The sequence below is a fragment of the Pseudomonas sp. GZD-209 genome, from assembly GCF_049310485.1.
Lineage (GTDB): Bacteria > Pseudomonadota > Gammaproteobacteria > Pseudomonadales > Pseudomonadaceae > Aquipseudomonas > Aquipseudomonas sichuanensis.
The window spans coordinates 1-46,487 of record NZ_JBMOWQ010000038.1 but is presented as its reverse complement, the minus strand read 5'-3'; the positions used below and the strand labels follow the sequence as shown (position 1 = coordinate 46,487).

General features: G+C 64.7%; 34 protein-coding genes. 14 read left to right on the top strand and 20 right to left on the bottom strand.

The window, feature by feature from the left end:
• Positions 1-72: 72 nt before the first annotated feature.
• From ACO6VM_RS06630 to xseA, 8 genes are all read right to left on the bottom strand, one after another.
• Entirely contained in the window at positions 73-1,437 is a 1,365-nt protein-coding gene (locus ACO6VM_RS06630) for a hypothetical protein (RefSeq protein ID WP_422402949.1), read from the bottom strand.
• A gap of 4 nt (positions 1,438-1,441) precedes the next feature.
• Positions 1,442-2,674 carry a DUF6384 family protein gene (locus ACO6VM_RS06625; protein ID WP_422402948.1) on the bottom strand — a complete coding sequence of 411 codons (1,233 nt, stop codon included), beginning with the start codon at positions 2,672-2,674 and terminating at the stop codon, positions 1,442-1,444.
• Positions 2,675-2,684: 10 nt separating this feature from the next.
• A complete protein-coding gene (locus ACO6VM_RS06620) occupies positions 2,685-3,716 on the bottom strand; it encodes a DUF6384 family protein (protein WP_422402947.1) in 1,032 nt (343 codons plus the stop codon).
• On the bottom strand, positions 3,713-4,855 hold the full coding sequence (locus ACO6VM_RS06615; protein WP_401056771.1) for a merozoite surface protein 3b: 1,143 nt from the start codon (positions 4,853-4,855) through the stop codon (positions 3,713-3,715). Before ACO6VM_RS06615 ends, ACO6VM_RS06620 begins: the two co-directional genes overlap by 4 nt.
• On the bottom strand, positions 4,852-6,156 hold the full coding sequence (locus ACO6VM_RS06610; protein WP_401056770.1) for a hypothetical protein: 1,305 nt from the start codon (positions 6,154-6,156) through the stop codon (positions 4,852-4,854). Before ACO6VM_RS06610 ends, ACO6VM_RS06615 begins: the two co-directional genes overlap by 4 nt.
• Before the next feature lie 209 nt (positions 6,157-6,365).
• On the bottom strand, positions 6,366-8,039 hold the full coding sequence (leuA, locus tag ACO6VM_RS06605) for a 2-isopropylmalate synthase (RefSeq protein ID WP_422402946.1): 1,674 nt from the start codon (positions 8,037-8,039) through the stop codon (positions 6,366-6,368).
• A gap of 411 nt (positions 8,040-8,450) precedes the next feature.
• On the bottom strand, positions 8,451-9,278 hold the full coding sequence (locus ACO6VM_RS06600; protein WP_422402945.1) for a peptidoglycan DD-metalloendopeptidase family protein: 828 nt from the start codon (positions 9,276-9,278) through the stop codon (positions 8,451-8,453).
• A gap of 3 nt (positions 9,279-9,281) precedes the next feature.
• The gene (xseA, locus tag ACO6VM_RS06595; protein ID WP_401056767.1) at positions 9,282-10,661 is read right to left on the bottom strand and encodes an exodeoxyribonuclease VII large subunit; all 1,380 of its coding nucleotides are present in this window, start codon (positions 10,659-10,661) and stop codon (positions 9,282-9,284) included.
• A 138-nt stretch (positions 10,662-10,799) separates the two neighbouring features.
• On the opposite strand from xseA, the gene ACO6VM_RS06590 reads away from it, so the two are divergent.
• Positions 10,800-11,564, top strand: a complete 765-nt coding sequence (locus tag ACO6VM_RS06590) for an N-acetylmuramoyl-L-alanine amidase (RefSeq protein ID WP_422402944.1) — start codon at positions 10,800-10,802, stop codon at positions 11,562-11,564.
• On the opposite strand, the gene ACO6VM_RS06585 is transcribed toward ACO6VM_RS06590, so the two are convergent.
• The gene (locus ACO6VM_RS06585; RefSeq protein ID WP_422402943.1) at positions 11,552-12,451 is read right to left on the bottom strand and encodes a LysR family transcriptional regulator; all 900 of its coding nucleotides are present in this window, start codon (positions 12,449-12,451) and stop codon (positions 11,552-11,554) included. The genes ACO6VM_RS06590 and ACO6VM_RS06585 overlap by 13 nt on opposite strands.
• Positions 12,452-12,548: 97 nt before the next feature.
• On the opposite strand from ACO6VM_RS06585, the gene ACO6VM_RS06580 reads away from it, so the two are divergent.
• The 4 genes from ACO6VM_RS06580 to guaA all read left to right on the top strand — a co-directional run bounded on the left by ACO6VM_RS06580 (position 12,549) and on the right by guaA (position 17,119).
• Complete coding sequence (locus ACO6VM_RS06580; protein WP_422402942.1) at positions 12,549-13,304, top strand: sulfite exporter TauE/SafE family protein; 756 nt, start codon at positions 12,549-12,551, stop codon at positions 13,302-13,304.
• A 46-nt stretch (positions 13,305-13,350) separates the two neighbouring features.
• The gene (locus ACO6VM_RS06575; RefSeq protein WP_125465274.1) at positions 13,351-13,908 is read left to right on the top strand and encodes a sugar ABC transporter ATPase; all 558 of its coding nucleotides are present in this window, start codon (positions 13,351-13,353) and stop codon (positions 13,906-13,908) included.
• Positions 13,909-13,994: 86 nt separating this feature from the next.
• The gene (gene guaB, locus ACO6VM_RS06570) at positions 13,995-15,464 is read left to right on the top strand and encodes an IMP dehydrogenase (protein ID WP_125465273.1); all 1,470 of its coding nucleotides are present in this window, start codon (positions 13,995-13,997) and stop codon (positions 15,462-15,464) included.
• Positions 15,465-15,541: 77 nt separating this feature from the next.
• Positions 15,542-17,119, top strand: coding sequence for a glutamine-hydrolyzing GMP synthase (gene guaA / locus ACO6VM_RS06565; protein ID WP_401056763.1), 1,578 nt, complete (start codon positions 15,542-15,544; stop codon positions 17,117-17,119).
• A gap of 48 nt (positions 17,120-17,167) precedes the next feature.
• Here guaA and ACO6VM_RS06560 read toward each other — a convergent pair whose 3' ends face one another.
• Entirely contained in the window at positions 17,168-19,048 is a 1,881-nt protein-coding gene (locus ACO6VM_RS06560) for a sulfatase-like hydrolase/transferase (protein ID WP_422402941.1), read from the bottom strand.
• Positions 19,049-19,257: 209 nt separating this feature from the next.
• Between ACO6VM_RS06560 and ACO6VM_RS06555 the strand changes: the two genes are divergently transcribed.
• Together ACO6VM_RS06555 and tadA are read left to right on the top strand one after the other, a co-directional pair.
• Positions 19,258-20,640, top strand: a complete 1,383-nt coding sequence (locus tag ACO6VM_RS06555; protein WP_422402940.1) for a multicopper oxidase family protein — start codon at positions 19,258-19,260, stop codon at positions 20,638-20,640.
• Positions 20,640-21,119 carry a tRNA adenosine(34) deaminase TadA gene (gene tadA, locus ACO6VM_RS06550; protein ID WP_401056761.1) on the top strand — a complete coding sequence of 160 codons (480 nt, stop codon included), beginning with the start codon at positions 20,640-20,642 and terminating at the stop codon, positions 21,117-21,119. The genes ACO6VM_RS06555 and tadA overlap by 1 nt, the downstream gene beginning before the upstream one ends.
• Before the next feature lie 77 nt (positions 21,120-21,196).
• Here tadA and mltF read toward each other — a convergent pair whose 3' ends face one another.
• On the bottom strand, positions 21,197-22,654 hold the full coding sequence (gene mltF, locus ACO6VM_RS06545; protein WP_422402939.1) for a membrane-bound lytic murein transglycosylase MltF: 1,458 nt from the start codon (positions 22,652-22,654) through the stop codon (positions 21,197-21,199).
• 324 nt (positions 22,655-22,978) lie between these two features.
• Between mltF and purL the strand changes: the two genes are divergently transcribed.
• Together purL and ACO6VM_RS06535 are read left to right on the top strand one after the other, a co-directional pair.
• A complete protein-coding gene (gene purL / locus ACO6VM_RS06540) occupies positions 22,979-26,878 on the top strand; it encodes a phosphoribosylformylglycinamidine synthase (RefSeq protein ID WP_422402938.1) in 3,900 nt (1,299 codons plus the stop codon).
• A 2-nt stretch (positions 26,879-26,880) separates the two neighbouring features.
• On the top strand, positions 26,881-27,192 hold the full coding sequence (locus ACO6VM_RS06535) for an NGG1p interacting factor NIF3 (protein ID WP_401056758.1): 312 nt from the start codon (positions 26,881-26,883) through the stop codon (positions 27,190-27,192).
• 72 nt (positions 27,193-27,264) lie between these two features.
• Here the strand turns inward: ACO6VM_RS06535 and ACO6VM_RS06530 are convergent, their stop codons facing one another.
• The 6 genes from ACO6VM_RS06530 to ACO6VM_RS06505 form a co-directional block, all read right to left on the bottom strand.
• A complete protein-coding gene (locus tag ACO6VM_RS06530; RefSeq protein WP_422402937.1) occupies positions 27,265-29,322 on the bottom strand; it encodes an HET-C-related protein in 2,058 nt (685 codons plus the stop codon).
• Positions 29,323-29,523: 201 nt separating this feature from the next.
• Positions 29,524-31,557: a PhoX family protein gene (locus tag ACO6VM_RS06525; RefSeq protein ID WP_422402936.1), complete on the bottom strand. Its 2,034-nt coding sequence runs from the start codon at positions 31,555-31,557 to the stop codon at positions 29,524-29,526.
• Between the two features lie 142 nt (positions 31,558-31,699).
• On the bottom strand, positions 31,700-36,220 hold the full coding sequence (locus ACO6VM_RS06520; protein WP_422402935.1) for a hemagglutinin repeat-containing protein: 4,521 nt from the start codon (positions 36,218-36,220) through the stop codon (positions 31,700-31,702).
• 27 nt (positions 36,221-36,247) lie between these two features.
• Positions 36,248-37,927, bottom strand: coding sequence for a ShlB/FhaC/HecB family hemolysin secretion/activation protein (locus ACO6VM_RS06515; protein WP_422402934.1), 1,680 nt, complete (start codon positions 37,925-37,927; stop codon positions 36,248-36,250).
• A gap of 161 nt (positions 37,928-38,088) precedes the next feature.
• Positions 38,089-38,646, bottom strand: a complete 558-nt coding sequence (locus ACO6VM_RS06510; protein WP_347148728.1) for a L,D-transpeptidase family protein — start codon at positions 38,644-38,646, stop codon at positions 38,089-38,091.
• Positions 38,647-38,666: 20 nt separating this feature from the next.
• Positions 38,667-39,221 (bottom strand): NUDIX hydrolase, encoded by a 555-nt coding sequence (locus tag ACO6VM_RS06505; RefSeq protein WP_401056752.1) that lies wholly within the window; start codon positions 39,219-39,221, stop codon positions 38,667-38,669.
• A 135-nt stretch (positions 39,222-39,356) separates the two neighbouring features.
• On the opposite strand from ACO6VM_RS06505, the gene ACO6VM_RS06500 reads away from it, so the two are divergent.
• From ACO6VM_RS06500 to purT, 5 genes are all read left to right on the top strand, one after another.
• On the top strand, positions 39,357-39,956 hold the full coding sequence (locus ACO6VM_RS06500) for a CoA pyrophosphatase (protein ID WP_125465258.1): 600 nt from the start codon (positions 39,357-39,359) through the stop codon (positions 39,954-39,956).
• 45 nt (positions 39,957-40,001) lie between these two features.
• Positions 40,002-40,526, top strand: a complete 525-nt coding sequence (locus tag ACO6VM_RS06495; protein WP_401056751.1) for a gamma carbonic anhydrase family protein — start codon at positions 40,002-40,004, stop codon at positions 40,524-40,526.
• A complete protein-coding gene (locus tag ACO6VM_RS06490; protein ID WP_390968270.1) occupies positions 40,516-40,713 on the top strand; it encodes a DUF1289 domain-containing protein in 198 nt (65 codons plus the stop codon). The genes ACO6VM_RS06495 and ACO6VM_RS06490 overlap by 11 nt, the downstream gene beginning before the upstream one ends.
• A 202-nt stretch (positions 40,714-40,915) precedes the next feature.
• The gene (locus ACO6VM_RS06485; protein ID WP_401056750.1) at positions 40,916-41,383 is read left to right on the top strand and encodes a preQ0 transporter; all 468 of its coding nucleotides are present in this window, start codon (positions 40,916-40,918) and stop codon (positions 41,381-41,383) included.
• 74 nt (positions 41,384-41,457) lie between these two features.
• Positions 41,458-42,639 carry a formate-dependent phosphoribosylglycinamide formyltransferase gene (purT, locus tag ACO6VM_RS06480; RefSeq protein ID WP_422402933.1) on the top strand — a complete coding sequence of 394 codons (1,182 nt, stop codon included), beginning with the start codon at positions 41,458-41,460 and terminating at the stop codon, positions 42,637-42,639.
• 142 nt (positions 42,640-42,781) lie between these two features.
• On the opposite strand, the gene ACO6VM_RS06475 is transcribed toward purT, so the two are convergent.
• The 3 genes from ACO6VM_RS06475 to ACO6VM_RS06465 form a co-directional block, all read right to left on the bottom strand.
• Complete coding sequence (locus ACO6VM_RS06475) at positions 42,782-44,086, bottom strand: MFS transporter (RefSeq protein WP_422402932.1); 1,305 nt, start codon at positions 44,084-44,086, stop codon at positions 42,782-42,784.
• Between the two features lie 242 nt (positions 44,087-44,328).
• On the bottom strand, positions 44,329-45,513 hold the full coding sequence (locus ACO6VM_RS06470; protein WP_125859958.1) for a transporter associated domain-containing protein: 1,185 nt from the start codon (positions 45,511-45,513) through the stop codon (positions 44,329-44,331).
• Positions 45,514-45,522: 9 nt separating this feature from the next.
• On the bottom strand, positions 45,523-46,332 hold the full coding sequence (locus tag ACO6VM_RS06465; RefSeq protein WP_401056748.1) for a cytochrome C assembly family protein: 810 nt from the start codon (positions 46,330-46,332) through the stop codon (positions 45,523-45,525).
• Between the last annotated feature and the right edge of the window lie 155 nt (positions 46,333-46,487).

Here is a 46,487-nt window from a genome sequence, read left to right as displayed (position 1 = left end):
GGAAACAACCCCGCCCCATTTGGTGTGGGGGGGGGGGAGTGGCACCTGCCCCCCCCCGCGATGTTTTGCCTGTCAGAAACTGCCAGTGGTGCGGAACCCGCCGCCGCCGGAGCTGCGACTGGACGAGAAGCCACCGCCGCCGGAGCTGCCGCTGGTACGAAAGCCATCGCTGCTTGAACCGCCGGACGGTCTGCCCGTGCTGTGCGCGTTGTTGCCGCGATGCCTTGGGGCAACATACTCCCGGCCCTCATCGAGGCGTTTTTCCACCGCTTGCTGGTCGAGCAGGCCGCTCATGTAGTCGGCAAGCACTTGCTCGATCGGCGGGCTCAACTGGTACTCGTGGCGCGGATCGCTGAAATGATCGTTGCGCAGTGCGTATTCCAGAGCCTTGGCGCGGTCGTAAAGGCGACGCTTGCCCAGTGCTTGGTCCTGCAGGCCGTGCAGACGTTGCTGGATGTCCCGCAGGCGGGCATGCAGCAGTTGCAGGTCATTCACCAGGACATCGTCATGGGGGCTGGGGGTCTTCGCCGCTTCGACGATCAGTTCGGCCAATGGCCGAGCCTGGAGCTGGTCGGCGATGCCCTGGAGAATCTGTTGCAGATACGGATCGCGCTTCTGGGCGAAGTCGGCCAGTTGGGCCTGCAGTGAGCGGGCCTGGGCCTTGCCCTCGCTCACCAGCGTGCTCAGGCCTTGCTCCTCGACCCGCAACGCTGGCATGCCGAAGGTCTCGCGGGCCTTGTCCAGTTGCTGCTGGTGCTGTGCCTGCAGTTGCTCGCGGGCTTCGCCGAGGGCCTGGCGCAGGGTCTCGTTGCGCGCCTGCATGGTCAGCAGGATCTGCTCGTTGGCGTAATTGACGCGAAAGCCGACCTTGCGTGCCAGGTAGTTGTCGAACGCGTGCTGGAACAGGCGGGGGCGGTACTGCTCGGTGCCGTAGTGGTTGGCCTTCAGGAAACGGTACAGCGGGTTGCTGTTGTAGCCTTGCAGCTTGCTGGCGCACTCGTCGCGGATTTCATCGTAGCTGGCATGGGCTTGCTGTTCGGCCTGGAGGGCAGCGTCCAATTGTTCGCTCAGCTGGCGTACGGCCGGATCCTGTTCGAGCAGGTCCTGCGACTGGGTGTCCAGGCGATCAAGGTTGTTACGCACTGCCTGCAGATTTTCCAGTCTGCGGGCGATGAGCCCTTCGACGTTTTCGAGCTCCTGGGTGAGCGCGGCATGGGTTCGCTCGCGTTGTTCGAACAACTGCCGGGTCTGCAGGTCCCGCATAGGGTCGATCCTGAGCTGCAGGCTGGCAATATCGGCCAGTTTCGAGCTGATCAGGTGTTCGAGCCGGGTTTGCTGTTCGGACTCGGCATACAGCGCCCGTTCGGCTTCGCGCAGCTGTTGCTCGGCCTGGCGCGTATTGCTTTCGAGCGCATTGCTGAGGGCGGTCGGGGTCATGGCGTCACCATTCCAGGATCATGTCGGGAGCGGGGCTGGTGCGCTGGTTGAAACGCAGGGTCAGGCTATTGGCCGGTTTTTCACCGATCAAGCGCTGGCTGATATGGCCATCGTCGAGTTTGTCCTGGCGGACCCTGAGGTATTCCTTGTAGCTGACGCGCACACCGAAGCGGCTGGCCCATCGAGTCGTGCCGTCCTCCACGCTGGTCACCGGGGCGAAGGCCGGCTTGCCGGTGCTGTCCAGCGGCTCGACGATCAAGTACCAGCTCTTGCCGCGCAGGCTGTTCTCACTGCACCCGGACTCTTCATAGCAGCGCTCCACGCCGGACTTGATACCGGGGCGGTCGATCAGCTCGATGGTCAGGGGCTCGGCGGCGAAGTCCAGGTAATCCTTCAGCGCTGCAAGCGTAGCGTCCGCCTTTTTCAACTGCAGCCTGGCAATGTCCTTGCCGGCCGACTCGGCCCAGGTCGTCATCTCCAGGCGCTCGGCGGCGGGCAATGGCATTGCCTTCAGACGATCCAGCAAATGGCGTTGGAGATCGAGGCTGGCGTAGACATGATCCACGCGATTGAGTCTTTTTCTGGCGCTTTCCAGTTGCTTGCGCGGTGTCGACAGCTTCTGCTGTTCCATCTGGATGCGGGTCTGGAGCTGGGCGCGGTTTTCGCGAGTGATCGGGTCTGGGCGATCGAGGGTGAAAGACAGGTTGGTACTGGGCAGCAGGGGGTCGATTTTCGCAACCAGCGCGGCCACCACGGGTTGCGGTTGTTGTTTCAGGCGCGCCTTCACCTGTTCCAGCCGTTGTCGTTGCACGGCAATGTCGTCGTTCAGCTGCTCGCTGATCCTGGCCAAGCGGTCGGCGCTTTGACCCGCCCTCGTGTTCAGGGCCGTGTCGACCAGGTGGGTGATGCCCAGGCCAAGGGCGCAGGCCATAGCGCCGCATGCTGCCCAGATCATCAGCTTGCGGTGGGCCATGGCCAGGCGCGTCAGCAGGCGTTGCGCGAAGTTCAAGGTTGGGGCCTCGAACATCAGCCGGCGCGAGAAGAACGCGCGCACGCCTTCCTCGACCTGGGCGTCCTCGTAGTGGATGCCGTTGTTCTGGTAGTAGGCGCGGATCCGCTCTGCCACCTCGGCGCGGCGCCGAGGCAGGTCAAGGTGGTCCTGCAGTTCCATGTCCCGGTGACGCAGTTCGTCGACCAGGGCCATGGCCCCCATCTGTTCGGAAAGTGAGACGGTCATTGGCGGTCCATCAGAAGCTGGCGGAGATGATGTGCTGGCTGGTGTCGGCCGGGTTGTCGTAGGCGCCACCAACTAAGGCGCGATTGTCGAAACTCCGGGTCAGGCTGTAGGCATCCTTGCTGCCGATGACCGGTCTATCGACGCGCCCCTTGGCCTGCTTGGCTTGCTGTGCTTGCAAGTACTGCGCGTGGCTGACCTGTATGCCGAGGGTGTCGGCAAGTGCGATCGCGCCGGTGCGGCCGTTGACGAGTGGCATCGTCAGCACCTTGCCTTGCGGGTCGCGTGCCTGGAATGCCAGGAACCATGCCTTGCCGTCTTCGCTGCCTGGTTTGCACGCCGTGGTCTTGCGGCAGCGTTCGTAACCAGACATCTGGCCGGCGCCGTCGGGGATGCGCAGTTGCAGTTTTGCCTCTGTGAAGTCGGCATAGACCTGCAGCTCGCGCAGGGCCTGGATGGCCCTGTCCGGCCCATGGTCGGCCACCAGCGCGCCAGTGGAGTGGCCGAACGGCAGCAGTTTGGCCCGTACGTCACCCGGCAATGGCATGGCCTCCAGGCGGGCCATCAGCGCCGTGTATTGGTCCAGGCGAGCCTGGTGCGCGGCGCGGTCCGCCTCCGGCATCCCGGTTGGCGCCGCCATCCCCAGGCCGTTGCCGGCAGCCTTGGTGACCGTGGCTGGTTGGCTGGGCGCGGCGGGTTGGTGCAGGTTCGTCACCAGCAGGGCGCCGCCCAGCAGCGCGATCCACACCAGCACCCAGGCCAGCAGGCTGCGGCGCAGGAACACGCCGGCCAGCAGCCGGCGGGGCCAGGCCAGCGTGGGTGCCTCGAACACCAGGCGGCGGACGAAGAATTCGCGCACGCCCTGCTCGATCAGTTTGTCGTCGCAGGCGATGCCCTGGCGCTGGTAATAGCCACGAATGCGTTCGGCGACTTCCGCGCGGCGCCGCGGCAGGTCCAGGTGCTCTTGCACCTGGCGCTGCTGTTGGCGCAGCTCGTCGACGAGGGCCATGGCCCCCATCTGTTCGCTGAGCGAGCCTTGGCTCATTGCGCGGCCTTGGTCAGCAAGGCGGCGAAGGCGCGCTTGGCGTCTTCGACGGCGGTGGAGATTTCCAGTGCCGCCTTGCTCGATTCGGCGCGGTAGGTTTCGGTCAGGCCCTGCATGTCGTTCTGGAAGTCCAGGGTGGCCTGGGCCAGAGCGCGTACCGAGTCGACGCGAATGGTCGAGCCATAGCTGGCCTTGACCGCGGCGCCGAGCTGCTGGTTGCCGATCTCGCCCAGCGCTTCGAGGCCCTTGCTGATGCCGTCGGTGGTGGCGTTGAGCGTGTGGGTGGCCTCGGCCATGCCCTGATTGGCGGTGAACGACACGGCCAGGCTGGTGAGCACCACTTCGTTGGTGGAGAAGAACGAGACCATGCGCTGGTATTGGCGCTCCTTGACCACATGCACCTGGCTGATGCGGGCAAAGACCAGCTCGGCGGTGTTGTAGCCGACGCGCAGGTCGTCGGCGATGTCCTTGACGATCTGGTAGCGCTTGTCTTCGTTCTGCAGGGCGCGTACCGCTTCGTCGCGTTGCAGCTCCAGCGCCGCGCGTTGGACCGGCTCCTGGTTGGCGGCCGCAGCCACCGTGGCGTTGGCGGTGTCCAGGGCGCTGGTGCATTCCTGCAGCGACTGGCCGGCGATGGCCAGCACCTGCTGGGCGTCCACTTCGGCGGTCTTCATGGCCAGGCGGAAGTCCATGTACGACTCGAGGATCAGGCCCTCGCGGGTGATCTGGTCGCTGGCGGCCTTGCACACATCCAGGTAGTGCTTGCGAATGTCCTCGAAACGGCTCGGGATCGAGCCACGGCGCAGGTTCATCCAGGCCATGCTGAGGCGTTCGAGGGTGTCCAGCCGGCCATCATCCATCCACGAGGCCATGGCGGCGGCATCCTCGCGAATCGAAGTGAAGCTGTCGGTGATGTCCATGTAGCGGTGCGAGATGTCCATGCCGGCAATCTGCTCGCGCACGGTCTGGTTGAACACCGTGGCCTGTTGCAGCACGGCAGCGATACCGGTGACCCGCTGGTTGTCGTAATGGGCGATCTTGTCCAGCAGGACCATCACCGGCGCTTGCTGTGCCGGTTGGCCGAAAGTGATGCCGAGTTTGCGCAGGCCGTCGAGGGCGCGTTCCAGATATTGGCTCATGGTTGTCCTTGCATGAGGGGGCGGTCGGAAAAGGTGGCGTACGGGCTGCCGGGGAGCAGGCGCAGGGCAGTGATGGTGCCGAGCACGGTATTGAGCGTCTGGGCTCTGTTCATGTACTCGACGATCAGTTGCCGGTAGTTGGTGTCGTCGCGGTACTGGTCGGCCAAGGGGTAGCGCAGCTGGCAGGGGCAGGCGTCCAGGCTGGGCAGGGTGTGGCAGCTGCAGTTGCAGTCGCTGGCGCAGCCGGCGTCGCCACGCAGGCGCTTGCCCAGGGCGGATTCGAAGGTGCATGCCTGTTCGTACAGGTCCCTGGCCTGGCCGACGCGCTGGCTGGCGCTGTCCAGGCGCCGGCGTAGCTCGTCGAGCTCCTGCTGGAAGCGGGTGGCCTGCTGAGCGCCAATGGCGGCCCATTGGGCGAGTGCCTGGTTGAGGCTGTCGGTCTTGAGTTCGAACCTGAGCCAACGCAGGGCATCCTGGCTGTCGCTGTCGGCGCACTGTTCGAGCAGGTCGATGTCCTGGCGGACCCGCTTGAGCTGCTGCCGGGCGACGATCACCTGGCGTGCCAGGGCTTCGGTCTCTTGGCTGAGCGGGTCCTGGTCAGCGGCAGGCAGGCTGCTGCGCTGCAGTGCGATCAGTTGCCGTTCGAGCTCGGCAATCTGCTGATCGCAGGCGGCCAGGCGGGTGGCGTCCTGTTCCAGCATGGCGCGCAACAGCTGTTCGTTCTGCTGGTTGCCGACGAAGTTGCACTGCCGGGCGAGCCAGTCGTCCATGCGCCGTGACAGCACATTGCGTCGGTAGTGTTCCGTGCCGTATTGGCACAAGCGCAGGTAGGAGTAGATCCGGTGCTGGTTGTAGGCCGCCAGTTTGCCGGTGCATTCATCCACCAGTGGCTGGTGGTCGGCGGCGATCTGCTCGCGCTGCTGGCGGGCCTGTTGCAGTTGCTGCTGGCTCTGGCGCAGCGCAGGGTGCTGGCGCTGTTCGGCGAGTTCGCGACTGCGGCTGGCGGCGAGCCGCTCCTGGGCTTGACGGAACAGGGCCAGTTGGCTGTCCAGGCTGGCGTTGGCCTGCTCGAGGCGGGTGAAAGCATCGTCTTCGCGGGCTTGGCGCTGTTCGAGGATCTGGCGAATCTGCGCAGCCTCGAAGGCCGTGTCTGCGATGTCATAGAGCCCACAGAGGATGCGGGCCTGCAGGTGCAGGTGCTGGTGGTGCAATTGCGCGCAGTTGCGCTGTTCGCGAGTCAGCCGGCGCAGGTAGTCGAGGCTGTTGTCTTCGGCGAGCGCTGCGAGGGTGCCAGGGGTCATGGGGCGAAGCATCCGTGTCCGAGTGTCTATGTCGATACGTAAACGGATGAGTCCACTGGCCGTCATCCGTGATCAAAGCGGTGGAAGTTCGGCAGTATAACCATGATTGCAGGCGAAATGATGGCGTCGTCTGACACACCTTGCTGGATATTCCGGGTATAAAAAAACCCGCATCCGAGGATGCGGGTTTGCAGGCGAGCAGGGCGGATTTACGCCGCCTTGGCTTCCTGTTGGCTCAGGGAGCGGTTCAGCGCGCTGAACAGCGCCTTGAAGCTGGCGGTGGTGATGTTCTCGTCGATGCCCACGCCGTGCACCGGGCGACCGCCTGCAACGCGCAGCTCGATGTAGGCCGCGGCTTTGGCGTTGGTGCCGGCGCCGATGGCGTGCTCGTTGTAGTCCATGATTTCCACGGCTACCGGCAGGCCGGCCACCAAGGCTTCCAGGGCGCCATTGCCCTTGCCGCGCCAGTGCAGGGTGGTTTCGCCTTCACCGGCAACTTCCACTTCCACGGCGCTGTTGCCGTTCTCTTCCTGCAGGCGGTGGCTGACCAACGCGTACGGCGCATTGGCTTGCAGGTATTCCTTTTGCAGCAGGGTGTAAATCTGCTTGGCGGTCATTTCCAGGCCCAGGCGGTCGGTCTCGCCCTGCACCACCTGGCTGAACTCGATCTGCATGCGGCGCGGCAGGCTGATGCCGTATTCCTGCTCGAGCAGGTAGGTGATGCCGCCCTTGCCCGACTGGCTGTTGACGCGGATCACCGCCTCGTAGCTGCGGCCGATGTCGGCCGGGTCGATCGGCAGGTACGGCACTTCCCACAATTCGCCTTCCTGCTGCTTGGTGAAACCTTTGCGGATGGCATCCTGGTGCGAGCCGGAGAAGGCGGTGTGGACCAGGTCGCCGACGTACGGGTGACGCGGGTGCACCGGCAACTGGTTGCACTCCTCGACGACCTTGCGCACGCCGTCGATGTCGGAGAAGTCCAGCTGCGGGTCGATGCCCTGGGTGTAGAGGTTCAATGCCAGGGTCACCAGGTCGACGTTGCCGGTACGCTCGCCGTTGCCGAACAGGCAGCCTTCGGCACGGTCGGCGCCGGCCATCAGGCCCAACTCGGTGGCGGCGATGCCGGTGCCACGGTCGTTGTGGCAGTGCAGGCTGATGATCACGCTGTCGCGGCGGCTGACATTGCGGCAGAACCATTCGATCTGGTCGGCGTAGATGTTCGGCGTGGCGACCTCGACGGTGGCCGGCAGGTTGAGGATGACCTTGTGCTCAGGGGTTGGGTTCCACACCTCGATCACCGCGTCGCACACCTCTTTGGCAAATTCCAGCTCGGTGGCGCTGAAGGTCTCTGGCGAGTACTGGAAGGTCCAGTGGGTTTCCGGCTGCTGGGCGGCGTACTTGACGAACAGCTTGGCGGCGTTGACCGCGATGTCCTTGACGCCCTGCTTGTCCTGGTTGAAGACGATGCGGCGGAACGACGGGCAAGTGGCGTTGTACAGGTGGACGATGGCCTTCTTGGCGCCGCGCAGGGATTCGAAGGTGCGGGCGATCAGGTCTTCACGGGCTTGAGTGAGCACCTGGATGGTGGTGTCGTCCGGGATGTGGCCGTCTTCGATCAGGCTGCGCACGAAGTCGAAGTCGGTTTGCGACGCGGACGGGAACGAGGCTTCGATTTCCTTCACGCCGACCTGCACCAGGGTCTTCCAGAAACGCAGCTTCTTCTCCGAATCCATCGGCTCGATCAGCGACTGGTTGCCATCACGCAGGTCGGAGCTGCACCAGATCGGCGCCTGGGTGATGGTTTTCGACGGCCAGGTGCGGTCGGGCAGGTCGATGGTCGGGAAGGCGCGGTATTTCTTCGAAGGGTCTTTGAGCATGGTCATGGAAGCAATCCTTTTATGTGCGGCCGAAATCGGGCCTGCCAAACGATAACGAGATGAAAAGGCGAGGCGACGCGATTCACCCTGGTAGTCGTGCACTGACCAGGCAGAGGCTGCGATGTTGTCGGAGAAGGATGAGGGTGCTGAAGGTTTTCATGTGCTCAACCCTAACCAGTGGGGTGGGGGATGGCAAGGCTTCAGAAAAAATTGAGAGGAATGCTTAAAAAAACAGGATTGGCGAGATTTTATGGCTGTTTATTGTTTGTTTTCTTTGTGTAGTTGCGCAGTATTTTTGGATGGCGCAAGACATGGGCATTTCGGGTGGCAGTGCTGTCTTCTTCGCGGGCAAACCCCCCCCCCTAGTTGTCATTGTATTGGGGGGAGCGGGTTTACCCGCGAATGGGGGGGGCGATTTCAGGGCTGGAACGCACCAATGAAAATCGCCGGATCCACCCGCGCATCATTGAGGCTGACGTTCCAGTGCATGTGCGGCCCGGTGGCGCGCCCGGTCGAGCCCACCCGGCCGACCACTTCGCCACGGCGCAGCACCTGGCCTGGCTTAACGTCGATCTTCGACATGTGGCAGAACATGCTGATGAAACCCTGGCCATGGTCGACGAACACCGTGCGGCCATTGAAGAAGTAATCGCCCACCAGGATCACCTTGCCATTGGCCGGGGTCTTGATCGGCGTGCCGGCGGGCACGGCGAAGTCCAGCCCGGCGTGGGGGTTGCGCTCTTCGCCATTGAAGAAGCGACGCACGCCGAACTTGCTCGACAGCGGGCCATTGACCGGTTTGTCGAGGATCAGGTTGCTCGGCAGCGTGGGGCTGAAGCTGCGGTAGGCCTTCACTTGCTCGGCCAGTTCGCGCTCGATGCGCTTGAGGTCGTCGGGCTCGGGGTTGACCTGGCGCTTGTTCTTCAGGGTGATGTGCTGCTCAGGGTACTTCTTGCTGCCGACGGTGAAGGGCAGGCTGCGGCCGCCCTGGGTAAGCACGGCGTTGCCGGGCTTTTGCGTCAGCGGGATGCCGACGATGGCCAGCCAGGTGTCCTGCTCCTTGACCACCAGTACCGGCTTGCCATCGAAACGCGCGCTCGGGGCGCTGGCCGAAGGGCCAAGGTCGACCACCGCGACGCCGCCGGGCACCGGCTTGTCGAGGGTGCGGGTGATGTAGCTGGCCTGGGCAGCGGTGACCGGCAGCAGCAGGAACAGGGCGAGCAGGGGGGCGAGCAGGCGGGGCATGTGTCAGTCCAGTAGCGAAAGGGTGACCGGAGTCTGGTGGTTGTCTTCGACCCGCACTTTGAGTTCGCCTTCATTGAGGCGTGCGGTGAGGCGCTGGCCATTGTGGGTCTGGGCGGCGCTGCGAATGGCCTGGCCGCGTTCGTCGAGCAGGATGCTGTAGCCGCGGGCCAGGGTCGCCAGCGGGCTCACCACCTGCAGGGTCTGCAGTTGCGCCTGGAAGCGCTGGCGGCGGTCCTTGAGCACTTCGCGCATGGCCCGTGGCAGGCGTTCGCCAAGGCTGTCCAGGCGTTGCTTGAGCAGCTTCAGCGAACGGCCGGGGTGTTGCGCGGCCAGGCGGGTGTCGAGACGGCCCAGACGCTCGTGGCGGCGTTGCAGGCTGAGCATGAAGGCGCGGCGCATGCGCATGTCCAGGTCATCCAGGCGCTGGGCCTGCTGGCGCAGGCGCTCGCCCGGGTGGCGCAGGCGCCGGGCCAGCCCATCGAGGCGCAGGCGGTCGTGGGCCAGGCGGTTCTGGATGCGCAGCAACAGGCGCCGCTGCAGGCTGTCCAGGCGCTGTTGCAGGCCGCTGCTGTCGGGCGCCAGCAGTTCGGCTGCGGCCGACGGGGTGGGGGCGCGCACGTCGGCGACGAAGTCGCTGATCGACACGTCGGTCTCATGGCCTACGGCACTGACGATGGGCGTCACGCACGCCGCCACGGCGCGGGCCACGGCCTCTTCGTTGAAGCACCAGAGGTCTTCCAGCGAGCCACCGCCACGGGCCAGGATCAGTGCGTCGAAGCCCTGGCGGTCGGCCAGCTGCAGGGCGCGGACGATCTGCGCGATGGCTTCGCGGCCCTGTACCGCGGTGGGGATCAGGTTCAGCTCGACCTGCGGCGCCCGGCGGCCGAACACGCTGATGATGTCGCGGATCACCGCGCCCGTGGGCGAGGTGATGATGCCGATGCGTTGCGGATGCGCCGGCAAGGCTTTTTTGCGCTCGGTGCTGAACAGGCCTTCGGCGCCGAGTTTTTCCTTCAGGGCCTCGAAGGCCAGGCGCAGGGCGCCGTCACCGGCCGGTTCGACGGTGTCGAGGATCAGCTGGTAGTCGCCACGGCCTTCGAACAGCGAAACCTTGCCGCGCACCTTGACCGCCAGGCCGTCGCGCAGCGCCTGGCGAACGCGCAGGGCGTTCTGGCGGAACAGCGCGCAGCGAATCTGCGCGCCGCTGTCCTTGAGGGTGAAGTACAGGTGGCCGGAGGCGGGGCGGGCGAGGTTGGAAATCTCGCCTTCCACCCAGACGCTGCGGAACACGTCCTCGAGCAGCACGCGGGCGCGGCCGTTGAGCTGGCTGACGGTGAGGACCTCGCGGTCCAGGCCGAGTCTTTCGAAAGGGTCTCTGATCATGCCGGGCATCATAAAGGAGCCGTCGCGCGGATGCACTGTGCCGGCTGCTGGCACGCCCAACCTTGGGAGCATTTCCGGCTGCCGGCCCCGATACCCGGCGATGCAGTCTGGGCGCCTGATTCCATGAGGAGATCCGCGATGTATCCGATAGACGCCCACACCTACCGCTCCAAGGCCTTCAACCGACGGGTGCGATTCCTGGTGCTGCATTACACAGCCGCCAATTTCAACGGCTCGATCAATGCGCTGGTCAACGGCACCCAGGTCAGCGCCCATTACCTGGTGCCCGACCCGGCCGATCCGAGCTTCGCGAGTGCAGGTTTTGACGCGATGCGCACCTTCAACCTCGTCGACGAGAACGAGCGCGCCTGGCACGCGGGTGTCAGCGGCTGGGCCGGACGCAGCAACCTGAACGATACGTCGATCGGCATCGAGATCGTCAACCAGGCGTCGGTGAGCAACGGCCAGTTCGTGTTGCCGCCCTATCACCCCCAGCAGGTGGAAGCCTTGATCCAACTGGGCCAGGCGATCCTGCAGCGCTATCCGGACATCACGCCGACCCAGGTGGTCGGCCATAGCGACATCGCCATTGGCCGCAAGAGCGACCCTGGCGCCGCTTTCCCCTGGCAGGCCCTGTACCAGGCCGGTATCGGTGCCTGGTACGACGAGGCGCGCAAGGCGCACTACCAGCAGCGGTTCGCGGGTTGCCTGCCGCAGCTCGAGGTCGTCCTAGGCAAGTTGCGTACCTACGGGTACAGCTTCCCGACCAGCCCCGACCCGGCCCAGGTGCGTGCCTTGCTCAGGGCGTTCCAGCTGCATTTCCGGCCGGGCAACTTTGACGGTGTGCTGGATGCCGAGACCGCGGCGATCGCCTTTGCGCTGGTGGAGCGCTACATGCCCTGATCGCCCTGTGGCGAGCGCAGGCTGTCCAGCAGCTTTCTCGACAGCGCTCCCGCGTCGCGTCGGCAGGCCAGGGCCACGGTGCTCTGGCAGGCCTCGGCCAGCGGCACGAAGGTGACCGAGGGCGGGGCAATCTCGCGCATGCTCAGGGGCAGCAACGCCACCCCGAACCCGGCCTGGATCAGCTGCAGCTGCGTGGTCTTGCGCGACACCACCTGCGCCGCCTGGGGGAAGAATCCCTCGTTCATGCACAACGACGCCGACAGATAGCTCAACCCGCCGCGCTGACGATGGGGGATGGAAATGAAGCGTTCCTCGCGCAGTTGCCCCAGCCGAACACTGCCGGCCGTGGCCAGTGGGTGGCTTGCCGCCACCGCCAGCAGCAGGGGCTCGTCGAACAGCGCATGCAGCTCCACGCCCTCGTGCTGACGCAGCACCGGCAGGCGCAGCAGGCCGATCTCCAGGCGGCCTTCGGCGATGTCTTCCAGTTGCGCCTCCGACGATTGCTGGGCGATCTCCAGGGAGACGCCGGGGTTGTCCTCGAGGTAGCTGCCGAGGCGCTGCAGCAGCTGCCCGGTCAGCGGCACGGTACTGGAGTGGTTCAGCCGCAGGTTGCCGCGCAGGCCCTGGCCCACCTCGCGGGCCAGGCGTTCGGCCTTGTCCAGGTCGGCCAGCAGGTGTCGGGCGCGGTCGAGGAAGGCCAGCCCAGCGGCGGTCAGCCGTGGCTGGCGGGCGGTACGTTCGAACAGCGCGGAGCCCAGGTGCAGCTCCAGTTCCTTGATTTGACGGCTGAGGGCCGACTGGGCGATGTACAGCCGCTCGGCGGCGGCACTGAAACTGCCGGCCTCGGCGATTTCGACGAAATAGCGCAGTTGGCGGATCGAGGTCATGACATGCCTTTTTCAGATAGCTCGTGGCGTAAAGGCATATTAGTCGGCATGGCTTGTCGCTGGCTAACCTTCTGGTGTCTCCCGAGGAACTGCCGCGATGCTCGCTCAACTGTCGTTTTCCATGCTCGACTGGCTCCCCATCCTGCTCGGTGTGGGGGTGGCCTATATCGTCTTCGGCATCGCCGGCTTCGGCACTGCGCTGGTCGCCGGCCCCGTGCTGATCCACTTCATGCCATTGTCGCGGATCGTTCCGTTGCTGGTGCTGCTGGACTTCGTCGCCGCCTTCGGCAACTTGCTGGCGTCGCGGCGCGACGTGGTGCGCGGCGAACTGCTGAGGCTGCTGCCGTTCATGGCCGTGGGCTGCACGCTGGGGGTGGTGTTCCTGCTGCGCCTGAAGTCGGATGTGCTGCTGTTGCTGATGGGGCTGTTCGTCACCGCTTACGCGGTCTATGGCCTGGCGGTGAAGGTGCGGCCGGCGAGGCTGTCGGGCGCCTGGGCGGTGCCCATGGGCACGGTGGGTGGGTTGTTCGGCGCCATGTTCGGCAGTGGTGGTTTTTTATACGCGATCTACCTCAGCGCACGGCTGCAGGCCAAGGAGCAGGTGCGGGCGACCCAGAGCGCATTGATCAGTTGCAGCACGGTGGTACGCCTGTCGCTGTTCCTGATCGCCGGTGTGTATGCCGATACCAGCCTGCTGTTGCTGGCCGCCTGCCTGCTGCCGGTGATGTTCCTCGGGCTGTGGGTTGGCAGGCGGTTGACCCTGAAGTTGTCCCGCGAAGCCTTCGTGCGCCTGGTCACCTGGCTGGTGCTGGCCAGCGGCCTGGCGTTGATCGGTCGCTACCTGAGCGCGTGAGCGGTAGAATTGCGCCATTACCGCAGTCCGCAGGCGCGTTTCGTTCATGAACACCCAAAGCATCATCGTTCCTAAACTGTCCACCGTGCCGTCCCACGAAGCCCGCTCAAGGGCCATCCTGCGCTGGTTGGTGCGCGAGAAGATCGTCGAGGAGCAGCTGACCACCTGCGGGCGTACCGGCAACCGCATGGGCCATGCCCTGGCCGAGGGGGCGCGCAAGGTGGCCCTGCACCCGGAGAAACTGCCCTTCGGCGAGCAGGTCAACGGCCTTGAAGTGGTGCTCAAGCGCTGCATCTACACCCCCACCGACGGTTTTCTCGAAGAAGCCGGCTGCCCGGAGTGCCGGCGCGAGGTCGGCGAGCCGCTGTTCGAGAGCCTGGAGGAGTGGACACCGGGGGTGAGCGACAACTTCACCTGCCCGTTGTGCGGCTTTGAAGACGACATCAATGGCTTCCTTTACCTGCAGCCATGTGCCTTTTCCAACCTGGGGTTCATCTTCAACAACTGGGGCGAGGCCGGGTTTACCCAGGCCTTCCTCGACAGCTTTGCCGACTGGCTCGATCAGCCGGTGGCGGTGGTACAGGTAAAACTGCCACAAGGCTGACCGAAGGCCCTTATTTTGCATTGAGCGGCGCGCCGTGCATGAGTATAATGGCGCGCTTCCATTTTTCCCGCCCGGGAGCCCCCGCGATGCTGCGTATCAGCCAAGAAGCCCTGACTTTCGACGATATCCTCCTTGTACCTGGTTATTCCGAGGTACTGCCCAATGAAGTCAGTCTCAAGACCCGTTTGACTCGTGGCATCGAGCTGAACATTCCCCTGGTCTCCGCCGCCATGGATACCGTGACCGAAGCGCGTCTGGCCATTGCCATGGCCCAGGAAGGCGGCATCGGCATCATCCACAAGAACATGACCATCGAGCAGCAGGCCGGCGAAGTGCGCAAGGTCAAGAAGTTCGAGGCTGGCGTGGTCAAGGACCCGATCACCATCGACGCCGACGCCACCGTGCGTGACCTGTTCGACCTGACCCGCCTGAACAACATCTCGGGCGTTCCGGTGCTGGCCAACGGCGACCTGGTGGGCATCGTCACCTCCCGTGACGTGCGCTTCGAAACCCGTCTGGACGCCAAGGTCCGCGACGTGATGACGCCTAAAGAGCGCCTGGTCACCGTGCGCGAAGGCGCCGACAAGAACGAAGTCCGCGAGCTGCTGCACAAGCACCGCCTGGAAAAAGTCCTGATCGTCGACGACAAGTTCGCCCTCAAGGGCATGATGACCGTCAAGGACATCGAAAAAGCCAAGGCCTACCCACTGGCGAGCAAGGACGACCAGGGTCGCCTGCGCGTGGGTGCTGCGGTCGGCACCGGCAAGGACACCGGCGAGCGCGTTGCCGCCCTGGTTGCTGCCGGCGTTGACGTGGTGGTGGTCGACACCGCCCACGGTCACTCCAAAGGCGTGATCGACCGTGTTCGCTGGGTGAAAGAAACCTACCCGCAAGTGCAGGTGATCGGCGGCAACATCGCCACCGGCGCTGCTGCCAAGGCCCTGGCCGAAGCCGGCGCCGACGCCGTCAAGGTCGGTATCGGCCCGGGCTCGATCTGCACCACCCGTATCGTTGCCGGTGTCGGCGTGCCGCAGATCAGCGCCATCGCCAACGTCGCCGCTGCGCTGGAAGGCACGGGTGTACCGCTGATCGCCGACGGCGGTATCCGCTTCTCCGGTGACCTGTCCAAGGCCATCGTTGCCGGTGCTTCCTGCGTGATGATGGGTTCGATGTTCGCCGGTACCGAAGAAGCTCCAGGTGAAGTCGAGCTGTTCCAGGGCCGTTCGTACAAGGCATACCGCGGCATGGGCTCGCTGGGTGCCATGGCGCAGGCGCAAGGCTCCTCCGACCGTTACTTCCAGGACTCCTCGGCTGGTGCCGAGAAGCTTGTTCCTGAGGGGATCGAAGGCCGCGTGCCATACAAAGGCGCCCTGTCGGCGATCATCCACCAGCTGATGGGCGGCCTGCGTTCGTCCATGGGCTACACCGGCAGCGCGACCATCGAAGAGATGCGTACCAAGCCGGAGTTCGTGCGCATCACCGGTGCCGGCATGGCCGAGTCCCACGTGCATGACGTGCAGATCACCAAAGAAGCCCCTAACTACCGCGTAGGCTAAGGCTTCCAGCAATTACCGAACGGGGCTGTCACAAACAGCCCCGCGTCGTTTCCGATTTCCACTGACGAGATTAAGTCATGGCCCTCGACATTCACGCTCACCGCATCCTGATCCTCGATTTCGGTTCCCAGTACACCCAGCTGATCGCCCGCCGCGTGCGCGAAATCGGCGTGTACTGCGAGCTGCACCCGTTCGACATGGACGATGAAGCGATCCGCGAATTCAACCCGCGCGGCATCATCCTCGCTGGCGGCCCAGAGTCGGTCCACGAAGCCAACAGCCCGCGCGCGCCACAGGCCGTGTTTGACCTGAACGTTCCGCTGCTGGGCATCTGCTACGGCATGCAGACCATGGCCGAACAGATGGGCGGCAAGGTCGAAGGTTCCGAGCTGCGCGAGTTCGGCTATGCCCGCGTTGACGTGGTCGGCAAGAGCCGCCTGCTCGACGGCATCGAAGACCATGTCGACGCCGACGGCGTACTGGGTCTGGACGTGTGGATGAGCCACGGTGACAAGGTCACCCAGATGCCAGGCAACTTCAACGTGCTGGCCAGCACCCCAAGCTGCCCGATCGCCGGCATGTTCGACGACGCCCGTGGCTACTACGGCGTGCAGTTCCACCCGGAAGTGACCCACACCAAGCAGGGCGGCCGCATCCTGTCGCGCTTTGTCCAGGACATCTGTGGCTGCGAAGCCCTGTGGACCCCGTCGAACATCGTCGAAGACGCCATCGCCCAGGTGCGTGAGCAAGTCGGTTCGGCCAACGTCCTGCTGGGCTTGTCCGGCGGCGTCGACTCTTCCGTGGTTGCCGCGCTGCTGCACCGCGCCATCGGCGACCAGCTGACCTGCGTATTCGTCGACAACGGCCTGCTGCGCTTGCACGAAGGCGACCAGGTGATGGCCATGTTCAAGGAGAACATGGGCGTCAAGGTGATCCGCGCCGACGCCGAAGCTCAGTTCCTGGGCAACCTGGAAGGCGAAGCCGACCCGGAGAAGAAGCGCAAGATCATTGGCCGCACCTTCATCGACATCTTCGATGCCGAAGCCAGCAAGCTGGACAACATCCAGTTCCTCGCCCAGGGCACCATCTACCCCGACGTGATCGAGTCGGCTGGCGCCAAGAGCGGCAAGGCCCACGTGATCAAGTCGCACCACAACGTCGGTGGCCTGCCGGAGGAGATGAACCTCAAGCTGGTCGAGCCGTTGCGTGAGTTGTTCAAGGACGAAGTGCGCAAGATCGGCCTGGAGCTGGGCCTGCCGTACGACATGGTTTACCGCCACCCGTTCCCAGGCCCGGGCCTGGGCGTGCGTATCCTCGGTGAAGTGAAGAAGGAATACGCCGACATCCTGCGTCGCGCCGACCACATCTTCATCGAAGAACTGCGCAAGGCCGACTGGTACCACAAGACCAGCCAGGCCTTCGTGGTGTTCCAGCCGGTCAAGTCGGTGGGTGTCGTCGGCGATGGCCGTCGCTACGCCTGGGTCGTGGCGCTGCGCGCCGTCGAGACCGTGGACTTCATGACCGCACGTTGGGCGCACCTGCCGTACGAGCTGCTGGAAACCGTCAGCGGCCGCATCATCAACGAAATCGCCGGTATCTCCCGCGTCACCTACGACGTGTCGAGCAAGCCGCCTGCCACTATCGAGTGGGAATAAGTTGAGCCACAAGGGCGCCGCAAGGCGCCCTTGTCGTATCCGGGCTGCTCACTCGTGTCGTTCGGGCGCTTTGTCGAACAATGCCTTCTGGTACGCGTCATAGGACAGCAGGCGGTTCTTCAGGGTCGTGAACGCGTCGCCTTCGACCGGTTGAGGGTTCTTTTCCTGCGGGTCGTCCTCGAGGTGGTAGCGCACAAGGGTATCCGGGCTGTATTCGTAGATGTACTTGTACGGGTGCTCCACCAGTGCGGAGGACAGCTGGTCGAAGAACGTCGACATGTAAAACACCCGCTTGCCGTGGTCCCTGAGCAAGCTGATGCCTTGCACGTTGAACGGCGCGTCGGCCACCGCGAAGAAGTCGGCAATGGTGGGGGCGATGTCGGTCTGCTGGCTGGTGGTCGAGATCGGCTTGGCCAGGGTCTTGCCCTTGGCCCAGAAAATCAGCGGCACGGTCACTTCTTCTTCGTGCATGGACGAGTTGTGAATGAACAGCCCGTGTTCGCCGAACGACTCGCCATGGTCGCCCACCAGCACGAACAGGGTGGAGTCGAGCAGGCCCGCCTTGTCGTACCCCTCGAGCATTTGCCCGATCAGGGTGTCGGTGGTCTCGATGCAGGTTTCGTACTTTTCCAACGCTGACTGCGAGGCGGACGTGCCCGTGCAGTCGTAGGGGTAATGCGCGGCGCTTGGGAAGTACAAGGCGATAAACCCTTTGCCGGTTTTGCTGACGGCCTGAAGGTGGGGAATGCTGGATGTGTACAGCAGCTCGTCACTGTCGCCAAAACTGCTGTTGTTCTGCGCCAGTGTGTTGGCGGGCGCGATGTCGGCGACGGCATAGGCGTTGGCAACACCGATGGATTTGAGGAAACCGTCCATGTTTTCGAACTGCAGGAAGAGTGAGCTGAAGGCGACGGCCTGCATGTTCTTCTTCTGCTGCAGTTCATGGATCACGCCGGGCTGGTGCAGGGGCATCGCTTCTTTGATTTCAACGCCGGGGTAGGCGTGCTGACCGGTGAAGATCGAGTAGTAGCCCTTGGATGAATGGGGCACCGTCACATACGACTTGAACAGCATGCCTTCGCGCGAAAGCCTGTCGAAGGTGGGGTAGCGCTGGGCGGTGCTGACCTCGGCGCCGAAAATGCTGTTCCAGCGTACCGACTCCATGACGATGTACACCAGGTTCTTGAAGTCTGCTGCGGGCGCGGTGTCGAGTTTGGGCAAGGTGGTGATGGCGGACACCGGGTAAGCGGGTTGTTCGAAGGGCAGCAGGTTGGGGTGCAGGCTCGCATTCACCTGGGTGGCGTTCTGCAGGGCTGAGACCAGCGAGCGGGTGACGATGTTGTCGTTCAGGTCATAGCGGGCGTCCTTGGCGAAGATCGCCCCCAGCAGCAGGCCGCACAGCAACACGACCAAGCCCAGCGTGCGTGCCCTTGCCGGCGCGGCAGGCGGGCGCTTGAACGCCTGGTAGGTGGCCAGGCCCACCAGCCCCCAAGCGGCCAGGTAAGCCAGGCACAGCACGAACACGATGAAGCGGAAGGTCAGGCCAAAGCCTGCCAGCTGGTTGAGGAACACCGGCGCCCCTGACGTCAGGTTGCTGGCATTCTCGAGGCTGTACTGGATCAGCGACCAGTCCAGCGGTTTGAGCCAGAGCTCCCTCACACGCATGTCTATCAGCAGGAACAGCAGCAATGCGCCGCACAGGATGCTGACCAGGAAAAAGTTGTACCTGTGCCTGTGCAGCGTGGTGACAGCGACCAGATAGACCAGGGCCGCCAGCAGCAGGTCTTGCAGCAGGTACAGGGCAATACTGGCAAGATCGGTGTCGATCCAGCGGTTGGAGAAGTAGCTGACCAGGATGATCTTCGGCACCAGCAGCAGCGCAACGGCAAACAGCAGCGCAACCTCAAGCAGATGGTTTCTTCGCTCCATGGTGCTTCGCTCCCCCGAGTCCCTGCACAGGCCAATGACATCACTTAAGCAGTACGTCCCTGTTTGGGCAAGAAAGCCCCGGGGTGGCGTTGTACAAGGCTGCGACAAGACTTCACTTAATATTTCGCAAATGCAGGTGTATCGTATTCGCCCTTCATCGCCGGCCATTGCCGGTGTGCTGATTGTGCAGAAACGAGGTACCCGCACCGATGTCCTTTACCCGTCGACAAATGCTCAAGGGCCTGACCGGCCTGGTGGTGGTAGGCCTGGGCGCCGGGGGCGCAGCGCGCTACTGGCTGGGCAAGGTCGAGGATGACAACGCCGGGCACGACTACGAGCTGATCGCCGCCCCCCTGGATGTCGAGCTGGTGCCGGGTTTCAAGACCGAGGCCTGGGCCTTCGGCCCGTCGGCGCCGGGTACCGAGCTGCGGGTGCGTCAGGGCACCTGGTTGCGGGTGCGCTTCATCAACCACTTGCCGGTGGAAACCACCATTCATTGGCACGGCATCCGCCTGCCGCTGGAAATGGACGGCGTGCCTTATGTGTCGCAGTTGCCGGTCAAGCCGGGCGAATACTTCGACTACAAGTTCAAGGTGCCGGATGCGGGCAGTTACTGGTACCACCCGCACGTCAGCAGCTCCGAGGAACTCGGCCGTGGGCTGGTCGGCCCGCTGATCGTCGAGGAGCGCGAGCCGACCGGCTTTGCGCATGAGCGCACCCTCAGCCTGAAAAACTGGCATGTCGACGAGCAGGGCGCCTGGATGCCGTTCAGCGTGCCGCGCGAGGCTGCCCGCAACGGCACCGCGGGTCGGCTGATCACCATCAATGGCCAGCCCGACTCGGTCACCGAGCTGCCGGCCGGGCAGGTGGTGCGGGTGCGCCTGCTGAACCTGGACAACACCTGGACCTACCGCCTCAACCTCAAGGGCAACTGCGAGGCGATGATCTACGCCCTCGATGGCAACCCGGTCACGCCGCGCCCTCTGGACGACGATTACTGGCTCGGGCCGGGCATGCGTATCTGCCTGGCCATCCGTATCCCCGAGGCGGGCGAGGAGGTTTCCCTGCGTGACGGCTTCGTGCGCCTGGGTACCCTGCGCTCGGTGGCCAGCAACCAGGCGCCGGGCGACTGGCCCAAGGCGCTGCCGGCCAACCCGATTGCCGAGCCGGACCTGAAGAATGCCGAGAAGCTCAACTTCAACTTCGAATGGGTCGGCAAGGTCTCGGTGAACACCGACAACGGCAAGCCGCCGAGCCTGTGGCAGATCAACGGCCAGGCCTGGGACATCACCGACAAGACCTGCGCCGACCGACCGATCGCCACGCTGCAGAAGGGCAAGAGCTATATCTTCGAGCTGAAGAACATGACCCAGTACCAGCACCCGATCCACCTGCATGGCATGAGTTTCAAGGTGATCGCGTCCAATCGCCGCAAGATCGTCGAGCCGTGGTTCACCGACACCTACCTGCTGGGCAAGAACGAGCGGGCCCAGGTGGCATTGGTGGCCGATAACCCGGGGACCTGGATGTTCCATTGCCATGTCATCGACCACATGGAAACCGGCCTGATGGCCGCGATCGCGGTGGTCTGATGCGCCCACAGATCATTGATCGCAGTCGCGATCAGGAATTCATGCGCCTGGCGCTGCAACTGGCCGCCGAAGGCGCGAGCCTGGGTGAAGTGCCGGTGGGGGCGGTGCTGGTGCAGCACGGCCAGGTGATCGGCCAGGGCTTCAACCGGCCGATCATCGACAGCGACCCCAGCGCCCATGCCGAAATGGTTGCCATCCGTGCTGCGGCGAAGTCTGCCAGCAACTACCGGCTGCCGGGCAGCACCCTGTACGTGACCCTGGAGCCCTGCAGCATGTGTGCCGGGCTGATCGTCCATTCGCGGGTGGCGCGGGTGGTTTACGGGGCGCTGGAGCCCAAGGCCGGCATCGTGCAGAGCCAGGGGCAGTTCTTCGGGCAGGGCTTTCTCAACCATCGGGTGATGGTCGAGGGCGGGGTGTTGGCGGAGGAGTGTGGGGCAATCTTGAGCGAGTTCTTCAAGGCCAGGCGGGCGAAGGCGTAGCTCTGGCAGTCTTGTGTCGCCTGTGCCGGCCCTTTCGCGGGTAAACCCGCTCCCACAGGCGCCATGGCAAGCCGAAATTACATCGCCGGCGACTGCTCCGCCGGCTTGTCCTTGTTGACCCCCGGCACATGCAGGTTGCCTTCGGCCACCTGGCCCTCGAGCTGCGGCTGGGTCACCCAGGTGAGGATGTCGTAGTAACGGCGGATGTTGGCCACGAAGTGCACTGGCTCACCGCCGCGGGCATAGCCGTACTTGGTCTTGCTGTACCACTGCTTCTGCGACAGGCGCGGCAGCATCTTCTTCACGTCCAGCCACTTGTTCGGGTCAAGCTTTTCACGCTTGGCCAGGGTGCGGGCGTCATCCAGGTGGCCGCTGCCGACGTTGTAGGCGGCCAGGGCGAACCAGGTGCGGTCGGGCTCCTTGATGCTGTCGTCGAGCTCTTCCTTGATCTTCATGAAGTACTTGGCACCGCCCTGGATGCTCTGCTTGGGGTCGAGGCGGTTGGACACCCCCATGGCCTGGGCGGTGCGCTGGGTGAGCATCATCAGGCCGCGCACGCCCGTCTTGGAGGTGACCTCCGGTTGCCACATGGATTCCTGGTAGCCGATGGCCGCCAGCAGGCGCCAGTCCACTTGCTCGACCTTGGCGTAGCTCTTGAAGTGCTTCTCGTACTTGGGCAGGCGCTGCTGCAGGTGCTGGGCGAAGGTGTAGGCGCCCACGTAGCCGAGTACGTCGACATGGCCGTAGTAACGGTCTTTCAGGCGCTGCAGGGTGCCGTTCTTCTGCGCCTTGTCGAGGAACTCGTTGATCTCGTTGAGCAGGCTGTTGTCGTCACCGGCGGCCACCGCCCAGCGCTGATCGCGGCTGTCGCCCAGGTCGAAGGCCACGCGCACGTTGGGGAAGTAGACCTGGTTCATCGCCAGCTCATTGGAGTCGACCAGGGTCAGGTCGATCTGGCCTTCGTCGACCATGCGCAGCAGGTCGACCACTTCGACGGCGTCGGACTCTTCGTATTCCAGCCCTGGGTTCTGCTTTTTCAGTTCCGCCAGCTGGTCGGCGTGGCTGCTGCCCTTGAGCACCATGATCTTCTTGCCCACCAGGCCTTTGGCATTGGTGGGGCGCGAACGGCCATTGCGGTAGATGACCTGGGGCGTGACTTCAAGGTAGGGGTGGGAGAACTTCGCCTGGGTGGTGCGCCGCTCGCTGCTGACCAGGCCGGCGGCGGCCAGCACCGGGCCGGACGGCTTGCCCAGTTGGTCGAACAGTTGGTCGAGGTTGTCGGCGGTCTCGATCTGCAGCTTCACCCCAAGGTCGTCGGCAAAACGCTTGACCAGCTCGTACTCGAAACCGGTTTCGCCGTTGCGGTCCTGGAAGTAGGTGGCCGGGCTGTTGCGGGTAATCACGCGCAATACGCCGTCCTCCTTGACGCGTTCGAGGGTGCTGGGTTTTTCAACGCAGGCACCGAGCATCAGGAAGAGTCCGGTTGCGAAGAGCCATTTGGCGCAACGCTGGCGCAAAGCAGTGTGGGCGAACATAGCGTGCAGTATACGCAAAGGACTGCTGGCGCCATATCTCGACAATATGCGGGTTGTCTGGTAGCGAATTTTGCGCCACTGGCGGCATCAAGGCAGGCGTGGGAGCGGGCTTGCCCCGCGATTGACGGTTACTGGCGGCGCTTTTCGGGCCTCTGGCGCTATCGCGGAGCAAGCCCGCTCCCACGTTTGGACAGGTGTTTTTTTTGACCTGCAGGTCCGGTTCCACCGCCCGGCAGCATTGGCTTAGAGCGGGTGCCGAAAGCCTGCAAATTAGGCTAGAATGCACGGCCTCTAAGCACACCCCTTCCTGAGGCTGTCCCGACGATGTTGATCCTGCGCGGCGCTCCTGCCCTTTCTGCCTTTCGCCACGGTAAATTACTCGAGCAACTGAGCCAGAAAGTCCCCGCTGTTACTGGTTTGTATGCCGAATTCGCCCACTTCGCCGACGTCGACGGCGAGCTGACCGCCGACCAGCAGCAGGTGCTGGGCCGTCTGCTCAAGTACGGCCCGAGCGTGCCGGTGCAGGAGCCGACCGGCCGCCTGTTCCTGGTGGTCCCGCGCCTGGGCACCATCTCGCCTTGGGCCTCCAAGGCCAGCGACATCGCCCACAACTGCGGCCTGCAGTCGATCCAGCGCCTGGAGCGCGGCATCGCCTACTACGTCGCCGGTGAACTGTCCGACGCCGACGCCCAGCTGATCGCCGCCGAGCTGCACGACCGCATGACCCAGCGCGTGCTGGCCAAGCTGAAGCAGGCAGCCGACCTGTTCAGCCACGCCCAGCCCAAGCCGATGACCTCGGTCGACATCCTGGCCGGTGGCCGCGACGCGCTGGCGCAAGCCAACATCGACCTGGGCCTGGCCCTGGCCGAAGACGAGATCGACTACCTGGTCAATGCCTTCCAGGGCTTGAAGCGCAACCCGAACGACATCGAGCTGATGATGTTCGCCCAGGCCAACTCCGAGCACTGCCGCCACAAGATCTTCAACGCCAGCTGGGACATCGACGGCGAAGAGCAGGAAAAAAGCCTGTTCGGCATGATCAAGAACACCTACCAGATGCACAGCGAAGGCGTGTTGTCCGCTTACAAGGACAACGCCTCGGTGATCGTCGGTTCGGTGGCCGGCCGCTTCTTCCCGAACCCTGAAACCCGCCAATACGGCGCGGTGCAGGAGCCGGTGCACATCCTGATGAAGGTCGAGACCCACAACCACCCGACCGCCATCGCCCCGTTCTCCGGCGCCTCCACCGGCTCCGGCGGCGAAATCCGCGACGAAGGCGCCACCGGCCGCGGCGCCAAGCCCAAGGCTGGCCTGACCGGCTTCACCGTGTCCAACCTGCGTATCCCGGGCTTCGAACAGCCATGGGAGAAAGCCTATGGCAAGCCGGAGCGCATCGTCGACGCGCTGGACATCATGATCGAAGGCCCGCTGGGCGGCGCTGCGTTCAACAACGAATTCGGCCGCCCGGCACTGACCGGCTACTTCCGTACCTTCGAGCAGAGCATCAACACCCCCCACGGCGAAGAAGTGCGCGGCTACCACAAGCCGATCATGCTCGCCGGCGGCATGGGCAACATTCGTGAAGACCACGTACAGAAGGGCGAGATCACCGTCGGCGCCAAGCTGATCGTGCTCGGCGGCCCGGCCATGCTGATCGGCCTGGGCGGCGGCGCCGCTTCGTCGGTGGCCACCGGCGCCAGCTCTGCCGACCTGGATTTCGCCTCGGTACAGCGCGAAAACCCGGAAATGGAGCGCCGTTGCCAGGAGGTCATCGACCGTTGCTGGCAGCTGGGTGACAAGAACCCGATCGCCTTCATCCACGACGTGGGTGCCGGCGGTATCTCCAACGCCTTCCCAGAGCTGGTCAACGACGGCGGCCGCGGCGGGCGCTTCGAGCTGCGCAACGTGCCCAACGACGAGCCGGGCATGGCCCCGCACGAGATCTGGAGCAACGAATCCCAGGAGCGCTACGTGCTGGCGGTCAGCGCCGAAGACTTCGAGCGCTTCCAGGCCATCTGCGAGCGCGAGCGCTGCCCGTTCGCGGTCGTTGGCGAAGCCACCGAAGAACCACACCTGACCGTCACCGACAGCCACTTCGACAACACCCCGGTGGACATGCCGCTCGACGTGCTGCTGGGCAAGCCGCCGCGCATGCACCGTTCGGTGACCCGCGAAGCCGAGCTGGGCGATGAGTTCGACCCGAGCACGCTGGAACTGGCCGACTCCGTCGAGCGCGTTCTGCGTCACCCGGCCGTGGCCAGCAAGAGCTTCCTGATCACCATCGGCGACCGCACCATCACCGGCCTGGTCGCCCGCGACCAGATGGTCGGCCCGTGGCAGGTCCCGGTGGCCGACTGCGCCGTCACCGCCACCAGCTTCGACGTCTACACCGGCGAAGCCATGGCCATGGGCGAGCGTACTCCGCTGGCACTGCTGGATGCCCCGGCGTCCGGCCGCATGGCCATCGGCGAGACCATCACCAACCTGGCCGCCTCGCGCATCGAAAAACTGTCCGACGTCAAACTGTCGGCCAACTGGATGTCCGCCGCGGGTCACCCGGGTGAAGACGCCCGTCTGTACGACACCGTCAAGGCCGTGGGCATGGAACTGTGCCCTGAACTGGGCATCACCATCCCGGTCGGCAAAGACTCGATGTCGATGAAGACCAAGTGGAGCGAAGAGGGCGCCGAGAAGAGCGTGACCTCGCCGATGTCGCTGATCATCACCGGCTTCGCCCCGGTCACCGACATCCGCAAGACCCTGACCCCGCAATTGCGCATGGACAAGGGCGAAACCGACCTGATCCTGATCGACCTGGGTCGTGGCCAGAACCGCATGGGTGCCTCGATCCTGGCGCAGACCCACGGCAAGCTGGCCAGTGCCGCCCCTGACGTCGACGACGCCGAAGACCTCAAGGCGTTCTTCGCCGTGATCCAGGGCCTGAACGCCGATGGTCACCTGCTGGCCTACCACGACCGTTCCGACGGCGGCCTGATGACCACCGTGCTGGAAATGGCTTTCGCTGGCCACTGCGGCCTCGAGCTGGAACTGAACACCCTGACCAGCAAGCGTGAAAAGGTTGCTGCCATCCTCTTCAACGAGGAGTTGGGTGCGGTGATCCAGGTGCGTCAGGACGCCACCGGTGAAGTGCTGGCACAGTTCAGCGCCGCCGGGCTGGGTGAAGACTGCGTCGCGGTGATCGGCCAGCCGATCAACAACGGCGAAGTCCTGATCAACTTCGAAGGTGAAGAACTGTTCAAGGGCGATCGTCGCCTGCTGCAGCGCCAGTGGGCCGAGACCAGCTACCAGGTCCAGCGCCTGCGCGACAACGCCGACTGCGCCGACCAGGAATTCGACCTGCTGCTCGAAGAAGATAACCCTGGCCTGTCGGTCAAGCTTGGCTACGACGTCAACGACGACATCGCCGCGCCGTACATCAAGAAAGGTGTGCGCCCGCAAGTGGCAATCCTGCGCGAGCAGGGCGTCAACGGCCAGGTCGAGATGGCAGCCGCCTTCGACCGCGCAGGCTTTGCCGCGATCGACGTGCACATGAGCGACATCCTCGCCGGCCGTGTCGATTTCGAAGCCTTCAAAGGCCTGGTGGCCTGCGGTGGCTTCTCCTACGGCGACGTGCTCGGTGCCGGTGAAGGCTGGGCCAAGTCGGCGCTGTTCAACGCCCGTGCCCGCGATGCCTTCCAGGCGTTCTTCGAGCGTACCGACAGCTTCGCCCTGGGCGTGTGCAACGGCTGCCAGATGATGTCCAACCTGCACGAGTTGATCCCGGGCACCGAGTACTGGCCGCACTTCGTGCGCAACCGCTCGGAGCAGTTCGAGGCGCGCGTGGCCATGGTCGAAGTGCAGAAGTCCAATTCGATCTTCCTGCAGGGCATGGCCGGTTCGCGCATGCCGATCGCCATCGCCCACGGTGAAGGCCATGCCGAGTTCGCCAGCGAAGAGGCACTGCTGGAAGCCGACCTGTCCGGTTGCGTGGCCCTGCGCTACGTCGACAACCACGGCAAGGTCACCGAAGCCTACCCGGCCAACCCGAACGGCTCGCCGCGCGGGATCACCGGCCTCACCAGCCGTGACGGTCGCGTGACCATTATGATGCCGCACCCGGAGCGTATGTTCCGTGCCGTGCAGAACTCCTGGCGCCCGGACGAGTGGCAGGAAGACGCGGCCCTGATGCGCATGTTCCGTAACGCGCGCGTCTGGGTGAACTAAGGGTGCACAAGCTCGCCTTCTTCGTCCCCGACAGCCATGTCGAAGTGGTCAAGGCCGCTGTGTTCGCCGCCGGTGGCGGGCGCATCGGCGGCTATGACCACTGCGCCTGGCAGACCCTCGGCCAGGGCCAGTTCCGCCCGTTGGACGGCAGCCAGCCGTACCTCGGGCAGGCCGGCCAGGTCGAGGTGGTCGAGGAGTGGAAGGTGGAGCTGGTGGTGGCTGACGGGCTGATCATTCAGGTCGTCGACGCGCTCAAACGGAGCCATCCGTATGAGACACCGGCTTATGAGGTCTGGCAGTTGCTGGACCTTTGAGCCGACGCTCGAATGGATACGAAGAAGGGTGGGCCTAGGCCCACCCTTCTTTATGCTCAAAGGTTATTGCAATCAAAAGAACGGGAACAGATTGTTGAAACTTTCGCTGGTCTTGATCGGCGTATAGTTCTTGATCTCATCAAGCTCGCGCAGATGTTCCCGTGCATGTTTCTGGTAACTTTCACGCAGCTTGTCGAACAGGCTGGAAGAGGAACCCCGCGCAATTTCCTCTTTATGGGTACATGCCCATTTCCTGACGATTTCATCCTGCCAGTCGGTGTCATAAGGGTGCTGAATGAAGGCGATGGCCTGATCTGAGGGGGGCACTTCAAGCTCACCCCTCCAGTACGCCTGCATGTGATCGCCCAACTGTTTTACTGCCTCTTCGGCGAGCAAGGTCGCCAGTCCGTGGAAGGGGTGGGTGTCGTGATCCTTGGCCAACTGTGAGTGGGTCGGGTCTACGCCCGGCGTAGTATTGGGATCATCGCCAAACTCTGTCTGGAAATCGTCCACCAGGTCGCCGAGTTTTGTCAGCAATGACTGGAAGACTTGGTTGCAGTAATAGCCGACCACCCGCAACGGCAGGGTCACGACCCAATACACATAATGGGTAAAGCGGAACAACGGCTTATCGGCGAGGTTGTCGCGCAGCGCCAGCAGTCTTTCCAGTGCATTCAGCCACATGGGATTTTCCTGCTCGCGGAGCAGAATCAGCATCACCTTCTCGGCATCGCTACGGTAGCCACGTTCAATGTCCTTGAACGCCGGAGGGCTGGTGGGGAACATCATCTTGGCCAAGGGTTCGGCAACACTGGCGAGTATGTCGAAACCGCTGAACAGGCCGGTAACCACTGGCAGGCCATGTTTACAGTCGGTTTCTGTTGTCCAGGGCAATACGTCCTTATGGCCAAGCTTGCGCAAGCTGAGCTCGACGAAGTTGGAGTGGGCGAAATAATCTTCAACGATATGCAGGGCCTCGCCGAAATGCCGCAGGCGATCTGTTTTTTCGTCGGAGTACCCAGCCCTTTGGATGTGGTGATGCAGGTTATTGATCGGCCCATCCATGTAGACCTTTCTCGATTCAATGGGATAGACCATGGTCGCGTCATCACCTGGCCTGATCGGCGCTTCGAAATCCTCGTCGATTGCCCTGGGGTCGAGGGGCATCTCACTGTGGTCGGTGGGGTTGTCGATGTGTTCCGACGGGCGATACACCCCGAGCAGTTCGGTAGTCACCCTGTAGGCTTCGCGCCCCTCCTCAGTGTTCTGCAGGCTGTTGAACGCTTTGAGGGCCAGCAGGTCGACGATCTGGGTGAGGGCGTCTCGAGAGATCTTCCTGGGGAATTGCTTGGGGGCATCCATGGGGCGAACGAGCTTGGGGTCGATCAGTTGTGAATGGTCGCGTAGCCAGTTGCCGAAGTAGACAGCCTTGACTTCCTGCGCACTGAAACCGACCTTCCTCAGGACCTGTGCGATCGTTTCGTGGCCACCTTCGCCTGCGCCGAACCGTGGTTGTGGCCTGACACGACGCAGTTCCGGGATCACCGCCTCAACAGGGGGCGCGTCGCTCACATCCAGGGCCAGTGTCAGTTCTTCCCCGGCAACGGTGAAATAGCCGAACACCGTGCCGTCCTCGGGGGAACTGTCGATGAAGGTCATCATGCTGGCGTATCTGCCGGCAACTTCCTGCGCTTGTTCAGGTGTCGGTGGCGACAGATCGTCCTCGCCCATGGCGTGGCGCTCGATCTGGATCAGGTTGGCCAGATGGCCACCAAAGGCGCCGAGCAGGGCCAACAAGAATTCGGGTGTGTCTTGTGGATTGGCGAGCACCCGGTCGATGGCCGACTGGTCGATGAAGATGACCTGCAAGTCGTTGTCGTAGCGGGTGATGGTGTCTTGCTGCGTCACCACCTGGAATGCAGGGTTGTCGAGGGCGCCTTCAAGTAAGTCGGTACGAAGCTTGAGATAGACCTCAGCCGGTACTTCCAGGCCGAACACCGGCATGAAGGTGAGCATGAAGTCGAGCTCCGGGGTATCCATGGCAAACACGGTAAGCTGGTCGTGAGCGAAAGAACTCTCGAAAACGGGTGCTTCTTCCTCGTACATCGTGGCGTTGTTCATGCCGTGCATGTCGCGTCCTCTCATCAAATGTGTAGGACGTTCAGCGTGATGTTTCACAAGCTGCGGAAGAATATGGAACTGGATCCTACAGTGACGCGGGAAACATCTTTCTTGGTGTTCATCCAGGTCTGAGTCGGCTGGCCGCAGCAACTGACGACCTTGCCGTCAGTTGCTGCCATGTGGCCTGTTGCAAGCGATTTACCGCGCCTTTCAGGCGATGCCGATCTCCCCGCCGTCGTTACGCTGGATGACCACGGTCGAAGAGCGTGGGCGCACCTTTTCGCCGGCCGGCGTGGCATCGGTGGCGATCCCGCTGGCTGGCCAGTTTTCCGGGTGCTGGATGTTGACGAACAGGGTCTTGTTATCCGGGGTGAAGGCGATGCCCGTCACCTCGCAGCCATTGGGCCCGACGAAGAAGCGCCGCAGGTCCGCCTGGTTGCTGGCGTTGACCGGTATCTGCTTGCCGTTGCCATCCACCAGGTCGGTGGGGATCACCGCCAGCAACTGGTCGTTGGTGTAGCTGGTCACGCTCTGTTCGCCGTTGTCGGTCTCGAACCACAGTACGCCGCGGCTATCGAAGCGCATGCCGTCGGGGCTGGCGAACTGGTTCATCTCGGTCAGGCCGGAGCGGTTGATGTCGGGGCCGCCGGCGGCGTTGGCGCCGAACACGAAGATGTCCCAGGTGAAGCGCTGGTGATCGTCGCTTTCGTGCCAACGGATGATGTGGCCGTGGCGGTTGGGGCCGCGCGGGTTGGCCGCATCGACCTTGTCCGGGCTGCGTGCGCTGTTGTTGGTCAGGGTGAGGTAGGCGTCGCCATTGAGCGGGTTGACCGCGGTCCACTCGGGGCGGTCCATCGGCGTTGCGCCCACGGCGTCGGCGGCGCCACGGGTATTGAGGATGATGCCCGCCAGGTCGCCATAACGTGCCCCCAGGGTGGCGCCGTCGGTCGTGGCGGTTACTGCATCGAGCAGCAGCCACACACCCTTGCCGTCGGCATCGAACCGCGCCACGTAGAGCTTGCCCTTGTCCAGGTATTTGGCGCCGGTGGCCAGGCGGTCGGCAGGCTTGGCATCGGCCGGGTCCCACAGCGCGTCCGAGACGAACTTGTACAGGTACTCGTTGTTGGAGTCGTCGCCGGTGTACCAGACCAGCGGCTTGCCGGCCACGGCCAGGCCCGGGCAGCAGCCCTCGTGGCGGAACCGGCCCAGCGCGGTGCGCTTCACCGCCCGGGTGGCGCTGTTGTAGGGGTCGATCTCGACGATGTAACCGTAGGTGCTGGCCTCGTTACGGAAGTCGTCGCTGGCGCTGGCACCGCTCGGGGTGAGGTTGAAACGGGCGAATTCGTCGTCGAACTCGCTGGCGTCCCCGGCGGCGGTTTCCCAGCTGTATTGGCCCGTGGTGGCGGAGACGCCGATGCGCACCTGGTCGGCAGGGCGGGTGGCGGTGTTGACGAAGATGCCCGGCCAGTTCTCCTCGCAGGTCAGGTAAGTGCCCCATGGGGTGTAGCCGTTGCCGCAGTTGTTGTTGGTGCCACGGCATTCCACGCCACTGGGCGAGAAGCGGGTCTTGACGTGCTCTGTGCCGCGCAGGGGGCCGGCGATGTCCATCACCGTGGCGGTGGTGAAGCGCCGGTTCAGCGGGTCGTTGTCGACCACCTGCCAGCGCCCGCCGACCTTGCGGATGCGTACCACGCCGGCGCCGTGGGCGTTGATCTCCTTGCGCACCTCTTCGGCCGGGCGCTTGCCGTCGACCGTGGTAGGGCCGGCCGGGTGCAGGGCGGCGGTGTCGATGTATTCGAAGTTGATCGCCAGCAGGCCGTCGTCGGAGCTGCCATCGATGGGGAAGAAATGCATGCCGTCATGGTGCATGCCCATGGCATTGGCCTGGTCGGCGGCGCTGTTGCTGCCGTCCGCTTGCCAAGGTTTGCCGCTGCTGTTCAGCGGCGTGCCCCAAGGCGCCAGTACATAGGCGCTGTAGCCGGCGGCGACGACGCAGGCGTCGGTGCGCGAGCCTTTGATCGATTGGAAGCCAAGTTTGGGCGTGGCAGGTTTCGGCGTGGGGGCAGGGGTGCTGGCGCCGCTGTCGAAGCAGCCGGCCAGGCCTGCGCCGGCGATCATGGCGATTGCAGCGCCCAGGCCGCCGCGTACCACGGCCCGACGGCTCAGGTAGGCGTCCATGACGCTGGCCATCGGCAGGTTGCCGCTCAGGTTGCGGTCCAGGTTGTCGCCGCTGTCTCGACTCATCAGGTGTCCTTTTTTATCCGAGTTGAAGCAAACGCAAACTGTAGGTCGCAAATGTGACGATCAGTTTGCAGAAAGGTTACCGGGGCTCGCGGCCCCGGCGATTGCTGCGCAGGCTTTGTTTCTGCATGTTTAGCCGTGATGGCTACGGCTTGCCGTCGATCCGAGACACCCACTCGGTACCACGGCTATGGCCACTGGTACGCAACAGGCCCAGGTCAAGCGAGTTGTCGCCCCCGGCGGCGCCTTTGCCTTGGATGCTTTCGAGCACGGCGGTGCCTAGGTCGATCGGTGAGTTGGACGCGTCCAGCGACAGGTCGCGGCGATAGTCACGACCGCTCAAGGTCTCACGGGTGACACTGCTGCCGCCCAGGTCGACGCGGCCTTCGCTGGCCAGCAGCCTGGCACCGGTCAGGCGGGTATCGCCTGCCACTTTCAGGTCGATGCCCTGGGTGCCGGCGAGGGTGGTCTGCCGGGTGACGGTGTCACGTTGTTGATGGCTGACTTGCACCTTGAGCGTCGGTGACAAGGCGGGCTCCGACTTGGCCAGCCACTTGCCGGCCTTGTCGCGCACCTTGTCGCCAGCCGGCCCGGCCAGTGCGCTGGCAGCGTTGATATGCCCCTGCGGGTTCTTCTCCTGGCTGAGGCGCCCGTCAACCGTCAGCGCGAGGCTGTCGACTCGGTCCTTGCGGCTGGCGACCAGCAAGTCGCCGCCCACCTTGCCACTGATGCGCTCGGCATCCAGGCGTGCGCCTTCGATACGTGTGTCGCCACGGCTGTGCAGGTCGATCTCCCCGGCGTTCAGGGTGCTGTCGTGCCAGGCCTGGTTGTTGCGCCTGTCGAGTCCCACCTGCACCCGTCCGTGCAGGGCGCGCACATCCTTGTCGCGGGTTTCGCCACGGTTCAGCTTGAAGCCGGCCCCGGCGGTGATGTCGCGATTGTCGCGGTGCTCCTGCTGGCTCGATGCTTCGATCAGCAAACCGCCGTGCCTGGCATCCAGGCCGATCCGCGGGGCGCTGGCCTGCAGCCCCTGAACCTGCAGGGCGACGTCATCACGGGCCAGGCTGGTGAGCTGCAGCGCAGCCTTGCTGGTGAAGCGGGCGTCCACGGCCTGAAGGTCATGTTCATCCACCTTGGCGCTGGTGAAGTGCCCGCCCAGGTTACCGCCTTTGCCTGCACCGGTTGTGCCGGCGATTTCCAGACCGCCACCGAGGGTGGAACCGCTGGCCTCATGGCTATCACTGGCGGCGCCAACTGTCAGCAGGCCGTCGCTGTGCAGGGTGATGTCGCCGCTGGCATCGATACGCGTGCCCTCAAGGTGCAGGTTGGAGGCGCTATTGAGTTCGACCGCGCCCTTGGCGTCGACCTGGGCTACCTGCGCCTTGGTGTCCGCGCCTTGCCGCCGGCTGTGATCGAGGTAACCACGCAGGTCGAGGCCCTGGCTGCCGGGGCGGTTGCCGCCCTTGGCCCAGAGGCTGGCGTCCAGTTGCGTTTTGTTCTGCGTGGTGCGGTCATGGGCCGCAGCCAAGGTCAGGTTGCCGGTGCTGACCAAGCTGACCGCGCCATCGCCACCGTCGAAACGCGTGCCTTCATACCGCCCATCGCTGCCCAGTTGTACCTGGATACCGGTTTGCCCATACAGGCTGCCGGGGCGGGCGAGGGTAGTGGTCTGCCGGTTCGCCAGGGCGCCGCCTTTGCCTTCGAGGCGGCCGTTGATGTCCTGCCCGGTGCTGGTATCCACCCGCAAGCCGCCGTCGACTGCCAGACGCCGCACTTCGTGCTGCTGCTCGTCGCTTGCAGCAAGCAGTTGATGCGTGTCGGCCTGGATCTGCAGCGGGCCGCTGCTGGCGCTGTAGTGGGTGCCCTGGTCATCGATACGCTTGGCGTCGATGCGTACCGTGGCGCCACTGAAAGTGCTGGCCTGGGCGCTGCTGTTGGCGTCGGTCTGGGTGCGGGCGAGGTGGTTTACGGTCAGGTCGGCGCCAACACTGGGTGGTGCCAGCGCGTCTTCGATGCCGGGCTGCTGGAAGCGCGCGGCTTCATCGCCGTTGACCAGGCGTTCGATGGGCCGGGAAATATCGCGGTACTCGATGCTCGCCCCCAGGCTGCCCTGCCAGTGGTTGCTGCGCTGTTCGCGGGCCGTGCTGTTGTGCGCGGCACGATTGTCGATGCGCGGGGCGTTGACCAGCAGTGTACCTGCGGCCTCGACACTGGCCGCTTCGCTGGCCAGGTGCGGGGTGTCGATGCGCAGGTCGCCAGCGGCCTTGAGTTCGCTGCGTTGCAGCGTGCTGCTGGTTTCGCGCTGGCTGTCCTGCTTGCGGTGGCCGTAGAAGGCACTGCCGATGCGGTCGATGCCACCGGTCACGGCAAGGCCGCCGCCGCTGCGAGTGTCGGTCGTATGGTTGGCCTCGGTATGGCGCGCGGCGTCGAGAACCACCTTCTGCGCCTGCAGGCTCAGGTCCGCGGAGTTGGCCAGCACCTGTGAGCCGGTGACGTTCAGCTGTCCGCCACTGCGCAGGTCAACGGCAGCGCCGCTCAGCGTGCTGGCGACCTGCTGCGTTGCCGATTGCCGCTCGTCGACCTGGGCAACCTCGTAGCCGACTCTGGCGTCGTACTGGCGCGAGTCCGGCTTGCCGTCCTGCGCCAGCCGGGTTTGTTGGGCGCTGGCAGTCAGATAGCGTTGTTGGCTGGAGCGTTCGGTGCTGTGGGTGGTTTGTGCACTTTCGATGTCGAGGTTGCCCTTGGCATCGAGCTCCAGCTTTTGCCCGGCACTGAGGGTGGCCCCCTGCACCTTCAACTCATCGGCGCTGGCCAGGCGCAGGTTGCTGGTGGAGCGCAGGTCGCTCTGCAGCACCTGTTGCGTGTTCTGCCGGGTTTCGCTGCTCTTGCCGAGCAGGCCGAACACTTTGCTGTCACTGGCGTTTTGCTGCGATTGGCGGGTGCTCTTTGCGGCCTCGACCGTCAGCGCGGCCTTGTCGCTGTAGAGCACGGCGTCGCCGCCACTGCTGACCGTGCTGCCGCGGATGGCCATGCTGTCGGCACTGACACTGAGCTTGCCTTCGGCGCGCAGGCTGCTGCCGCTGGCCTGGCTGCCCTGGGTCTGGTCGCCGTTGCGCTTGCCGAAGAAGGTGCCGGACACCAGGTCGCCGCGGTAGTCGCGCTGGTTGCCGCTATCCTTGAGCGCCTGTTCGCCCACCTCGACCTGGCGTGCCTGCAACTGCAGGTCGCCCTGGCTGTGCAGGGTGCTGGCGCGGACCCGCAGGGCATTGCCTGCGCTGGCCACGATCTGCGCGCCCTGGAGGGTGCTGGGGCTGGCCTTTTCGCGGTATTGCTGGCTGTCGCTGTCGCCGCGCCAGAGGTGTTTGCGATGGCGCACCTGCTCGTCGACGGTGCTGCTGTCGACTGCGGCGTCGATTGCCTGGTCGGCACCGCTGTGCAAGGCCAGCGTGCCTCCGGCCTGCAGCTGGGCGGCGCTCAGTTGCAGGTCGTCGCGGGCGTCGAGGGTGAGGTCGTCACTGGCCTGCAGTACCGAGCCCTGTTGCGCACGGTCGGTCTGGGTGCGCTCGCGGTTGTAGGTTTCCGTGGTGACGAACCACCATTTCTTGTCCCAGGCATCGCGGTCTCGTTGTATTTCTTCGCGGGTGGCGGCATCCAGGGTGAGTGTCTGCCCCGCGCGGGCTTCGATGCGCTCGGCCTGGCCGCGGGTGGCGGTCAGTTGCAGGTCGCCGGCGGCGTCCAGGGTCAGTGCGCCGCGGCTGCTGGTCAGGCTGGCCTGGTGCTGCCCGGTGCCTTGCACACGCAGGTCGCCGGCGGAGCGGATGGTCAGCTGGTCATCGGCCTGCAAGGCCACGGCGCCGACCTTGACGCCTGCGCCTTCGGCGCTGCTCACCACGCGGATGCGCCCGGCACGCATGGCGCCAAACAGGCTGGCGTCGATGCTGCCCGGGGTGCCGGGCAGGTGCTGCAGTACCTCGCCGCTGGCAGCGTCGAGGCGCTGGCGGCCGACGTTCAGGTTCAGCTCGCCCTTGGCCTCGATCGGCCCGACGCTGTCGATGCGCGGGGCGATCAGGTCCAGCGCGCCTTCCTTGTTGGACTGCCCTTGCGCCAGTACCTGCAGCGCGCCCTCGGCCTTGAGCGTATCCAGGTACTTGAGCTGCTGGTCTTCGATGACCGGGGTGCCCACCAGCAAACCGGCGCGGGTGGTGTTGATGAAGCTACCGCCGTTGAGGGTGATGCCGTTGGGGTTGGCGAGGATGTAGTCGGCAGCACGGCCGAAAATCTCCTGTGGGCCTTCAATCAGTGAGGCGTTGCGGCTGATCACTTCGTTGAGGATGGTCGAGGCGGCCTGGCCCTGGAACTGCGGGTTGGCCGCCAGGGCACCGGCCAGTTGCGACTGGCCGGCGTGCACGGCGTTGTTCAGGACCAGGCCCTGGTTGCCGACGTTGTAGTCGAGGAACTGGTTGTGCGACAGGCCGCTGGCATTGGGCGCAACGATATCGATCACCGGGACGCCGTGCGCCTCGCTGAGCAATGGCGTGCCGCCCGGGCCGGGGGCAGGTTGCGGCGGGCCGGCGGCCAGCAGCGTGGGCGAAGCGCACAGGCAAAGGAACATGGCCCAGCGCAGCCGGTCGGGGCGCAGCGGGCGGGGATGTTCGGTCGTTTTCATGGTGGTGCTCTCCTTTCGGTGGATGAATCAGAGGTTCAAGGTCCACTCCAGGCCCCAGAAGCCGGGCTCGAGCGCGCGGCGCGGGCGATCGCTGGCGTACAGGGCGCGTTGGTAATCGAGGCGTATGCGGTTGCCGGGCAGGCTCAGCTCCAGGCCCAGGGTGCCGCCGGCCAGGCGCTGCGAAGGGCTGCCGTGGTCGAAGCGGGTCCAGCCCAGGTCCAGGCCCAGGTAGGGGCGCAGTTGCACGGCGGTGGATGAAAGGAGGTCGAAGGGGTAGCTGAGGGTATTGCGCCAGGCGGCCCCGCTGGCGCCGGAGACGGTGCGCTGGCGCACGCCGCGGACACTGTTGTTGTCACTGAGCAGCAGCTGCTCGATGGCGGGCAGCGGGTCGGGGCTGTATTGCAGGTTCAGCTCGCTTTGCCAGCGCCAGGGGTGCTCGGGCGGTGCCTGGGCCAGGTACAGCAGGCTGGCGCGGTACTTGCGAAAGTCGGGTTTCGGGGCGCCGGGGCGCAGCGCGCGGCGGTCGGCGCCGAGTGCGTCAAGGCCCTGGCTGAGCCCCAGCGAGGCGCTCCACAAGCCATGCTCCAGCCACAGCAGGTTGAGGCCGGCGTCGAGGGTGGTGAGGGTCGGGCTTTGCACGGCCAGGCGTTGGCGTTGCAGGTAGTTGTCCAGGCGTTTGTGGTCCAGGCGCAGGCCGGCGCTGAGCATGCCCTGCTGGTTGCGCCACAGCACCCGCTCGCCGCTCAGGCCCTGGAACTGGCTGCCGCCGCTGGCCTGGCGCCCGCCGGGCAACGGTGAGTGATAGCTCAACTGGCTGGCGCTGAGCGCGAAGGACCAGGGGCCGTAAGGGATGCTGTAGTACAGGCTCAACCCCTGGCTGGCGCCGGGCGCCTGCAGCACGGTCGAGAACAGCGCTACCCGCAGGTCGTCGTTCAGCCCCAGCGGGCTGTCCAGGCCGAGCCCGAGGTTGAGGCGCTGGCGGCCGGTCAGTGGGCTGCCGCGGTTGTCGAAGCGGCTTTCCAGGTGCCAGCGGGCGCCGACCTGGCGTGGGACGATGCGTACGCGCGTCGCCCCCGCCACCTCGCCGGGCAGCAGCTCGGCGCCAAGGTCGTAGGCCCGCAGGCGATTGAGCTGGTCCAGGCCTTGCTCCAGGTCAGGCAGGTGCAGTGGCTGGCCGAGCAGGCCGGGGAAGGCACCGCGCAGCGACAGCGGCAGCTCGTCGCCGGCCAGTTCGATGGCTTCGACAAAGCCCTCGACGATCAGGATGTCCAGTGGCAGGCCGGGCTGCGGTGCCTGCAGCAGATAGGGGCGCGCAAGTGGATAGCCGGCCTGCACATAGCGTTCGGTCAGTGCCCTGAACAGCCGGTTGACGGCCGCCACGTCCATGCAGGGCAGCACCAGCGGGCGCAAGGTGCCTTCGAGGTCGCTGGCCGAGAGCCGGCGATTGCCGCTCATGCGCACCCCCGACACTGGCCAGCAGGGGCTGCCGGCATCGTCTGGCGAGGTGCCTCGCGGCGTGCGGCTGGACGGTTGGCGGTACTGCCAGCGTTGCAGGCGCTGGCGCTGTTCCAGTTCGCGTATCGACTGCTGCTGGTCGCGCAGTTGCAGGCTAGCCGGGTCTTCTGCCGCGGCGGCCGGTACGCTGCACAGGCTCAGCAGCAGGCAGGCGAGGTACAGCGGGATGGCACGACGGAGGGTGGTCGGCATGGCGAAATCCGGCAATTCGTGTACGAAGGAAGTACTCGTTTGCGTGGATTCTATGAATCTGCCTAGCCGATTAGATGCGGTCCCGAGCCCATCTGAATGCCAGATGGGTGGTGAGAATGTGTAGGGGATTTCCTAGGAAATTGCGCCGACGGGGCGCTTGCTCAAGGGCGGATTTCGATCAAAGTACCGTCCTTGACCATGCTCCACACTTCGCGCATGTCGTCGTTGCGCATGGCGATGCAGCCCTCGGTCCAGTCGAGGGTGTGGAAGTACCACTCCGGGTATTCCTCGTTGATCGGGGTGCCGTGGATCATGATCATGCCACCGGCATCCACCCCTTCACGGCGGGCCTTGGCGGCGTCGGTGATGTTCGGGTAGGAGATGTGCATGGCCAGGTTGTAGCGGTCGCTGACCTTGCGCCAGTCGAGCCAGTACAGGCCCTCGGGGGTTTTCTTGTCGCCCTCGCGCACCTTGGCGCCCTTGGGTTGCTTGCCCAGGGAAATACGGTAGGTCTTCAGCGGTTCGCCACGGCTGATCAGTTGCAGGCGGCGTTCGGACTTGAGCACCAGCACTTTGTCGATCAACGGCCCCTGCACCACGGCGCTGGCGGGTGAAACGGTCTGCACGACCGGTTGTGGCTTGCGAATGATGGTTTCGGTGAACGCGGCATGCGAAACCGAGGCGACACTGAGGCAGAAAAGGGCAAGCAACCAGCGCATGAAACCGTATCCCTGAAAACTTAAGTGGTGGATGACGCGACATTCATCGGCGGCAGGTATTCATGGCCTATCGGGTAATGCTGCCTGACGCGGTCGCGATAGTAGCATTCTAGTGTGCGTGTGACGGTGCGGAAAGCCAGCTCATCCCACGGGATCTCGTGTTCCTCGAACAACCGTACCTCCAGGCTCTCGACGCCGACGGCGAAGTCCAGGTCGGCCAGTTCCGCGCGGAAGAACACGTGCACCTGGTTGATGTGCGGCAGGTCGAACAACTGGTACAGGCTCATTTGCGTGACCCGGGCGCAGGCCTCTTCCACGGTTTCGCGACGAGCGGCGTCGTCGAGGGTCTCGCCGTTCTCCATGAAACCGGCGGGCAGGGTCCAGAAACCGCGGCGTGGCTCGATGGCACGGCGGCACAGCAGCACCTGGCTGCCCCAGGTGGGCAGCACCCCGGCAACGATGTTGGGGTTCTGGTAATGGATGGTCTGGCAATGCTCGCACACATACCGTGGGCGGCTGTCGCCCTCGGGGATTCGCTGGATGACCGGCTGGCCGCACGCGCTGCAGAATTTCATGCTTTCATCATTCCTGTGGGGTCTGGCTATCTTGGCGCGCGCGGTCGGCCCACTGCAAGCAGCCCGGGGCAGGGCTTGGGTGCCCGCAGGCTTTGGTGCATCATGCACGGCAGGCCTTGGAATCGAGAGTGCGTAATGCTGGACGAGCTTCTTCGCCGAATGAGCAACCACACCCCTGCGTCACTGCAGGTGGACAGCCGTTTTCCGGAAGCAGCGGTGCTGTTACCCATCACCCGCAGCGATGAGCCCGAGCTGGTGCTCACTCTGCGTGCCAAGGGTTTGTCCACCCACGGTGGCGAAGTGGCGTTCCCTGGCGGGCGGCGCGATCCGGAGGACCCGGACCTGGTGTTCACGGCCCTGCGTGAAGCAGAAGAAGAAATCGGCCTGCCGCCCGGCCTGGTCGAGGTGATCGGCCCGCTCAGCCCGCTGATTTCATTGCATGGCCTGAAGGTGACACCCTTCGTCGGGCTGATCCCCGATTACGTCGAGTACCACGCCAACGATGCGGAAATTGCCGCCGTGTTCACGGTGCCGCTGGCGTTCTTTCGCCAGGACCCGCGCGACCACACCCACCGTATCGATTACCAGGGCCGCAGCTGGTACGTGCCCAGCTACCGCTATGGCGACTACAAGATCTGGGGGCTGTCGGCGATCATGATCGTCGAGCTGGTCAACCTGCTGTTCGATGCCGGCATCAGCCTGCACAAGCCGCCAGAGCGTTTCATCCAGAACTGAGCGGGGCACACCCCGCCACCGGCGTTCAACCGTGAGGAGCGACACATGAAATACCGCCTGGGCGACCTGCGGGTCGAGACCCATCCCACCAGTTGGGCCGCACCCAATGCCACGCTGATCGGCAAGGTACGCCTGCAGGCGCGTGCCAGCGTGTGGTTCGGCGCGGTGCTGCGCGGCGACAACGAGCTGATCGACATCGGCGAGGACAGCAACGTCCAGGACGGCACGGTGATGCACACCGACATGGGCTCGCCGCTGACCCTCGGCAAGGGCGTGACCATCGGCCATAACGCCATGCTGCATGGCTGCACGGTGGGCGACTACAGCCTGATCGGCATCAATGCGGTGATCCTCAACGGTGCGCGCATCGGCAAGCACTGCATCATCGGCGCCAATGCACTGATCCCCGAAGGCAAGGAAATCCCCGACGGCTCGCTGGTAATGGGCTCGCCTGGCAAGGTGGTGCGCGAGCTGACCGAGCAGCAGCAGCGCATGCTCGAAGCCAGCGCTGCGCATTATGTGCACAACGCCCAGCGTTACGCCCGTGACCTGGTGCTCGATGAAGACTGACGAACGGCCCGTGGCCTCGCCCTGCGTCAGCATTTGCGCCCTGGACGAGCAGGATGTCTGCACCGGGTGCCAGCGCACGGTGAGCGAGATCACCCGCTGGGGGCGGATGGACAACCAGGAGCGCCGTGAGGTGCTCAAGCGCTGCCATGAGCGGGCGGTGGCAGCGGGGCTGATCATCGGCATGTGAACCGTTGCGGTTTCATTCGCGGGTAAATCGCAGCGGCGAACCGCCGCTCCCACAGGTTCAGCGACAACCTGTGGGAGCAACTGTCTTGCTCGCAATTCAAACAGCTGCGCGATCCCTGTGGGAGCGGGTTTACCCGCGAAGAGTCTGGCGCTGACTTTGAATTCAAGTATTCTGTGCGGCTTGCCCAACATCCAGATAGCCCATGTTCTTTCTCATCGCCTATATCAGCAGCGTGGTGCTGATCAACTACGCCTTCTCCAGCGCACCGCACCTGGATGTGATCTGGTCCGCCTGGGGCGGGTTGGTGTTCATCCTGCGCGACATGGTGCAGACCCGCTACGGCCATGGCGCGCTGCTGGCCATGCTGGCGGCTCTGGTGCTCTCGTATGCCACCTCTGAGCCTGCCATCGCCCTGGCCAGCGCTACCGCGTTCTTCGTCTCCGAATTGATCGACTGGCTGGTATTCAGCGTCACCCGCCGGCCCCTGCGCGACCGCCTGTGGCTGAGCTCGGCGCTGAGCATCCCGGTGGACACCTTCATCTTCTTCGGCATGATCGGCGCATTGACCCCCGTGGTGATCGGCACGGCGCTGGCGTCGAAGTTCGCCGGAGTCACCGCGGTATGGCTGATCATGGCCTGGCGCGCCCGGCGCGCGATGGTCGCATCCTGATGTAGAATGCGGGTCCAATTTTCAGCGGGCGGCAGCCAGCGTGGCGCGGCCCCGGACGCCTTCGAGGACCTGAAATGACCCGTATCGGAACCCCATTGTCGCCTACCGCGACCCGTGTACTGCTGTGCGGCTGCGGCGAGCTGGGCAAGGAAGTGGTGATCGAGCTGCAGCGCCTGGGCGTCGAGGTGATCGCCGTCGACCGTTACGCCAATGCCCCGGCCATGCAGGTCGCGCACCGCAGCCACGTGATCAACATGCTCGACGGCGTGGCCCTGCGCGCGGTGATCGAGGCGGAAAAGCCGCACTACATCGTCCCCGAGATCGAGGCCATCGCCACCGCCACGCTGGTGGAGCTTGAGAACGAAGGCTTCAATGTCGTCCCCACCGCCCGCGCCACCCAACTGACCATGAACCGCGAAGGCATCCGCCGCCTGGCCGCCGAAGAGCTGGACCTGCCGACCTCGCCTTACCATTTCGCCGACACCTTCGAGGACTACAGCAAGGCCGTCGCCGACCTCGGCTACCCGTGCGTGGTCAAGCCGGTGATGAGCTCGTCGGGCAAGGGCCAGAGCCTGCTGCGCAGCGCCGACGACCTGCAGAAGGCCTGGGACTACGCCCAGGAAGGCGGCCGCGCCGGCAAGGGCCGGGTGATCATCGAGGGCTTCATCGACTTCGAGTACGAAATCACCTTGCTGACCGTGCGCCATGTGGGCGGCACCACCTTCCTTGAGCCGGTCGGCCACCGTCAGGAGAAGGGCGACTACCAGGAGTCCTGGCAGCCTCAGGCGATGAGCCCGAAAGCCCTGGCTGAGTCGCAGCGGGTGGCCCAGGCGGTCACCGACGCCCTGGGTGGGCGTGGCCTGTTCGGCGTCGAACTGTTCGTCAAGGGTGACCAGGTGTGGTTCAGCGAAGTGTCGCCGCGCCCGCACGACACCGGCCTGGTGACCTTGATTTCCCAGGACCTGTCGCAGTTCGCCCTGCACGCCCGGGCGATTCTCGGCCTGCCGATCCCGGTGGTGCGCCAGTTCGGCCCGTCGGCTTCGGCGGTGATCCTGCCCGAAGGCCAGTCGCAGCAGGCCGCCTTTGCCAACCTGAACGCCGCCCTGAGCGAGCCGGACACCGCCATCCGCCTGTTCGGCAAGCCTGAGATCAACGGCACTCGCCGCATGGGCGTGTGCCTGGCGCGTGATGAGTCGGTTGAAGCCGCACGGGCCAAGGCGACCCGCGCTTCGCAGGCGGTCAAGGTCGAGTTCTGATCTGAAATGCATCGCGGGGCAAGCCCGCTCCCCACCCCGGTACACCGCACAAAAGGGGAGGGAGGTTTCCCATAAGCCCGCTCCCACGTGTGTCACATCGCACAGGTGGGAGCGGGCTTGCCCCGCGATCGTTTTAAGAGGTTCAAAGCTCGGTATTGCGCGTCTCTTTAAGGCACAACACGGCAATCAGGCTGATCACCGCCGCCGCCGACACATACCCCCCCACCCAGCTCAAGCCCCCCATGCTCACCAGCTTCTGGGCAAAGAACGGTGCCGCCGAGGCGCCGACGATGCCGCCCAGGTTGTAGGCCGCCGAGGCGCCGGTGTAGCGCACGTGGGTCGGGAACAGCTCTGGCAGCAAGGCGCCCATCGGCGCGAAGGTCACCCCCATCAGGAACAGCTCGATGCTCAGGAACAGTGCCACGCCCGTGGTCGAGCCCGAGGTGAGCAGCGGCTCCATGGCGAAGCCCGAGGCGATGGCCAGCAGCGCACCCACGATCAATACCGGCTTGCGCCCGTAGCGGTCGCTGAGCCAGGCCGACAGTGGCGTGGCCAGGGCCATGAACACCACGGCGAAGCACAGCAGGCCGAGGAAGGTCTCGCGGCTGTAGCCCAGCGTCGTCACGCCGTAGCTCAGCGAGAACACCGTGGAGATGTAGAACAGCGCGTAGCACACCACCATCGCCGCCGCGCCCAACAGGGTCGGCAGCCAGTACTGGGCGAACAGTTCGACCACCGGCATCTTGACCCGCTCCTGGCGCGCCACGGCCTTGGCGAATACCGGGCTTTCCTCGAGTTTCAGGCGTACGTACAGGCCAACCAGCACCAGCGCGGCACTGAGCAGGAACGGAATGCGCCAGCCCCAGTCGCGGAACTGCTCGTCGCTGAGTACCAGGGCCAGGGTGAGGAACAGGCCGTTGGCGGCCAAAAAGCCGATCGAGGGGCCCAGTTGCGGGAACATGCCGAACCAGGCGCGCTTGCCTTCAGGGGCGTTCTCGGTGGCCAGCAGCGCCGCGCCACCCCATTCGCCGCCCAGGCCCAGGCCTTGGCCGAAGCGCAGGATGCAGAGCAGGACCGGCGCCCACACGCCGATGCTGTCATAGCCCGGGAGCACGCCAATCAGCGTGGTCGAAACCCCCATCAGCAACAGTGAAGCGACCAGGGTCGACTTGCGCCCGATACGGTCGCCGAAGTGACCGAACAGCGCCGAGCCCAGTGGCCGGGCGAGGAACGCGATGCCGAAGGTAAGGAAGGCCGCGAGCATCTGCGCGGTGCCCGACCCGGACGGGAAGAACACCGGCCCGATCACCAGGGCGGCGGCGGTGGCGTAGACGTAGAAATCGTAGAACTCGATGGCAGTGCCGATGAAACTGGCGGTGGCCACCCGCGCTGGCGAGTTGACCGGGGCCGCCGAGGCAGGTTCGGCGTAGGTGCTGCTGGTAGTCATGCGTAGGTCCCTGACAGTCGATGCTCCATGGGGCACGGCCCATGTGGCAGGCACACGGGAGCCGGAGCGTATTGTTATGAGTCGCGTGACTGACGATAGCCCAGGGGGTAGGGAGGGTCGGGCGCTGTTCGGGGTGGTGACGCAGGGCCGTGGGGCGTGTCAGTGATGCGGACTGGCCGTGGGGCGCCGGGTGCGGGTAGCAGGCGGGACGGCAGGGCTGGGTAAGCGTTGGCCGAGTATAACTATCGGGTCAGGGTCCAGACCAGCACCTTGCTGGCGCAATTGTCCTCGGTTTCGAGGATTTCCAGGCGATAACGGCCGATCTTCAGGCATACCGCCGTTGCCGGGATGCTTTCCAGCGCCTCGGTGACCAGGCCGTTGAGGGTTTTCGGCCCGCCATCACAGGGCAGGTGCCAGCCGAGGGTGCGGTTGATCTCACGCAGCGAGGCGGTGCCCTCGATGATGAAGCGGCCATCGCTCTGCGGGTGCACGTGGGGGTTGTCGAGGCTGTGTTCGTCTTCGAATTCGCCGACGATCTCTTCGAGGATGTCTTCGAGGGTGACGATGCCCAGCACTTCGCCGTATTCGTCCACCACCACGCCCATGCGCCGCTGTTGCTTGTGGAAGTTCAGCAACTGCATCTGCAGGGGCGTGCTTTCGGGGACGAAGTAGGGCTCGTAGCAGGCGGCCTGGAGCTTTTCGAAGGTGAGTTCGGCGCGCGGCAGCAGGTGGCTGATCAGTTTGGTGTTGAGTACCGCTTCCACCTGGTTGATGTCGTTGTGATAGACCGGCAGGCGGGTGTGGCGGCTGACGATCAGTTGCTCGACGATGCGCTCGATGGGGTCGTCGAGGTTGATGCCGTCGACTTCGTTGCGCGGTACCAGGATGTCGTTGACGGTGATCTTGTCGAGGGCCTGCAAGCCCGCCAGCAAGCCATTGTGGGACGGGTCATGCTGCTCGTCGTCATCGAAGTCGTCTTCCTGCGGGTGCAGCGCCACCGCCATGGGCTGCACGCGGAACGGGCGCAGGATCAACCGGGCGCAGCCATCGAGCAGGCAGGCCAAGGGTTGCAGTGCGGCCAGCGGGACCTTGAGCAGGCTGGCGCCAAGGCTGATGAATGCCTGTGGATTGCGCCGGGCCAGGCGTCGCGGCAGGTACTCGGCGAGCACCAGCAAGGCTGCGGTGGCGGCCAGCCCGGCCAGCCAGAAACCGTGTTCGCCGCTGTAGCGCTGGCCGATCAGGCAGGCCAGGCCCAGCACCAGCAGCTTGCCGAGGCTGGCGCAGAGCACCAGGGCCTGGGCGGGCAGGGTCGGGTCGGCGTGGCCGTTCTGTTGCTGGCGAGCGCAGTCCACGGCGGTGAACAGCGCTGACCACAGCAGGGCCAGTACCAGTGTGCCGAGCAGCGGGGCGTACGGCAGGGTATCCATGGGCGGCCGTCAGATATGCAAGATGAATTCGCGGACCAGCTTGCTGCCGAAATAGGCCAGCATCAGCAGGCAGAAACCGGCGAGGGTCCAGCGGATCGCCTTGTGGCCACGCCAGCCCAGGCGGGTGCGGCCCCACAGCAACACACTGAACACGATCCACGCCACGCAGGCCAGCAGGGTCTTGTGCACCAGGTGCTGGGCAAATAGGTTGTCGAGGAACAGCCAGCCGGAGATCAGCGACAGCGACAGCAGCCCCCAACCGGCCCAGAGGAAGCCGAACAGCAGGCTTTCCATGGTCTGCAGCGGCGGGAAGTTGCGGATCAGCCCGGACGGGTGCTTGTGCTTGAGCTGGTAGTCCTGCAGCAACAGCAGCAGGGCCTGGAACACGGCGATGGTGAACAGGCCATAGGCGAGGATCGACAGCAGGATGTGCGCGAGGATGCCTGGCTCTTCATTGATCAGCGGCACCGTGCCGGGCGGGGCGAACTGCGCCAGTAACGCTGTTACCGCACCCAGCGGGAACAGCAGCACCAGCAGGTTTTCCACTGGAATGCTCAGGCAGGCGATCAGCGTCAGGCCGATCACCGCCACGGCGATCAGGCTGGCGGCGCTGAAGAAATCCAGGCTCAGGCCCAGCGGGGTGATCAGCTGGAAGAACAGCGCGCCGCCCTGGGCGAGCACCGCCAGTGCGCCGAGCAGGCCGAGCAGCCGCTTGTCGGCGCGGGCGCCACGGGCCAGGCCGGTAGCCTGGTAGACGGTCGCGGCCACATAAAGGAAGGCGGCGATCAGGTTGGGGATGAGGCTGGGTGAAGAGAGCATAAGTCCTGGCAGGCAAGCCTTAAAGGGACGGAGTTTGGCATAGAACGCGGTGGGCAAGGAAGACTGCTGCGCTGCGCCGGCCTTTTCGCGGGTAAACCCGCTCCCACAAGGGTTGCGCTGAACCTGTGGGAGCGGGTTTACCCGCGAAGGCGACA

Excerpts from the sequence above, each read along its gene's own strand:
- ACO6VM_RS06610 (WP_401056770.1), bottom strand. The coding sequence starts at position 6,156 with ATGACCCCTGGCACCCTCGCAGCGCTCGCCGAAGACAACAGCCTCGAC.
- ACO6VM_RS06530 (WP_422402937.1), bottom strand. The coding sequence starts at position 29,322 with ATGCACGGCATGAACAACGCCACGATGTACGAGGAAGAAGCACCCGTT.
- purL (WP_422402938.1), top strand. The coding sequence starts at position 22,979 with ATGTTGATCCTGCGCGGCGCTCCTGCCCTTTCTGCCTTTCGCCACGGT.
- ACO6VM_RS06485 (WP_401056750.1), top strand. The coding sequence starts at position 40,916 with ATGTTCTTTCTCATCGCCTATATCAGCAGCGTGGTGCTGATCAACTAC.
- ACO6VM_RS06555 (WP_422402940.1), top strand. The coding sequence starts at position 19,258 with ATGTCCTTTACCCGTCGACAAATGCTCAAGGGCCTGACCGGCCTGGTG.
- ACO6VM_RS06630 (WP_422402949.1), bottom strand. The coding sequence starts at position 1,437 with ATGACCCCGACCGCCCTCAGCAATGCGCTCGAAAGCAATACGCGCCAG.
- ACO6VM_RS06600 (WP_422402945.1), bottom strand. The coding sequence starts at position 9,278 with ATGCCCCGCCTGCTCGCCCCCCTGCTCGCCCTGTTCCTGCTGCTGCCG.
- ACO6VM_RS06505 (WP_401056752.1), bottom strand. The coding sequence starts at position 39,221 with ATGAAATTCTGCAGCGCGTGCGGCCAGCCGGTCATCCAGCGAATCCCC.
- ACO6VM_RS06495 (WP_401056751.1), top strand. The coding sequence starts at position 40,002 with ATGAAATACCGCCTGGGCGACCTGCGGGTCGAGACCCATCCCACCAGT.
- guaA (WP_401056763.1), top strand. The coding sequence starts at position 15,542 with ATGGCCCTCGACATTCACGCTCACCGCATCCTGATCCTCGATTTCGGT.
- ACO6VM_RS06515 (WP_422402934.1), bottom strand. The coding sequence starts at position 37,927 with ATGCCGACCACCCTCCGTCGTGCCATCCCGCTGTACCTCGCCTGCCTG.
- ACO6VM_RS06490 (WP_390968270.1), top strand. The coding sequence starts at position 40,516 with ATGAAGACTGACGAACGGCCCGTGGCCTCGCCCTGCGTCAGCATTTGC.
- ACO6VM_RS06625 (WP_422402948.1), bottom strand. The coding sequence starts at position 2,674 with ATGACCGTCTCACTTTCCGAACAGATGGGGGCCATGGCCCTGGTCGAC.
- ACO6VM_RS06585 (WP_422402943.1), bottom strand. The coding sequence starts at position 12,451 with ATGACCTCGATCCGCCAACTGCGCTATTTCGTCGAAATCGCCGAGGCC.
- ACO6VM_RS06620 (WP_422402947.1), bottom strand. The coding sequence starts at position 3,716 with ATGAGCCAAGGCTCGCTCAGCGAACAGATGGGGGCCATGGCCCTCGTC.
- purT (WP_422402933.1), top strand. The coding sequence starts at position 41,458 with ATGACCCGTATCGGAACCCCATTGTCGCCTACCGCGACCCGTGTACTG.
- xseA (WP_401056767.1), bottom strand. The coding sequence starts at position 10,661 with ATGATCAGAGACCCTTTCGAAAGACTCGGCCTGGACCGCGAGGTCCTC.
- guaB (WP_125465273.1), top strand. The coding sequence starts at position 13,995 with ATGCTGCGTATCAGCCAAGAAGCCCTGACTTTCGACGATATCCTCCTT.
- ACO6VM_RS06525 (WP_422402936.1), bottom strand. The coding sequence starts at position 31,557 with ATGAGTCGAGACAGCGGCGACAACCTGGACCGCAACCTGAGCGGCAAC.
- ACO6VM_RS06590 (WP_422402944.1), top strand. The coding sequence starts at position 10,800 with ATGTATCCGATAGACGCCCACACCTACCGCTCCAAGGCCTTCAACCGA.
- ACO6VM_RS06615 (WP_401056771.1), bottom strand. The coding sequence starts at position 4,855 with ATGAGCCAATATCTGGAACGCGCCCTCGACGGCCTGCGCAAACTCGGC.
- ACO6VM_RS06560 (WP_422402941.1), bottom strand. The coding sequence starts at position 19,048 with ATGGAGCGAAGAAACCATCTGCTTGAGGTTGCGCTGCTGTTTGCCGTT.
- ACO6VM_RS06575 (WP_125465274.1), top strand. The coding sequence starts at position 13,351 with ATGAACACCCAAAGCATCATCGTTCCTAAACTGTCCACCGTGCCGTCC.
- ACO6VM_RS06465 (WP_401056748.1), bottom strand. The coding sequence starts at position 46,332 with ATGCTCTCTTCACCCAGCCTCATCCCCAACCTGATCGCCGCCTTCCTT.
- ACO6VM_RS06510 (WP_347148728.1), bottom strand. The coding sequence starts at position 38,646 with ATGCGCTGGTTGCTTGCCCTTTTCTGCCTCAGTGTCGCCTCGGTTTCG.
- mltF (WP_422402939.1), bottom strand. The coding sequence starts at position 22,654 with ATGTTCGCCCACACTGCTTTGCGCCAGCGTTGCGCCAAATGGCTCTTC.
- ACO6VM_RS06580 (WP_422402942.1), top strand. The coding sequence starts at position 12,549 with ATGCTCGCTCAACTGTCGTTTTCCATGCTCGACTGGCTCCCCATCCTG.
- tadA (WP_401056761.1), top strand. The coding sequence starts at position 20,640 with ATGCGCCCACAGATCATTGATCGCAGTCGCGATCAGGAATTCATGCGC.
- ACO6VM_RS06520 (WP_422402935.1), bottom strand. The coding sequence starts at position 36,220 with ATGAAAACGACCGAACATCCCCGCCCGCTGCGCCCCGACCGGCTGCGC.
- ACO6VM_RS06475 (WP_422402932.1), bottom strand. The coding sequence starts at position 44,086 with ATGACTACCAGCAGCACCTACGCCGAACCTGCCTCGGCGGCCCCGGTC.
- ACO6VM_RS06470 (WP_125859958.1), bottom strand. The coding sequence starts at position 45,513 with ATGGATACCCTGCCGTACGCCCCGCTGCTCGGCACACTGGTACTGGCC.
- leuA (WP_422402946.1), bottom strand. The coding sequence starts at position 8,039 with ATGACCATGCTCAAAGACCCTTCGAAGAAATACCGCGCCTTCCCGACC.
- ACO6VM_RS06500 (WP_125465258.1), top strand. The coding sequence starts at position 39,357 with ATGCTGGACGAGCTTCTTCGCCGAATGAGCAACCACACCCCTGCGTCA.